At 51.6% G+C, this 57,013-nt stretch carries 51 protein-coding genes and 3 tRNA genes; 17 read left to right on the top strand and 37 right to left on the bottom strand.

The genetic code is table 11. The features are described 5' to 3' along the window. Positions 1-137 precede the first annotated feature (137 nt). Positions 138-1,580 (top strand): pyruvate kinase, encoded by a 1,443-nt coding sequence (pyk, locus tag ABTW62_RS05125; protein WP_430903510.1) that lies wholly within the window; start codon positions 138-140, stop codon positions 1,578-1,580. Between the two features lie 222 nt (positions 1,581-1,802). Here pyk and ABTW62_RS05130 read toward each other — a convergent pair. From ABTW62_RS05130 to ABTW62_RS05185, 12 genes are all read right to left on the bottom strand, one after another. Next, positions 1,803-1,891: transfer RNA gene (locus tag ABTW62_RS05130), tRNA-Leu, on the bottom strand. A 20-nt stretch (positions 1,892-1,911) separates the two neighbouring features. Next, positions 1,912-1,985, bottom strand: a tRNA-Cys gene (locus tag ABTW62_RS05135). A gap of 96 nt (positions 1,986-2,081) precedes the next feature. After that, positions 2,082-2,156, bottom strand: a tRNA-Gly gene (locus ABTW62_RS05140). 249 nt (positions 2,157-2,405) lie between these two features. Then, positions 2,406-4,040 carry a hypothetical protein gene (locus ABTW62_RS05145; protein ID WP_430903511.1) on the bottom strand — a complete coding sequence of 545 codons (1,635 nt, stop codon included), beginning with the start codon at positions 4,038-4,040 and terminating at the stop codon, positions 2,406-2,408. A 260-nt stretch (positions 4,041-4,300) separates the two neighbouring features. Further along, complete coding sequence (locus tag ABTW62_RS05150) at positions 4,301-4,738, bottom strand: hypothetical protein (protein WP_430903512.1); 438 nt, start codon at positions 4,736-4,738, stop codon at positions 4,301-4,303. Positions 4,739-4,759: 21 nt separating this feature from the next. Beyond that, the gene (locus tag ABTW62_RS05155) at positions 4,760-7,885 is read right to left on the bottom strand and encodes a TonB-dependent receptor domain-containing protein (RefSeq protein WP_430903513.1); all 3,126 of its coding nucleotides are present in this window, start codon (positions 7,883-7,885) and stop codon (positions 4,760-4,762) included. 83 nt (positions 7,886-7,968) lie between these two features. After that, a complete protein-coding gene (locus tag ABTW62_RS05160) occupies positions 7,969-9,162 on the bottom strand; it encodes a tetratricopeptide repeat protein (protein WP_430903514.1) in 1,194 nt (397 codons plus the stop codon). 5 nt (positions 9,163-9,167) lie between these two features. Further along, positions 9,168-9,818: a TonB family protein gene (locus ABTW62_RS05165; RefSeq protein WP_430903515.1), complete on the bottom strand. Its 651-nt coding sequence runs from the start codon at positions 9,816-9,818 to the stop codon at positions 9,168-9,170. A 12-nt stretch (positions 9,819-9,830) separates the two neighbouring features. Continuing rightward, entirely contained in the window at positions 9,831-10,235 is a 405-nt protein-coding gene (locus ABTW62_RS05170; protein ID WP_430903516.1) for an ExbD/TolR family protein, read from the bottom strand. A gap of 184 nt (positions 10,236-10,419) precedes the next feature. Further along, positions 10,420-11,016, bottom strand: coding sequence for a MotA/TolQ/ExbB proton channel family protein (locus tag ABTW62_RS05175; RefSeq protein ID WP_430903517.1), 597 nt, complete (start codon positions 11,014-11,016; stop codon positions 10,420-10,422). A gap of 61 nt (positions 11,017-11,077) precedes the next feature. Then, a complete protein-coding gene (locus ABTW62_RS05180) occupies positions 11,078-12,607 on the bottom strand; it encodes a MotA/TolQ/ExbB proton channel family protein (protein WP_430903518.1) in 1,530 nt (509 codons plus the stop codon). 1 nt (position 12,608) lies between these two features. After that, the gene (locus tag ABTW62_RS05185; RefSeq protein ID WP_430903520.1) at positions 12,609-13,370 is read right to left on the bottom strand and encodes a DUF3450 family protein; all 762 of its coding nucleotides are present in this window, start codon (positions 13,368-13,370) and stop codon (positions 12,609-12,611) included. A 513-nt stretch (positions 13,371-13,883) separates the two neighbouring features. On the opposite strand from ABTW62_RS05185, the gene ABTW62_RS05190 reads away from it, so the two are divergent. Then, positions 13,884-14,285 (top strand): FKBP-type peptidyl-prolyl cis-trans isomerase, encoded by a 402-nt coding sequence (locus ABTW62_RS05190; protein ID WP_430903521.1) that lies wholly within the window; start codon positions 13,884-13,886, stop codon positions 14,283-14,285. Between the two features lie 176 nt (positions 14,286-14,461). Here ABTW62_RS05190 and rsgA read toward each other — a convergent pair whose 3' ends face one another. Genes rsgA through ABTW62_RS05205 form a run of 3 tightly spaced genes read right to left on the bottom strand, consistent with a single transcriptional unit; the run spans position 14,462 to position 16,973 of the window. Further along, positions 14,462-15,373 carry a ribosome small subunit-dependent GTPase A gene (rsgA, locus tag ABTW62_RS05195; RefSeq protein WP_430903522.1) on the bottom strand — a complete coding sequence of 304 codons (912 nt, stop codon included), beginning with the start codon at positions 15,371-15,373 and terminating at the stop codon, positions 14,462-14,464. Next, a complete protein-coding gene (locus ABTW62_RS05200) occupies positions 15,370-15,708 on the bottom strand; it encodes a 4a-hydroxytetrahydrobiopterin dehydratase (RefSeq protein ID WP_430903523.1) in 339 nt (112 codons plus the stop codon). Before ABTW62_RS05200 ends, rsgA begins: the two co-directional genes overlap by 4 nt. Beyond that, positions 15,705-16,973 carry a M48 family metallopeptidase gene (locus ABTW62_RS05205; protein WP_430903524.1) on the bottom strand — a complete coding sequence of 423 codons (1,269 nt, stop codon included), beginning with the start codon at positions 16,971-16,973 and terminating at the stop codon, positions 15,705-15,707. The genes ABTW62_RS05200 and ABTW62_RS05205 overlap by 4 nt, the downstream gene beginning before the upstream one ends. Positions 16,974-17,116: 143 nt before the next feature. Here ABTW62_RS05205 and orn point away from each other — a divergent pair, with 143 nt between their 5' ends. Together orn and glgP are read left to right on the top strand one after the other, a co-directional pair. Further along, on the top strand, positions 17,117-17,662 hold the full coding sequence (orn, locus tag ABTW62_RS05210; protein WP_430903525.1) for an oligoribonuclease: 546 nt from the start codon (positions 17,117-17,119) through the stop codon (positions 17,660-17,662). Between the two features lie 37 nt (positions 17,663-17,699). Beyond that, positions 17,700-20,255, top strand: coding sequence for an alpha-glucan family phosphorylase (glgP, locus tag ABTW62_RS05215; protein ID WP_430903526.1), 2,556 nt, complete (start codon positions 17,700-17,702; stop codon positions 20,253-20,255). 49 nt (positions 20,256-20,304) lie between these two features. Here the strand turns inward: glgP and panC are convergent, their stop codons facing one another. The 8 genes from panC to nadA all read right to left on the bottom strand — a co-directional run bounded on the left by panC (position 20,305) and on the right by nadA (position 27,751). Further along, positions 20,305-21,138: a pantoate--beta-alanine ligase gene (panC, locus tag ABTW62_RS05220; RefSeq protein WP_430903527.1), complete on the bottom strand. Its 834-nt coding sequence runs from the start codon at positions 21,136-21,138 to the stop codon at positions 20,305-20,307. A gap of 24 nt (positions 21,139-21,162) precedes the next feature. Continuing rightward, a complete protein-coding gene (gene panB / locus ABTW62_RS05225) occupies positions 21,163-21,972 on the bottom strand; it encodes a 3-methyl-2-oxobutanoate hydroxymethyltransferase (RefSeq protein WP_430903528.1) in 810 nt (269 codons plus the stop codon). 7 nt (positions 21,973-21,979) lie between these two features. Further along, positions 21,980-22,618: a deoxynucleoside kinase gene (locus ABTW62_RS05230; protein ID WP_430903529.1), complete on the bottom strand. Its 639-nt coding sequence runs from the start codon at positions 22,616-22,618 to the stop codon at positions 21,980-21,982. Further along, positions 22,615-23,133 (bottom strand): 2-amino-4-hydroxy-6-hydroxymethyldihydropteridine diphosphokinase, encoded by a 519-nt coding sequence (gene folK / locus ABTW62_RS05235; RefSeq protein WP_430903530.1) that lies wholly within the window; start codon positions 23,131-23,133, stop codon positions 22,615-22,617. The genes ABTW62_RS05230 and folK overlap by 4 nt, the downstream gene beginning before the upstream one ends. 11 nt (positions 23,134-23,144) lie before the next feature. Further along, on the bottom strand, positions 23,145-24,515 hold the full coding sequence (gene pcnB / locus ABTW62_RS05240) for a polynucleotide adenylyltransferase PcnB (RefSeq protein WP_430903531.1): 1,371 nt from the start codon (positions 24,513-24,515) through the stop codon (positions 23,145-23,147). Positions 24,516-24,665: 150 nt separating this feature from the next. Then, positions 24,666-25,835, bottom strand: coding sequence for a cardiolipin synthase ClsB (clsB, locus tag ABTW62_RS05245; RefSeq protein WP_430903532.1), 1,170 nt, complete (start codon positions 25,833-25,835; stop codon positions 24,666-24,668). Then, positions 25,832-26,587, bottom strand: coding sequence for an endonuclease/exonuclease/phosphatase family protein (locus tag ABTW62_RS05250; RefSeq protein WP_430903533.1), 756 nt, complete (start codon positions 26,585-26,587; stop codon positions 25,832-25,834). Before ABTW62_RS05250 ends, clsB begins: the two co-directional genes overlap by 4 nt. Before the next feature lie 63 nt (positions 26,588-26,650). After that, a complete protein-coding gene (gene nadA / locus ABTW62_RS05255) occupies positions 26,651-27,751 on the bottom strand; it encodes a quinolinate synthase NadA (RefSeq protein WP_430903534.1) in 1,101 nt (366 codons plus the stop codon). Positions 27,752-28,057: 306 nt separating this feature from the next. On the opposite strand from nadA, the gene lptC reads away from it, so the two are divergent. The 8 genes from lptC to ABTW62_RS05295 all read left to right on the top strand — a co-directional run bounded on the left by lptC (position 28,058) and on the right by ABTW62_RS05295 (position 34,613). Further along, entirely contained in the window at positions 28,058-28,630 is a 573-nt protein-coding gene (lptC, locus tag ABTW62_RS05260) for an LPS export ABC transporter periplasmic protein LptC (RefSeq protein ID WP_430903535.1), read from the top strand. Between the two features lie 61 nt (positions 28,631-28,691). Then, positions 28,692-29,309 (top strand): lipopolysaccharide transport periplasmic protein LptA, encoded by a 618-nt coding sequence (lptA, locus tag ABTW62_RS05265; protein ID WP_430903536.1) that lies wholly within the window; start codon positions 28,692-28,694, stop codon positions 29,307-29,309. Between the two features lie 203 nt (positions 29,310-29,512). Next, positions 29,513-30,235 carry an LPS export ABC transporter ATP-binding protein gene (lptB, locus tag ABTW62_RS05270; RefSeq protein ID WP_430903537.1) on the top strand — a complete coding sequence of 241 codons (723 nt, stop codon included), beginning with the start codon at positions 29,513-29,515 and terminating at the stop codon, positions 30,233-30,235. 42 nt (positions 30,236-30,277) lie between these two features. Beyond that, positions 30,278-31,741, top strand: coding sequence for an RNA polymerase factor sigma-54 (locus tag ABTW62_RS05275; RefSeq protein WP_430903538.1), 1,464 nt, complete (start codon positions 30,278-30,280; stop codon positions 31,739-31,741). A 201-nt stretch (positions 31,742-31,942) separates the two neighbouring features. After that, on the top strand, positions 31,943-32,278 hold the full coding sequence (gene hpf, locus ABTW62_RS05280) for a ribosome hibernation-promoting factor, HPF/YfiA family (RefSeq protein WP_430903539.1): 336 nt from the start codon (positions 31,943-31,945) through the stop codon (positions 32,276-32,278). Between the two features lie 225 nt (positions 32,279-32,503). Next, positions 32,504-32,974: a PTS sugar transporter subunit IIA gene (locus ABTW62_RS05285; protein ID WP_430903540.1), complete on the top strand. Its 471-nt coding sequence runs from the start codon at positions 32,504-32,506 to the stop codon at positions 32,972-32,974. Continuing rightward, a complete protein-coding gene (gene hprK, locus ABTW62_RS05290) occupies positions 32,961-33,929 on the top strand; it encodes an HPr(Ser) kinase/phosphatase (protein ID WP_430903541.1) in 969 nt (322 codons plus the stop codon). Before ABTW62_RS05285 ends, hprK begins: the two co-directional genes overlap by 14 nt. 66 nt (positions 33,930-33,995) lie before the next feature. After that, a complete protein-coding gene (locus ABTW62_RS05295) occupies positions 33,996-34,613 on the top strand; it encodes a flavin prenyltransferase UbiX (RefSeq protein ID WP_430903542.1) in 618 nt (205 codons plus the stop codon). A gap of 60 nt (positions 34,614-34,673) precedes the next feature. Here ABTW62_RS05295 and ABTW62_RS05300 read toward each other — a convergent pair whose 3' ends face one another. From ABTW62_RS05300 to ABTW62_RS05365, 14 genes are all read right to left on the bottom strand, one after another. Continuing rightward, positions 34,674-35,309: a 5-formyltetrahydrofolate cyclo-ligase gene (locus ABTW62_RS05300; RefSeq protein WP_430903543.1), complete on the bottom strand. Its 636-nt coding sequence runs from the start codon at positions 35,307-35,309 to the stop codon at positions 34,674-34,676. Beyond that, positions 35,296-36,378 carry an A/G-specific adenine glycosylase gene (gene mutY, locus ABTW62_RS05305; RefSeq protein WP_430903544.1) on the bottom strand — a complete coding sequence of 361 codons (1,083 nt, stop codon included), beginning with the start codon at positions 36,376-36,378 and terminating at the stop codon, positions 35,296-35,298. Before mutY ends, ABTW62_RS05300 begins: the two co-directional genes overlap by 14 nt. 61 nt (positions 36,379-36,439) lie before the next feature. Beyond that, positions 36,440-37,174: a pseudouridine synthase gene (locus ABTW62_RS05310; RefSeq protein WP_430903545.1), complete on the bottom strand. Its 735-nt coding sequence runs from the start codon at positions 37,172-37,174 to the stop codon at positions 36,440-36,442. 12 nt (positions 37,175-37,186) lie between these two features. After that, complete coding sequence (locus ABTW62_RS05315) at positions 37,187-37,546, bottom strand: Na+/H+ antiporter subunit G (protein ID WP_430903546.1); 360 nt, start codon at positions 37,544-37,546, stop codon at positions 37,187-37,189. A gap of 3 nt (positions 37,547-37,549) precedes the next feature. Beyond that, positions 37,550-37,819, bottom strand: a complete 270-nt coding sequence (locus ABTW62_RS05320) for a K+/H+ antiporter subunit F (RefSeq protein WP_430903547.1) — start codon at positions 37,817-37,819, stop codon at positions 37,550-37,552. After that, positions 37,813-38,304 (bottom strand): Na+/H+ antiporter subunit E, encoded by a 492-nt coding sequence (locus ABTW62_RS05325; protein ID WP_430903548.1) that lies wholly within the window; start codon positions 38,302-38,304, stop codon positions 37,813-37,815. Before ABTW62_RS05325 ends, ABTW62_RS05320 begins: the two co-directional genes overlap by 7 nt. Further along, positions 38,304-39,827, bottom strand: coding sequence for a monovalent cation/H+ antiporter subunit D (locus ABTW62_RS05330; RefSeq protein WP_430903549.1), 1,524 nt, complete (start codon positions 39,825-39,827; stop codon positions 38,304-38,306). The genes ABTW62_RS05325 and ABTW62_RS05330 overlap by 1 nt, the downstream gene beginning before the upstream one ends. Continuing rightward, complete coding sequence (locus ABTW62_RS05335) at positions 39,824-40,153, bottom strand: Na+/H+ antiporter subunit C (RefSeq protein ID WP_430903550.1); 330 nt, start codon at positions 40,151-40,153, stop codon at positions 39,824-39,826. Before ABTW62_RS05335 ends, ABTW62_RS05330 begins: the two co-directional genes overlap by 4 nt. Next, positions 40,153-42,960 (bottom strand): monovalent cation/H+ antiporter subunit A, encoded by a 2,808-nt coding sequence (locus ABTW62_RS05340; protein ID WP_430903552.1) that lies wholly within the window; start codon positions 42,958-42,960, stop codon positions 40,153-40,155. Before ABTW62_RS05340 ends, ABTW62_RS05335 begins: the two co-directional genes overlap by 1 nt. Before the next feature lie 45 nt (positions 42,961-43,005). Next, positions 43,006-43,392, bottom strand: a complete 387-nt coding sequence (locus ABTW62_RS05345) for a YbaN family protein (RefSeq protein WP_430903553.1) — start codon at positions 43,390-43,392, stop codon at positions 43,006-43,008. Between the two features lie 218 nt (positions 43,393-43,610). Continuing rightward, positions 43,611-46,037 (bottom strand): DNA topoisomerase (ATP-hydrolyzing) subunit B, encoded by a 2,427-nt coding sequence (gene gyrB, locus ABTW62_RS05350; RefSeq protein ID WP_430903554.1) that lies wholly within the window; start codon positions 46,035-46,037, stop codon positions 43,611-43,613. 63 nt (positions 46,038-46,100) lie between these two features. Continuing rightward, positions 46,101-47,222: a DNA polymerase III subunit beta gene (gene dnaN, locus ABTW62_RS05355; protein ID WP_430903555.1), complete on the bottom strand. Its 1,122-nt coding sequence runs from the start codon at positions 47,220-47,222 to the stop codon at positions 46,101-46,103. Between the two features lie 1,195 nt (positions 47,223-48,417). Beyond that, complete coding sequence (gene dnaA / locus ABTW62_RS05360; protein WP_430903556.1) at positions 48,418-49,800, bottom strand: chromosomal replication initiator protein DnaA; 1,383 nt, start codon at positions 49,798-49,800, stop codon at positions 48,418-48,420. Positions 49,801-50,128: 328 nt separating this feature from the next. Then, positions 50,129-50,263, bottom strand: coding sequence for a hypothetical protein (locus tag ABTW62_RS05365; protein ID WP_430903557.1), 135 nt, complete (start codon positions 50,261-50,263; stop codon positions 50,129-50,131). 133 nt (positions 50,264-50,396) lie between these two features. Between ABTW62_RS05365 and ABTW62_RS05370 the strand changes: the two genes are divergently transcribed. The 5 genes from ABTW62_RS05370 (at position 50,397) to ABTW62_RS05390 (ending at position 56,928) form a co-directional block, all read left to right on the top strand. Next, positions 50,397-51,638 (top strand): ABC transporter ATP-binding protein, encoded by a 1,242-nt coding sequence (locus tag ABTW62_RS05370; RefSeq protein WP_430903558.1) that lies wholly within the window; start codon positions 50,397-50,399, stop codon positions 51,636-51,638. Then, positions 51,631-53,475, top strand: coding sequence for a GNAT family N-acetyltransferase (locus tag ABTW62_RS05375; RefSeq protein ID WP_430903559.1), 1,845 nt, complete (start codon positions 51,631-51,633; stop codon positions 53,473-53,475). Before ABTW62_RS05370 ends, ABTW62_RS05375 begins: the two co-directional genes overlap by 8 nt. A 129-nt stretch (positions 53,476-53,604) precedes the next feature. Further along, positions 53,605-55,308 (top strand): PIG-L family deacetylase, encoded by a 1,704-nt coding sequence (locus ABTW62_RS05380; RefSeq protein ID WP_430903560.1) that lies wholly within the window; start codon positions 53,605-53,607, stop codon positions 55,306-55,308. 184 nt (positions 55,309-55,492) lie between these two features. Then, positions 55,493-56,527, top strand: a complete 1,035-nt coding sequence (locus ABTW62_RS05385; protein ID WP_430903561.1) for an acyltransferase family protein — start codon at positions 55,493-55,495, stop codon at positions 56,525-56,527. 104 nt (positions 56,528-56,631) lie between these two features. After that, complete coding sequence (locus ABTW62_RS05390) at positions 56,632-56,928, top strand: hypothetical protein (protein WP_430903562.1); 297 nt, start codon at positions 56,632-56,634, stop codon at positions 56,926-56,928. The last annotated feature ends 85 nt before the right edge of the window (positions 56,929-57,013 follow it).

The following is a 57,013-nucleotide window of genomic DNA, read 5'->3' on the forward strand; positions in this document are numbered from 1 at the left end:
GCTAAACGAAGTGGCCTTGACATAGGATGCAGTATAAACTTATTTTTCTTTATTATCGACCTGGCCCTGTTGTTGGGGTGTAACCTGGAGGCATCCTTCTTTGCATTGCGCAGAAGCAACGTTTCAGAAGGACGAAAATGGCTTTACCAAAAAATAAAACCAAGATCGTCTGCACCATCGGGCCGGCTTCGGAATCCCCGCAGGTGATGGAGCAGATGTTGCTGGCTGGAATGAATGTGGCACGACTCAACTTTTCCCACGGGGATTTTGAGAGTCACAAGAGGGCCATTGACAACCTGCGTGCCGCATCCCGTGCCACGAACCGCCAGCTGGCCATCATGGCGGACCTGAGCGGCCCCAAGATGCGCATTGGGAAGCTCAGAAAAGAGCCCGTGGAACTTGAGGCCGGAGAAATTTTCACTCTCACCACCAGAGAGATTCTCGGGGATGTGACAGGTGCGTCGGTCAATTTTTCACGCCTTCCCAATGCCGTCAAACCAGGTGATGCCCTGTACTTGAACGATGGTTTTATCCAACTGGAGGTTTTGCAGGTTGCTCAGGAAAATGTGCGCTGCAAAGTGGTTGTGGGAGGCGAGTTGCGTTCCCGTAAAGGTCTGAATCTCCCTGGCATCGATTTGGGGATCACGGCGTTCACGGACTGGGACAAGGAATGCCTCCGCTTTGCCTTGGAGCAGGGTGTGGATGCTGTGAGCCAATCCTTTGTGGAGTCGGGGAAGGACATCGCACAAGTCCGCGAGGCGGCCACGAATATGGGACACAACCCCTTCATCATCGCCAAAATCGAACGAAGCCGGGCCCTGGATCAAATAGAAAGCATTTTGTACGAAGCGGATGGGATCATGATTGCCCGAGGGGATCTGGGGGTGGAAATACCGATCGAACAAATGGCTGTCGCGCAGAAGCGCTTGATGCGGCAGGCCAACATCCTTGGGAAGCCCGTGATAACCGCGACCCAGATGCTCGAATCCATGACAACCTTCCGAAGGCCCACCAGGGCCGAATCGACGGACGTGGCCAATGCAATTCTGGACGGCACCGACTGCGTGATGCTCTCCGGAGAGTCCGCCATGGGGAAGTATCCGGTGGATGCCGTGGCGATGCTCGTGAAAATCGCTGCGGCCATCGAACCCCAGCAAAATCAAATTACTGTAAAAGAGTTGTTTAAAGGGGTTGATCTGAGGGGGAAGCTTCGCCCGTTACACCTCATAGCCATCGGCGTTGAGGCAAGTCTTGCCTATGCATCCCCGGCGGCCGTATTCATTCCCACCAAAAGCGGCGCCACGGCCAGAAGCCTCGCTCGCTTCAGGCCTTCTGTGTGGATTGTCGCCGTCAGTTCCCAGGAAACAACCTGCCAGGCTCTGCAATTTTCATGGGGTATTTACCCGGTTCATGAAAGGGAGCATCCTCAAGACTGGAAAGCGTACACAAGCAAATGGCTCAGGCACCATGGAATAGAGGGGAATCTGGTGATTCTCACGGAGGGACCGTCAGCGAGGCATCCTGATGCCAACAACCGCATGGAGATCATCGAACTCGTGCAACCCGCAAGGTCCACTTAGATCCTTTGCACAATAACTTGATTGTCTTTTGTGTGAGTGAAAGAAAAAAACCATTCAAGTCTGACACCTATGATTCTTCTGGAAAGTAGCCATACTTGTGATGTAATCATGGCGCAGTGATTATAAGATAAATGCGGTATTTTGTTACACCAGTAGTATCAGCAAAAACCACTTTATTGATTGATATTGCATGATTTGTTACTGATTGAACCTTATATGGAATGGTGCCCGGGGCCGGAATCGAACCGGCACGGACTTTAAGGTCCGAGGGATTTTAAGTCCCTTGTGTCTACCAATTTCACCACCCGGGCGATTGTTGCTGATATATTTTTGGAGGCGGGGGTCGGAATCGAACCGGCGTAGACGGCTTTGCAGGCCGCTGCATGACCACTCTGCCACCCCGCCGTAATCACTGGAAAAACGTTGCTTGCTTTACAACGTTAATTAGCATGAGAAAGATGTTGTGATTTGGAAACGCCAAGAACAAATATCTGGTTTTATTGGAGCGGGAAACGAGGCTCGAACTCGCGACCCCAACCTTGGCAAGGTTGTGCTCTACCACTGAGCTATTCCCGCTCTGTCTTTCAGACTTTTGTTTCTTAACAAGCACGTGATTATAAAGAGACCATTTATTTTGTCAAGAAAATGGTTCGTCTTCGGGGTAGCGGCTGTCCAGCGGACGTTAACCATTTAGCATATAAAACGCCTCGTGCCGCAAATTCCGCTGGATCAGAAACGATAGCCATGCCTCTGGCCTGCCGCGCGCAAAGAAGCCAAGACTGCGAGGTGCAGTCTTGGCTATCACCGTCAAGGGTCGGACTGTAATTACTCTAAACCAAACGTCCAGCCTTTGGCCCAGTCATCGTTGGCATCGGCAAAAGCGCCAATATGATTGACCGGATCGAAGAATGAATCATTAGGCACCGGCGCACCGCCTGTCAGTAATGGCGAGCCTGCTGCCGGCAGGTAGCCATTCAGCTGCGGGTCACCGGCGACATTGCCCGGCTGCGAATTGAACCAATCACTGACCAGGAAAGGCTCGGTCGGACGATCGTTGAAATTGACATCACAATTGACATAGCTGTTTTCCATCGTCAGGCTGCCGCTCAGATTGCCCGGGAAACCGGCATGGTCAAATGTTGCGGTGTTGTCGAGGGTAATACAGGAGCGCCCGAAACCGGTCACGACCGTATTGTAGATGTTGGCGGCGGTACCGCGTCTGAGCACGATGCCATGGCCATCCACACCGGAACCTGAACCGATCAAGGTAAAGTTGGACACTTTCCCCAGCGAACGCGGCAGGCTGTTGTGGTTCCGTTCATTGTTGTCAGCCTCGATGCCCGCATCGCTGCCATCTGGCAGATTGATGACCAAGACATGCTGTGCCTTGCCCACCCAGCCGATCTGCCAGTCGAAGCCATCGTCGTCATTATAGGTCGCTACCAAATGCTTCAGGTTAACTGTCCCACCAAACATCTCAAAACCATCGTCCGCACCCATATGGCATTGGGCAAAATCGATCGTAGTTCCATCACCCACACCCAGCATAGTGAAACAATTAAGCTCTTCGTCGGGACGGACTTCAAAACCGGCATAGCGAATCGAAACATATTTCACGACACCGCTGTTGTCATGTGGATTGCCGCCACCATAAGGTGTGGTCAGGGCTTCGTCTAATTGCTCACAGACGGCAACCCCCTCGGCGCAACCGTTTGCCGGTGCATTGCCGGCCAGTACCAGCCCCCCCCATTCACCTGGCAATTGCTCGTTCGGACCCGTCATGACGATAGGATGCTGTGGCGTGCCAATGGCATGGATCTTGGAATTGCGACGCACATACAGAAAATCCAGGCCGGAGCGGCCAATCAGGCGGGTGCCGGGTTCGATTGTCAGCGTAGCGCTGTTTACCCGGTCACCACCGATGAATACGCCACCACCCACGATCCATAGAGTATTGTTCGTGAGGGTAATATCTTGATTATATTCGCCTTCCAGCACACATGCATTCGGCACATTCTCGGAAGGTCTGGCAAACGCGGGACAGCCGGTGAAGGCTTGCTCATGCAGACCTTTTACCCGGAAACGAAGCGGGTTGGCATTGGGCACCACTTCCAGCACCGCATTGAACTTAGTGCCGCCAACATCGATATTGGGCAGATAGACCTGACCAAATACCGGATCGAAATGTGCACGTTCGGCACTTGGGGTTGAGATGACATTTGCATCAGTCAGCTCGAGTTCGATATCCGAACTGCCGGATGCGACCAGTCTCAATACTGCCCGGAAGGTCGGCGCATTGACATGACTTTTGCTCGAAGGCACGTCGACTGCCTCGATGATGACTGAATTGGTGGCGGGATCGTACTGGGCATTTGCAACTGCCGACGAGGTGTGAAATAAGGCCCCGCCCAGAATGGCAAGCGAGATGGCTGTTTGTTTGAACACGCGAGATTGGCTCATATCAATAGACCCTTAGTTAAAAAGAAAAATTTGGGGCTGAACTGTGGAGGGGCACAATCCAGCCTAGTTTTTCAAGTCTACTGACGCCGCTTTACAGAACCGTGACAGATTCTTGACTGTTTGATGACAATCGATAACCAACAATTTGTGAGGCAATGCATACAGCATGGAATACTCCATCGTCGGTTTTATGGTGTGCAAGCGCACCCGCGTCCGTTGGCCCGGCCATTCCCGCGAACCCGGCGGTCATGCCGTCTTCATCAAGGCCATACGGTAAATTGTCTCCAGCGCCGTTTGGGCCGGGGCTGCTGGTCGCAAACATGGGGCATCTGACTGACTGCCTGTCCGGTTTCGTCTGGCTCGGTGATCACTATGGGCAGCAAAGCGTTGATGTCTTTGCCGCATTGCCGCAGCGCTCGCAATATCGGATCGGCCAGCAACTGTTGGCTGTATAAGAGCGCCCGGCTCTGCGCCAGTTCGCGTTCGCCAGCCTTGCATAAGGCCTCGATTTCCGCATCAAAGGCCGCGCTTCGTACGGACAGCCGTTCTATCTCGGTCTGGTCGATGTCATCCAGACATTGCTGCTTGGCAAGATTCTGCTGCTTTTCCGCTTCGCTGAGCTTTGCGGGTTGGGTGCAGCCCGCAGCCGTCAGTAACGCCGATAGCGCCAGGCAAGTAAAGGTTCTGTTCTGCTGCATGTTTCGATGAAGGTTGAGAGTTTAAAAATCCAGGACGAAGCCCAATCTAAAATCGCGCCCCATACGGTAACTGCGGGCCAATTCGCTGCCCTGAGTAACTTTGATGCGGTCATCCAGCAGATTACGGATGTTGAGGGTAAGCGCCATGTTGTTGAACAATTGATGACGATAAACCAGATCAACCCGATGCATCGGCTGATCGTACTTGTCCGGCGCACCGAGCGAACCAACTTCAGAGATCCGCTTGCCAATCGTGTTATACAGCAAGGTTGCCATAATGCCCCTGTCGGGATTGTCGTAGCCAATTTGGAAATTGAAAACATAAGGTGAGTGGCCCTGCAGTGGCCGGAAATTGGTCGTTTGTGCAACCATGTTTTCAGGTTTCAATTCAATTCTGGATTTCGACCAGGTGTAATTGCTGGCGATATAGAAATGCCTGAGGTTGGGATGGATGAAATCCAGGTGTTTCATGATTTCTGCCTCCAATCCATATACTTTGGCCAGTTTCGCATTCTGTAACGTCAGCACCCCGCCCGGCCCGGGCAAGATGATCAACTCGATCGGATTGGTGATGTCTTTCCAGAATCCGCCCAGACTCATGCTTTCGTTAGCGGAGAAATAATACTCCCAGCGTACATCGTAACTGGTGATTTTCGCCTGCTCCAGATCCGGGTTGCCCAGGGTCTCGCGGTCGCTAACCGGATCGAGAAAAGGCGCGGGGGATAATTCCCGGAAATCGGGACGTGAAATCGAGCTCGAATAACCGGCCCGCAATTGCTGCTTATCAGTCATAAACCAGGTGGCCGACGCAGAAGGCAGCAAATCCTTGCGCACCAGCTTGGATTCCAGTGGATCCCGATTGGGGCTGAACAACTCGAATGTGGACACAACCTGATCGTTGTCCTCGACCCTTAAACCTCCTGTCAACCGCATTTTATCGAACAGGGTCAAATCACCTTGTCCATAATAGGAGAATAAGTCCTGAGTCGCGACGTAGTTATCGGTCGCCCGGGTCGATTCGCGCAACTGGAAACCATTCGGGCCGATAAACTCAGGGCTCAAAATCTTTTCCAGCGACCCCAATCCCAGCACATCCTGGCGCCTGGCATCCGGACCCAGCGCACCAAAACTAAAGCGGCGAATCTGGGAATCCCTGGTCCGCGATTGCTTGATGAACCCGGATTGGAGCGCAAATCGATAATCCTGGTGGAAATCAAGCGGTAACTTGACATCAAGCCGGAAGCTTTCATCGTTGTCATCCAGCTTGGAAAAATTGGCCTGATTGCTGTCAGCCCGCCGGGTAAAAAAGAATCTTCCATCACCACCTGGAATCTGGTCGAACCGGTATGATCTTTCATTGGGCGCTTTCCGCCCGGCATTCGAGCGTGTCCATAACCAGTTGGTTTCCAGGTCGGCGAGCGCTTTCCAGCGATGCATCCCCCCGATCTGGCCGACAATCAAACTATTCTCCATGTATTGCAACTGTGACCGACGGATCACGAAATTTTCCGAATCGGACCAACCCTCGGTGATGCGTGCTTCATCCTGTGTTTGCCGCAACACCAAGGTATTGGCAAAAATAGAGTGATCATCGGTATAGCCTGCTTCCAATCCCAGGTAGCCGCTTAGATTGGCTTCGCGCTCGGTAAAGTTAACTTCATTATCGACAATCAGTTCCAAATTGTTGCCAGTGGTGGGCGCATAGAAACGTTGAATCTCCCGCTGAGAATTCCATTTATCGACCCAACGCACGGAACTGGTGTAACCGAACGAGAAATCTCCCTTATGAAAGGAATCGCCAATGGCCAGATTGATGCGCGTATCGGGGCCGATAGGCTTCTTGTTGATGTCCCAGACCCCGGATAAATCATTGCCCAGTTTTTGCAGTGCTTCCTGCGTCAGGCCGGTCGGGTTGGTCGGCGCAAGCTGTGTCAGCTGCTTCCCGCCGGCGGTCGCTGCCGACAGCGATGCGGGCATTTTTCGCGTGCCGTCATCGACACCAAACATGTCAAGACCGCCACCACGATAGCGCAAACCGTTCGTAAAAGTGGTCCCCTGGTTCAACCCGAACTGATAGGTAAACTGGAAGAAAAAATCATCCGGTGGCCTTCTGGTGCGCATTTCCACGGTTCCGCCGGCAAACTCACCCGGGCGGTCGACCGAGTAGGATTTCTGGATCAGTATGCTGTCAAGCACGCTGGTCGGAAACAAATCCAGCGGCACCACCCGCCGGGTCGGATCAGGAGAAGGAATAGAGGCGCCGTTCAATAACGTGCTCGAATAGCGTTCTCCCAGCCCCCGCACATACACGAACTTGCCGCCAATCAAGGTCAAGCCAGTTGTACGCCGCAGCGCACTGGCTGCATCAGAATCACCGGAACGGCTGATCTGCTCTGCGCCCAGCACATTGGCGACCGCCGAGCTGCTACGCTGCTCTTCCACGACAGAGGCGATACTGCCCGCAATATGGGGTTCCAGCACCACAAACTCGGGCAGTTCCAGTCCGGCCGGTGCCATCGAAAAGATTTCCTTGCGGACACTGTCCTTCAGAACATTGATGCCCTCCCGCACTTGCGCACTGAAATCGGGATGCATGATGGAAATGCTGTAGTCACCGCTGGGTACCTCGATTTTGAACGATCCATCCTGCCCGCTGCGTAATTCGCCGGCAATGCCGCTGACAAATACTTGCGCTCCCGCTATCGGTTGCTTATTCTCTGCCGACAACACCACGCCTTCGATAAAGCCCTTGCCATCAACTCGCAAGCTGGCGGCAGCTGGATCGTCGGCCGGTTGGGAGGCCATACTCGACGTTGCAATATCGATAAGCGGTTGACGGCCATCGGGGAAAATCGTAACAATTACCTGGGCATTCTCTCCCGCAGTAAGGGTTAGCGCCCAACTTGCCAGCGTCCTGCCACCTTGTTGAAAATGCATTGGGTATGCGCCTGCCGGTAATTTGAGCGTTGCGAAGCCATTGCTGTCAGTCACCACTTGCAGCCCCGGGCCGGCATTGAATTCGATTTGGGATAATGGCTTGCCGTTTTCAAACAAATAAACCGAAATAATGGCATCACTGGAAGCATGAGCGATCATGGCTGTGCAGGCGGCAATGATCAGCAGCAAAAATCGGCAGTATTGGCACATGGGCGAGTCAGGTCGAATGGTCTTTGATGAAAAGAAAATTTACAAATAGCGAATGTTGTTGTCAGCTGACTGGCTTCGGATGGCTAAACGGATTCGCACTTCAGGCTGTCTGCATCGCAATCCTGCATCAATCGACGCAGCTCGATTGCGCGTTTGAATAAATCAGGTTGCTTGATTGGGTCCAGATGCCGCCGGGCTTGGTCAAAGTTGCCGATCGCGAAGGCGGCGTAGGCCAGGGCATAACGAATATTTTGATCATCGAGCAAATGTGCGCGCTGCAAGGCCGTTTCCATGCCCACGATCATTTCGTAGCGTTTGAGGCCCAACAGTATGGCCAAGCGTTGTTTGAGCTTGACGCTTTGATCCGATATGCGCTCATTCAGTGCCAGGGCTCGGTACCAACGGCCGGCGCGCCGGTATAATTCGGCCGCTTCGCTAATGAACGACGCATCGAATGCCGCCGCTTGCTCCATGATGGCTGCTGCGGTGTTGATCAGGCCCTGATCCAGATAGGTGTGTGCCAATACCTTGGCAATGACAGGATGCGCGGGATATTTCAATCGTCCACCTTCGAGGATCATGGCAGCTTCATCGAACTGGCGGCTCAGGCGAAGCGCATTGCCGATCGCGATATAGTCCTCGGGTCTGGTTGAAGATTTCCGCAAATAACCGCGTCCTAATTCCGCCCCGAGCCGGAACAATTCCAGTTCAATGGCATAGAATGCCTGCCGCCGGATAAAGCGATCATCGTCGCTGAAATAGTGATTGCCCTGTTGCAAGGCACGCCAGGCAGCGTCATATTGTTTGAGCAGCCAATGCGACTGGGCTTTCATTTCCAGCAGGACTGGATAACTCTTGATATTGTCACCCGCGCGCTCGACGGCCTGGATCGTCGCGCGGTATTCCTCCAGACCATAATGCGCCTGCGCCAGGTAAATGAAGATCACCGGTTCGGTTTGCCCCAGCTCGATCGCTTGATGAAAACTGACCTTGGCACCGGCCAAATCCTGTAGTCCCAGCTGCGCCAGACCCAGCACTGTGTAATAACGCATCAGATCGAGATCCTTCTGCTCCAGATCGATATTCTGCAACGCCCTCAAGGCACGTTCGTTATGCCCGTCCTTGACCAGCGTGGCGGCCAGAGTTAAAAAATCCGCCTCGGGCGCGGGTTGCTTGTCCGCGACGGCCGGTGCCATCCACACGAGGCAGCACAGCAGCAAGACGCCAATCAATTGCAACAATCTTTGCCAGGGGTGTTTGATCTGATTCTGCAGCATGGCGCTTACTCCAAACCGAAACGAATGCGTTGCTTGGCCCACACCTTGACAGGCGCGCCTTGATAGAGTGCCGGTGAAAATTGCCAGTGTTTGATGCCGGCGATGGCAGCATCATCAAACACCCCGGTTGGGGAGGATTCAAGCACCTGGACTTTGTCCACCGAGCCATTCAGATCGATCAAGATGGAAAGTACAACGTAACCTTCTATCCCGCGTTTCTTGGCCGACTTTGGATAGACGAAACGGCTGCGGCTTCTGGGCTGGGGCGGGGTATCAACTGAATCTTCCGTCATGACGGATGCGCCGGTCTTGCCCAGCAAGCTCTCATCGACCGCCGACATATCGCCGATCCCCAGACCCAGCAAACCCATGTCGATACCTGACAGGGACGAATCCAGGCCGGACAAGGGGGGGGCCACACGTGCCTGCCGGGGAGGTGTTTTGGGTTTGGGCCGCTCGACTTTTTTGACTGGCTGGGGCTTTTCCAGCTTGGTAATTTCCATGGCAGTACTTTTCTCCGGCGCCGCTCGCTCAAATTCGCCCAGGTAACGATTCATCAGCAACACCAGACCAAAGACCAGAATCGGTCCAAACAGCATGCCCAGCCCGCCGGAAACATATTTGCCACGGCCAATAGTCAAAAGGGATGTCGTCACCAGTCTGCTCTCCTAACCCGCCTCTTTCTGGGTTGCGACGCCCACATTCCTGGCGCCTGCCAAACGAGCCTGGTCGACAACCTCCACCAATTTGCCTGCCGGGACGCCCTCGTCAGTGACGACCAGCACGCCGGCTTCGGCAGAAGCCTTGAGCAAGTCGCGCAGCTTACTCTGTATCAGCCAGATACGAATGGGTTCTCCATCCAGATAGGTATCCCCAGCCTTGTCGATATAGAGACGGATGGCCTTGGTCGATGCAGGCGATGCGCTGGATGCATTCGGTCTTTCCAATTCCAGCTTCATATCCTTTACGAACGTGGTGGTCACCATAAAAAAGATCAACAATATGAAAACGATATCGATCAGTGGCGAAATATCCAGAGTGCCGCTCGCTTCAGTTCTTTCTCGGTATCTCATCTGTTCATCCTGGCTAATAAGGGCTCGTTAATGAATAACTTGAGCATACGCTGGGGTCGCTTTTGGCGCATACCGGCGTTGCGAGGCTTGCGAATGAAACGACCATTCGGCTTCACCTCTCGCCTTACATCTTTCCCGAATACGCAACAACGTATACCCAAGTTATTCATTAACGAGCCCTAAGTTATTTCATGTGAATTGCTGAGCAATACAGATCCTTGATTTGGGCAAGCTCGGCTTGAATGCGCCGCTGTTTGCGGTCCAGCATCGATTTGAACAACAAACCCGGCACCGCGACCACCAGACCCAGTTGCGTGGTAAACAACGCCTGGGAAATCCCGCCCGCGATGCCGCCCGACTGGGCGAACAGCGCCATGTCGGCCAACGAGTTGAATGTCTCGATCATGCCGTTGACCGTGCCGAGTAGGCCCAGCAGCGGAGCAACAATGACAACGGTATTAATGATCGGGCTGAAGCGCATGATTTCTATCTCGTAACGAATGAATTCGCTATCCAGGCAGCGCCGCAAATCCCGCACGCGGCACTTGACCAAGCCCGCTCCGACCATCGCGGCTTCCTCGACCAGGTCGTATGGGCAAGTGTTTACACCCCGCAGCCCCTGCCTGACCAGCTCACGCGGGCCGAATTTACCGCGCCGTTTCAGAATCCAGAAACGGTAGCCAAGGCAGTACCACAACAGCATGGTTACAATCAGCAAGGGCGGCATGACAAAACCACCTGCCTCAAAAAATTGCTCCAGTTCTAAAATGACGTCTAGCATGGTGATGGCCGATTTTCTTGGGCAGACTTACAGCGGAACATAAGTTGGAGAGCGCGGTATTTCAGATAGCCGAATAACCCATCGCGCCGCCAGCGAGTCCGTCATCAACGGTTTGTCTGGTGATATCCGAGCTGGCTGCAGGCGTTGCCTGCGGGACATTGCCGAGCACGAGATTGCTCGCTTTGAGCGCAGTTTCTTCCAGCTCACGCTTGATGGTTTCAGCCCAGCTGTTGAGCATGGTTGCCACGAGTACCGCCGGAATGGCAACAATCAGGCCGAGTTGCGTCGTGACCAGGGCAATGGAAATACCGCCCGATAACAATTTTGGATCGCCAGTCCCGAACTCGGTAATGATGTCGAAGGTTGAAATCATCCCCGTCACCGTTCCCAATAAACCGAGCAACGGTGAAATCGTCGCGATCACCAGGATTGTTGCGCCGAAGCGATTGAGCGGCGCAGACTCATGCAGCAGGGTTTCTGAAATGACATCTTCCAGATGATCACGCTCGGCCTTGGCATGGGTCATAATGGCAGCAAGCAAACGCGCGAAAGGCCCTGTTTGTCTCTGACAGTAATTCAAAGCTTGCTCAACCTGCTGATCGGCCAACAAGCGCAAGGTCTCGATACGGATGGCTTTAGCCCGCAGGTTTTTGCTGTACAGAATCACGGTTCGCACAACAACCAAAATCACGACCAACAGCCCCAAGGCGACGATTACCCAGCCGATCAGACCGCCGGAATCGATAATTTCCATAACCGATTTTTCGGTGGTGATATCAATCGCCCGCTCTCTTGATTCGTACAAATACATTTTCAGCAAGGGCGGGCGATTGCCATTCAGCAGGCCTTCAGCGATATCCGCTGCGGGCTCTGCCCATAGCCGGAAGCGATTGTTCCCGGCTGGCACCAGGATGCCACTGCCTTGATTGCTCACGCCATAGGCGGCAATATTCCCAATATGAATAATTTGGCCATCGGTTTCGGTCCCATCCAGCAGGAAAAACTTGTCATGGGTTTTGCGCACCACGCTCAAATCCTTCAGCAAATCATCGGCCGCGGCAAAAACCAGGCTCAGCTTGCCATCCTCCTCGCCGTCCACAAACGTCGCGTGCTTGTCCAGCGCACGCTGATATTTTTTCAAGGTGCTGTTTGCCTGGGAATAGGTCATTTCCAGCAGCTCGCTGCGTTCGTGCAGACTTTCTTCCTTGTGTTCGGCGGTCGTCAGTTGCGTCCTTAAATTGTCTTCCTGGTTGGCCTGACTCAGATTCTCCCGTTCCAGCACGCTGATACGCTGCCGCAAGGCTTGTTCTGTCTGCCCACTCCTGGTCCGGAACTCACGCAGGCGATCATTCAGTTCACGTTTCTGCTCGGCCAGAAATGCAAATTCTCTTTTGTAGGCCGCTGCCAATGTTTCCGTATCGGAAGGCGTATCGGGAGGATTCACTTGCTTGGCTGCAGGCTTTGTGCCCGGCGCAGGCGCCTCGGAAGGGCCTTGCTCAGACGGTTGCTCGATCTTGCTTTGTGCGAGGATCGAGGCTGGCAGCCAGCAGAGTATGAGATAACAGATAAATAGTTGCGTGGCGCGTATCATGTCAGGACTCGAAAGGATTAGGGAGTTCAAAATAGCCTTGGCGAATCTGCTTCTTCAGCGAATCGAATAAAGCATTGATGCGCTGCTTGGCCGCCGTATCGCTCAGTTCGACAAACTGCCAGCCACCCGGCTTTCTCTGGGCCATGCCGACCTGGTTCTCGCTGGTCTGAAAATAGATGAACATGGCGCCGAGCTTGGCTACATCCGCCAGGACATTCTTGCCATTTAGCGCAATGGTTTGGCTATATAGGCCGTTCTCTCGGGTCAAGCGGATTTCGTCCTCGATGAACGCCCAAATCCGGTTGGCGGCTCGCTTCGGATCCAGATTCCCTCTCTCCAATTGGGTTTTTAAACTGTCCAGCTCTGCCAGGCGCTCATCGGTTTTGAAAGGCAGGCCATCGGCAACCACCGCACGCAGATTCTCCAAACTCGCCGTGACAACCGGCAACAGCACTTCTTCACTGCTGAGCTTGGCTTCTTTGGCCGCCTGCAATTTCTCGAGCGCCTGCACCATTTTCTCCAGAGCGAGTTTCTGGCGACGATTTTCGATGCTCAAATCCGCCATTTGTGAACTCAATGCATCCATTCTGCTTTTATGGTCCTGCTTCTCTGTATCCAGCTGAGTTTGCAATTCCTCGACCTCGCCGCGCAGGCGGATCAGCGATTGCGCCAGATCATCGAACTTCTCCGCACTGACAGGCGTTGCTGTCAGTAATCCAAGCAGTAATAAATAAGTGCCACGAGTCGCTTGCTTAGCTAGCATTGGCTGTCCTTGTCATTCATCCCGAAAATCCCAGTGATTCATTGCGTTGAATCGCCATTCTAGTTAGCCAATATTTCAGATGAATGACAGGTTTGCTGCAGAAATATGACAAAATGATCAAAGCGGGGGCGGCAGGCCGTCCCAGGCGCAGCCATCTGTTACGATATGGTCGCAAAGCGTGGCTATATTGAAATCAACCCGAAAGCACCGGCTTGTCCAGCAGCCATTGGCCGCCTGTACCGATCAGGTCGATGGGGTGCTGGTTACGATCGGTATCGTGATCGCACGATAAAATGGTATCTTAGTCACGGCAGCCCGGCGAAGCATGCAAGGGAGAATGGGGACGACCGTGCCAGCCGCACCCGTGGACCAGTTGGTGAGGCAGGTGCGCCGTTTACTGTACAAACGATTGAACAGATTCAATCAATAATTTTATTTTTTAGCGAGAAAATTATGATCAAATCAAACATTTTATTACTTGGCTTTATATTACTGGGAGGATGCTTGTTATCCATGAACACACACGCTTACAAAGAACACATGGCTTCGCCTCATGCGGATTCTGATGTCATGGCGCTGGAAAAAATCGATGTCGAGGTCGGGACCGGCGAAGAAGCAGTTGTAGGCAAAACCGTCAATGTCCACTATACCGGCTGGCTGTATGACGCTGCGGCTGAAGACAAGAGAGGTAAGAAATTCGACAGCTCGCATGACCGGGGCAATCATTTTTCATTCCTGCTGGGTTCCGGTCGCGTCATCAAGGGGTGGGACCAGGGCGTGCAAGGCATGAAAGTCGGTGGCAAGCGCACCTTGATCATTCCACCTGCCATGGCCTATGGCGCCCAGGGTGCTGGGGGAGTGATTCCGCCCAATGCGACCCTGGTATTCGATGTCGAGCTGATCAGCCTGCACTAAGCCAGGACGATCAGGCTCTGATATTGGCTAGGAGGCTGTACCTTTTTCAGTTTGGTGCATAGCGCCTGTTGAAATTGTCTAGAGGCACATAGTTGAACAAGTAGGCGGCATGCTTCCGAGCGTGCCGCCTGCGCATTCCTACCCTACGTGCCACTTTTTCATCACCCGTCCAGCGCCTATCGTTTGATGCTGCCGCGCAGCAGTTTATGGTAGCAAGCCATGCGTCTGGCGTGGATGGTGCCCGCCTGGACCGCCTCCAACACGGCGCAACCCGGCTCCGCAAGATGACGGCAATTGCGAAATCGGCATTGCCCCAGATAAGGGCGAAATTCAACGAATCCCCATGCCAGAGATTGTTCGTTCAACTGATGCAGGCCGAATTCCTGAAAGCCGGGCGAATCGATGATATAGCTGTCAGCATCCAGTCTGAACAAACGGGCATGGGTCGTTGTATGTCGGCCACTGTCGAGCGCATCCGAAATTTCCGCGGTCGTCTGCCGCGCCTCGGGTATCAGCGCATTCAGCAGGGTAGACTTGCCCATGCCGGACTGCCCGGCGAACAGGCTGGTTTGGCCTGATAAATACGGAATCAGCGGTTCGATTGTGATTCTGGCGCTGATTTCAAGCAGGGGATAACCCAATGCCTGATACACCCCCAATGCTTGTCTGGCCGCCTGGCTCGGTTCAGTCAGATCGGCCTTGTTCAGTAGAATGAGTGGCTGGATGTCCTGACTCTCGGCCGCCATCAGGCAGCGGTCGAGCAGCTCCAGGTCGAAACTTGGAATAGCAGCGATGACAAACACCAGCTGCGTGACATTGGCTGCAATCAGCTTCTCGCGGAAAGCGTCGCTGCGATAAAAAAGGCTGGTGCGCGGCAGAATGGTTTCGATGACCCCCTGATCGGCTGCCGTGAGGAGGAACTCGACCCGGTCCCCGCATGCCACACCCGTTTTCTTTCCACGCATCACGCACGAATAAACAATGCCGGCAGAAGTTTCAACATCGTAGCGGCGCCCATAGGCAGCCGTGATCTGGCCAACCAGACGATGTGAGCTATCGCTCTTCCGGCCAGCGCACTGGGTGCTCAAATCTTGAACAACATATCAACTTTCGCCGCACAAATAAAATCGTTTTCTGACAGCCCGTTGACGGCATGCGTCATGTATTCCACCTGGCACTGGTTATAACCAACAGTCATATCGGGATGATGGTCTTCACGATGTGAGATCCAGGCGACCGCATTCACGAACGCCATGGTTTGATAATAATTCTTGAATGAAAAGATCTTGCTGATTTTTTGGTCAGCCAACTGCCAGCCCGCCAGCTGTTGCAACAACTCTGCTGCCACTTCTGCAGTTAATGGAGGCACACCGCCTTCGCAGGGCTTGCATTTCCGGTGGGTCAAATCGCAATTTTGTGTCATGTGGTCGCTCCGGTTGGTATCAGTTCTTTGAGATGCGCGACCCGGATCGCAGCCGGCGGATGCGAATCATAAAAAGCCGAGTGCAACGGATCGGGCGTGAGCGTTGCGGCATTATCCTGATAAAGCTTGACCAGCGCCCGGATCAAGTCAGCGGCCGAGGCCTGCTGTGCTGCATATTCATCCGCCTCGAATTCGTGCTTGCGTGAATATAGGCTGGTCAGAGGATGCAGCAGGAAAGTAAAGACCGGCATGACCAGGAAAAACAGCAATAATGCCATCGCGGTTGAGGGTATGGTTGCCACCTCGACGCCCAATCCATGATAAAACCACGCCTGCTGCATCAGATAACCCAGCAACCACAGAAAAACCAGGCTGGCCACAAATGATAGGACGATGCGCTTGATGACATGACGCCGTTTGAAGTGTCCGAGTTCATGCGCCAGCACCGCCTCGATCTCTGCGGGTTCCAGGCGGCTCAACAAGGTATCAAAAAAGACAATTCGCTTGGTTTTGCCAAAGCCGGTAAAATAGGCATTGCCATGGCTGCTGCGGCGTGAACCGTCCATGACGAACAACCCGCTGGATTCAAAGCCGCATTTCTTGAGCAGCGTTTCAATGCGTGCCTTGAGCGACTCATTCTCCAAGGGAGAAAATTTGTTGAACAACGGTGCAATCCAGTTAGGATACACCGCCAGCAGAAACAGATTCAAGACAACCCAGATCAGCCAGGTATAAAGCCACCAGCTTTCCCCCGCCTGCTCCATCAACCACAAGACACAGAACAACAAGGGCACACCCAACGACAGTCCGAGCGTATACTGTTTGAGCAGATCCGAGAAGAACATGCCGGGCGTCATTTTATTGAAGCCATATTGCTGTTCAATCACGAAAGCACGGTAATAACTGAAAGGAATTTCTACCAGGCTTAACAACGCAATGGTGCTGAAAATGAGCGCCATGCCATGCCAAAGCGGGTGTATGAGCCAGCCGGACCAGAAACTGGATAGCCATGTCAGCCCACCACCCAGAGTGAGCGCCAGCAGCAACACGGCATGCAACAACACGCTGGGATAGCCCAAACGAACCTTGGCGCAGGTATAGTCGGCCGCCTTCTGGTGTGCCGACAGATCAATCTGGCTTGCGAAAGCGTCCGGTACCCGGTCCCGATGCGCCATGACATGGCGCATGTGCCTGGTCGCCAGCCACAACTGCGTTAAGGTAGTCAGTAACAAAGCGGCGATAAAAATATATGTAAAGGTTTGCATAGGCTTGGAAGTCGATGATTTGAAAGAAGTGATCGGAAATTATTTTTTCATTAACACCGTATTCCATGGCATACAGCATCAAACCATGACGGGTATATAACAATATGACACAATCCAATTTTTAAAATTCATGATTATTGATTATGGCACAAGATAGCAACAACCTCATCTGGATAGATATGGAAATGACCGGATTAAGTCCGGATACCGATCGCATCATCGAAGTCGCGCTGGTGATCACGGATGCCCAACTCAATGTACTGGCTGAAGCGCCGGTACTGGTCGTCTCCCAGCCAGACAGCGTCCTGGACGGCATGGATAAATGGAATCAATCCACGCATTCCAAATCTGGCCTGATTGACAAGGTCAAGACATCCACTCTATCAGAATCCGAGGTGGAAGCGCAGATGCTGGCCTTCTTGCAACAGTATGTGCCAGCTGGCGTCTCGCCCATGTGCGGCAATTCGATTTGTCAGGACCGGCGTTTCCTGGCGCGCTCGATGCCGCAATTGGAGGCTTATTTTCATTACCGCAATCTGGATGTCAGCACGCTCAAAGAGCTTGCAAAACGCTGGAAACCGGAAATCATGGCCGGCTTCAACAAGGAAGGCAAACACGAAGCGTTGGCGGACATTTATGATTCACTGGAAGAACTCAAGTACTACCGCACGCATATGTTCGCGCTTTGAATGTGCACACGTTTCATCAATCATAGGAGTCGCTTCAATGGCTAAACGAACAACCTTCATGCTCACCGTCAATCCAAAGATACCCGAACGGCTGTCCCGTCTGGAGGAATTGACCAACAACCTCTGGTACAGCTGGGATCGCGCCACCCGTGCGTTGTTTTCGCGGCTGGATCCACGGCTATGGGAAATGGTTGGACACAACCCCAAGGCTTTTCTCCGACGGGTCGATGAATCGTTGCTGCTGGCTGCCTCGGAAGACCCGGCCTTTCTCAGCTTTTACAACAGTATTTTATCCGCCTATGATTCCTATCATTCGACATCCATTCACTGCAGCACGGTTGAAGGTATTGAGGCACATGACCAGGTCGCTTATTTTTGCTTCGAATTTGGCTTCCATGAAAGCCTGCCGGTCTATTCCGGCGGTCTCGGTATTCTGGCTGGCGATCATTGCAAAGCAGCGAGCGATATATGCCTGCCATTCGTGGCAATCGGCCTGCTCTACCGGCAAGGCTATTTCACTCAGATGATCGACGGCCAGGGTAACCAGCTCGCTACCTATTGCGATTCGGATTTCGAGGATCTGCCGGTAACACCCGTATCACACGCAGACGGCTCGGATATGCAAGTGCAAATCAGGTTTCCTGGCCGGATAGTAACGGCCAAAATATGGCAAGCGCAAATCGGACGTGTCATTCTCTATCTTCTGGATACGGATCTGCCGGAAAATTCCCAGCATGATCGCCTGATTACCCATCAGTTGTATGGGGGCGATAAAACCATGCGCATCGAACAGGAGATTATTCTCGGTATCGGTGGCGTCGCCGCCTTGAAAGCGCTCGGGATCAAACCCACCATCTGGCATAGCAATGAAGGCCATGCCGCTTTCATGATGCTGGCACGTGCCCGCGAGCTCGTGCAGCAAGGACTGGATTTCGCCAGCGCCATGGAAGCTGTCGCAGTCAACACGGTATTCACTACCCATACTGCGGTACCGGCAGGCCATGATCATTTTCCGGAAGCGATGATGCATCATTACTTCGAAAGTTTTTATCAGGAATTGAAGATTTCCAGGGAAACATTCATGGCACTTGGTCATACCGACAATGACCACGATTTCAACATGACAGCGCTGGCCATCCGCATGTCACGCATGCACAATGGCGTCAGCAAAATACATGGCAGTGTTTCCGCCAAAATTTGCCATGACCTCTGGCCGGAGATCGAGGCAGAAGAAAATCCGGTCGACCATATCACCAATGGTGTGCATATTCCGACTTTTCTCGCACAGGAATGGGCGGATCTGTTTGACCGTCACATGGGCCCAGAATGGCGCAGCAAGCTATGCGAACCCGAATTCTGGTCACGTGCCGATACCATTCCTGATCATATTTTCTGGAGTGTGCGCCAGACCTTGAAGTCGCAAATGTTTTACGGTATTCGTGCGCGCCTGACCGAACAGAATATCCGTAATCACGGCTCCGATGCCCATCTCGAGCGCTTGCTAAAACTCGCAGATCCCATCAACCCCAATGTATTGACGCTTGGTTTTGCCCGCCGATTCGCCACCTACAAGCGTGCCACCTTGCTGTTCGAAAATCTCGATTGGTTACGCAGTATCCTGCTCGATCAGGAGCGGCCGGTACTGCTGATTTTTGCTGGCAAGGCGCATCCAGCCGATCATCCCGGCCAGGATATGATCCGGCGCGTCAATCAAGTCGCCGCCATGCCGGAATTCGAGGGGCGTATCCTGATGGTGGAAGGTTATGACCTGCGCCTGGCGCGACGGCTGGTCGCAGGTGTCGATGTGTGGCTCAACAATCCGATCTATCCACTGGAAGCCAGCGGCACATCAGGCATGAAAGCCGGTATCAATGGCACGCTCAACCTGAGCATCCTGGATGGCTGGTGGGGCGAAGGCTTCAATGAAAAGAACGGCTGGGGAGTCAAGCCGGTATCAGAACAACTGGAGCCGCAATTACGGGATGCCGAAGAAAGCCGCTCTTTCTATGAGATCCTGCAGGATCAAGTCATTCCGCTCTTTTATGACCATGGTAAATCCGGCTTTTCTGCCGAATGGGTGAAAATGGCCAAACATTCGATGGCCACCCTGATCCCACGCTATGGCGCCCGGCGCATGGTAGAAGAATACATTCAGAAATTCTACATTCCCGCCAGTCAACAGGGCGTACGCTACACCCAAGACAATTTCACGGTTGCCCAGAATATCGCTGCCTGGAAAACCAAGGTGCGTGCGGCATGGGGCGGCGTCAGCCTGCGGCGGCTGGATACGCCCTGCAAGCGAATCGCCTTTGGCGAGCCAATGCATTTCAAGGTTGCCGTCAAATTGAACGGTTTGCAGCCGGATGATGTCGTGGTCGAACTGCTGCTCTCGCGGCAATACAAAAGAACCCGGCTTGATCAATTCAAGCATTTCCGGTTTGAATGCACCGGCACCCTGGACTCACAAGCCCACCAATTTGAACTGCGCCACGTGCCGGAGCTATGCGGCAGGCAAGAATATTATTTACGCATTTATCCCTATCATCCGATGCTGACCCATCCTTTGGAAATGGGCAAAATGGTATGGCTGTGAATCATAACGCTGGCTGAAAGCACCCAGAAACCTTCTGTTCTCACCGCCTTTATGGCCGTGAGAACAGAAGATTGTCGATCAGGCGAGTCTGTCCCAGCCAGGCCGCGCCCAAAATCACGTATTGCTGGTCGTCGGCGGCCGCGCGAGACAAGGTTTGCTGATGACACACAGCGACGTAATCCACTTTCCAGCCGCGTTCATGCAATCTTTGGGCAGCCCATTGCTCCAGCCGGGCAAAATTGTGCTCGCCTGCCTCGATCCTCTGTTTGACTTGTTGCAAGACCCAAGCCAGCTGGCTGGCTTCCTGACGCTGCTTCGCATCGAGATAACTGTTACGGGAACTGAGCGCAAGACCATCATCTACCCGCACGGTTTCTCCCGCGAGAATTTTTATCGGTAAATTGAATTGTTCGACCATGCCGCGAATGATTTGCAGCTGTTGAAAGTCCTTTTGACCAAAGACAGCAATTTGCGGTTGTACGATATTGAATAACTTGAGCACCACCGTCGCCACACCCCTGAAAAAACCTGGCCGACAGGTACCTTCCAGTGTATCGGCCATAGCTGGAAGCGATACCTGGAATGTTTGGGAAACCGGATAGAGTATTTTTTCACCCGGTAGAAATACAATGTCGACACCGTTTTCCTTCAACAAACGACAATCATCCTCCTGCGTACGGGGATAGCGATCGAAATCCTCGTGTGGTGCGAATTGCAAGCGATTGACAAAAATGCTGACGACCGTACAGGCGGCGTGTTGACGCGCAATTTGCACCAGCGATAAATGACCAGTGTGCAAGTTACCCATGGTCGGGACCAAGGCAATCGAGGATTCTCGTTGCAGACGCGCCCGCAACGACATGATGTCAGTGATGATTTCCATAGCTGCTGGCTTGTCCCAAAATCTTCAGAACCGATGTTCGGGGGCGGGGAATTGGCCGGATTTGACTTCACTGACATAGTTGCTGACCGCGGTCTGCACGCTCTCTGCACCCAGCATGAAATTTTTGACGAAACGCGGTGAAGTGCCCGGGTAAATGCCCAGCATATCATGCAACACCAGTACTTGTCCGGAGCAAGCTGCGCCAGCGCCAATGCCGATGGTTGGAATGGCAAGCCGCTGTGTAATCTGCTCGGCCAGGACGGCGGGGATGAGCTCCATCACTAGCATGGCTGCGCCCGCTTGCTGCAACAGCGCAGCATCTTCCAGCAATCGTCCCGCCTCGATCTCCGAGCGCCCCTGCAGCCTGTAGCCGCCCAATTGATGCACAGACTGCGGCATCAAGCCGATATGCGCGCAAACCGGAATACCGCGGCAAGTCATAAAATCGACGGTATCGACCATATGCCGGCCACCTTCAATCTTGACCATTTGCGCGCCCGCTGCCATCAGCCGGGCAGCATTCCGGAACGTTTCCTGGGGAGAAATCTGGGAGGTGCCGAACGGCATATCCGCCATGATGAACGCCCTGCTTGTTCCGCGCGCCACGCAACGGGTATGGTAAGCCATTTCATCCAGCGTGACGGACAAGGTATCGGCGTGGCCCTGCACCACGTTGCCGAGCGAATCGCCCACCAACAGGATATCGACCCCGGCGTTTTCCAGCAACGTCGCGAAAGTCGCGTCATAGCAGGTCAAGGCAGCTATTTTCTGGCCGCCCCGGTACAGCTTGTACAAGGTTTCTCGGGTGAGACGCACAGCAGGAGATTGCTCCATCGACTCGCTATCCTCCGACATTGAAATATTCGCGCGCGCTGCGCATCCGTTCAATACGCCCCAGCAGCATGTCGAGGTCGGCGGCACTGTGCGCAAAATTGAGATGCTCGCTGTTCACGATCATGACCGGTGCCTGATCATAGGCGTGAAAAAACCGCATATAACACTCCGACAAGCGTACCAGATAGTCTTCCGACAGGGATTGCTCCAGAACACTCCCCCGCTGCCTGATACGCCTGATCAGGATTTCAGGTGCTGCCTGCAGATAAATCACCAGATCTGGTGGGGCGGCATGCGGTTGCACATGCGCCCGCAGCTGTTTGTAGAGTTCATGTTCCGCTTCACTGAGCGTGACCTCGGCAAACAATTGATCTTTCTCGAACAGAAAATCGCTGACAACCGGCTGGGCGAACATCTGGTCGCGCATGACCTGCAGCTGCTGCATGCGCTGAAAAAGAAAAAACAGCTGTGTGGACAGCGCATGGCGCGGCATATCCGCATAGAATTTTTCCAAAAACGGGTTGGCTTCCGGTTGCTCCAGGACCAGGACGCCCTTCAGTCGGTCCGCCAGATTGCGGGCCAGGCTGGTTTTTCCCGCACCGATCGGCCCCTCGATTGCAATATATCGATAACGCTGTAAACTCATGACGATGCAATACGCTCCAATGATTGGTCGTTGCATGCGCTCAGGCACTCAGCCGCGCTGCCGCGCCCCGGAATCATGCATGTACTGGTAATTTCCAATAAGGGTTGCAGCACGAAGGCTCGCTCGTGCATGCGCGGATGTGGCAAAACCAACCTTTCATCCTGGATCTGCAATCCATCATACAATAGAATATCCAGATCAAGTATCCGCGGCGCATTCGGATAGGTCCGAATCCGGCCGCACGTCCGCTCGATTTCCAGCAGTGCCTCCAGTAAGTGGTGTGGCGTCAATTTCGTTTCCATTTGCGCCACCGCATTGATGAAGTCGGGCTGATCCGTTTTGCCCAGTGGCGCGCTACGGTAAAATGAGGAACGCTTGACCAGATGTGAATGTTCAAGTTCGGCCAGCAGCAGCATCGCCCGCCTGACTTGAAACAGGGGATTATCCAGATTGCTTCCCAAAGCGATATAGGCTTGCCTGGTCGGCGCTGATTGAGTTTGAGCGGATGCTGGCATGACTTTTACAATTATTGAACAGTTTCGGCTTTTTCATGATCGGCCGGCTTGCGGCGGCTGCGCCGTCTTTTGCGCCGTTTGGGCGAAACTTCCTGATGCAGCATGCTCTCACGGATGGTGTGATCCGCGTTCTTGAATGTCTGCCACCACTGTGCCAGTTCTGAGTCGATTTCACCACTGTTACAACGTAATAACATGAAATCATAGGCCGCCCGGAAGTTTGGATGCTCCAGCAAACGGAATGGCTTGCGCCCTGCGCGGGATTCGAATCTCGGTTGCATGGACCAGATATCGAAGATCACCCCATCGAACCTACGCGGGATGGCGAGCTGGCCACGTTGCGTTGCCAGTACGTTTCCCATCGCTTTATAGAGCGCCGGTATTGGCCTCTCCCCGGTTTTGAGCTGCACGTTCCAGGCGGCCAGGACTTCATGCCACAGAAGCGCCGCGAAGAGAAAACCGGGTGAAACCGGCTTGCCCTGCTGCACGCGCTCATCGGTATTTCTGAGCGCCAACGTGATGAAACGTTCGCCCAGGGGTTGCTCCAAAATCACATCCAGCATCGGCAGCAACCCATGGTGCAGCCCCCGGGCGCGCAGATCCACCACTGCAGCCAGTGCATGGCCGGAGAACAGTAGCTTCAGCATTTCATCATATAAACGGGCCGGCGGCACATTCTGCAGTAAAGGCGCCAAATCCCCGATCGGGGCAGCCGTCCTGTCTTCGATCTGGATGCCGAGCTTGGCCGCTAAACGAACTGCCCGCAACATCCGGACGGGATCTTCCCGGTAACGCTGTTCGGGCTCACCTATCATGCACAGCCGTTTGGACAGGACATCCTCAAAGCCATCCAGGTAGTCAAGGATCTCTTCGGTCGCAGGATCGTAAAACAAGGCATTGATAGTGAAATCACGCCGCCTGACATCTTCTTCCTGACTGCCGAATATGTTGTCGTGCAGCAGCCGCCCGTTAGCGTCCGCAGAAGCCTGTCCTGTGTCCGGGCGGGAAGCGTCTCCAAGCGTACTGCCACGAAAAGTGGATACCTCCACGATTTCACCATGGCTGATCACATGCACCAAGCGAAAGCGCCGCCCAATGATACGCGACCGGCGGAAAACAGCACGCACCTGCTCGGGTGTCGCATTGGTTGCGACATCATAGTCCTTGGGTTTGAGCCCCAGCAGCAGATCTCTAACGGCACCGCCTACGATATAAGCGGAATAGCCCGCTTGCTGCAGGGTCAAAGCGACTTTCAATGAACTGGGACTGATACGGCTACACGTAATGCCATGCTCTGCGCATGAAATTGTGCGGCACCCTTTTTCGATCACAGGAGCAGTGGCATTTGAGGAAAAAATACGGCGCAGAAATTTACGAATCATGCCTGGATATCAAACCAATAAGCGATAGATTATACACTCGGTAACGAATCAGATTTTCAGGAAAGAATTGAAAAAACCGATTGTGGAAATGAGCAGCTGTAATTGTGATGGCAAACGCTGTTTTTGGCATCAATTGACTAAAGGGTACCTCTAAATCCGGCTTCCTTCACGACTGTAACCCGATAGCCCTTGCAGGACCCGAACAAAATAGTAGCACACCCAGTTCAAGCTCCGCCTGAGCCGGGAGTGGCGTTTCCAGAAATGCTGCAAGACCGGAGAGGATTTCATTAAGGCCTGCTGCAGGCTGTTGCGCAGCTCTGCCGCAAACATTCGGTCACTGACGATGACGTTGGCTTCTCGTGCCAGCAGCAAGCTAAAAGGGTCGATATTAGAAGAACCGACAGTGGACCACAAGTGATCAACCACAGCCACCTTGGCGTGTAAATATCCTTGCTGATACTCGTAAATGCTGATGCCAGCATCCAGAAGATTGCCATATAAAGCGCGTGTGGCATAGTGTTGCAAGCGGTATTCGATTTTTCCCTGCAATAGCAGTATGACCGAAACGCCCCGCCGTGCGGCTTTGATCAGCGCATGCCGGAAATTGATGCCGGGAAGAAAATAGGCATTTGCAATGATGATTTCCTGACGGGCGGAGGCGATCGCTTTGAGATAGCAGCGTTCAATACTGCGCCGGTTACGCAGATTGTCCCGAATCACGAAAGCCGCCCGTTGCTTGCCCACCGGCAACTCTTCATGATCGATGCAAAGATCATCGGCCCAACGTTTTTTGAAATGTGCCCACGCGACCAGCATCCATAAATCCTGCGCTGCCGCATGAATTTTCCTTAACAACGGTCCCTTGATTTCAACTGCATAATCAAAGCGTGGCCACAGTGCATCGGGCTCATGATAGTCGTCAATGATATTGATGCCGCCCACAAACGCGATCCGTGCATCCATAACCGCCAGTTTGCGATGCATACGACGCAAGCGGTAGCGCTTCAGCTGGAAAGAAAAAAATTCCTGCCGGTAAATCAGCACCTGAGCGCCAACTGCCAGCAGCTCCTGAATTATCGCGCTGGGCAAATTAAAGGAGCCGAATCCATCGATCAATAAACGGACTGCCACTCCCCGCTGAGCTGCTCGCTTTAAGGCAGCGGCAATGAGGATGCCGGTCTTGTCATATTCAAAAATATAGGTCTCAAGGTATATCTCCAGCTGGGCTGCATCGATAGCAGCTTCCAGCGCCGGAAAATATTCCTCCCCATTGTGGAGTAATGTGATCTGGTTACCCTCGATAAAATCGGGCAATCTCATAGGCGAATAAGATTGGCTGCCAACGCTGCATGATCGGAAATTTTAGACCAAGCACGGTTGTGCAGGATGCGTGCATGCTTTATTTGAAAGCCACGCACGTATATCCTGTCGAGGCGCAACATCGGCAGAATGGAAGGATAGCTGCGCGCTGTCTTGCCATGCGCATGCTGAAACACTTCTGTAAGTTTCAAATGGTCGACCAGAACCCGATTGGCCAAACCGCGCCAATCATTGAAATCGCCCGCAACAACCAAAGGGGCTTCGGGAGGCACCAGTTGCTGTATCCGTTTTTCCATGGCCTGGAGTTGAACACTCCGCCCGCGCTTGAATAACCCCAAATGCACGCACAGGCAGTGCAGCGTTTCATCCCAGCCAGGAATGTCAATCTCACAGTGCAAGAGGCCGCGGCTTTCAAAACGGTGCGCCGAAATATCTTCATTCTCCCAGCTCAAGATTGGATAACGGCTAAGAATTGCATTACCGTGATGACCGTAATCATGCACGGCATTTTTTCCATAAGCGAAATCCTGCCATACCGCATCGGCCAGAAACTCATACTGGGAACTTTCCGGCCAATTCTGGAAACGAGACGCATGCCGCACATGCTCACCGACCACTTCCTGCAAAAACACGATATCGACATCGAGATCACGCAAACGGTCGCGCAACTCGTGCAGCATCATGCGGCGGTTGAAATAGGATAACCCTTTGTGGATATTGTAAGTGGCAATGTGCAATGACTTTTCTGGCATAAATCAGCTATCCGATCGCTGGAAACAAAAAGCCTTTATGGATCATTTGGCCGCGCTTCTCTCTTATTTTGAGACGGCCAGCATCTTTTCAAGCGCCAATCTTGCCAGCTTCGCTTCCCGCTCCGGAACCGTGATCTGATTGACCACCCGGCCATCGACGAGATTCTCGAGCGACCAAGCCAGATGTTGCGGATCGATCCGCGCCATGGTTGAACACATACACACCATCGGCGACATGAACTGAATCACTTTTCCTTGCGACTTGAATTCCTCCGCGATACGCCCAACCAAGTTCAATTCGGTTCCGACCAACCAACGCGTGCCAGGCTCAGCCTCCCGTATGGTATTGATGATATATTCGGTCGAGCCGACAAAGTCGGAAGCCTTGCATACTTCAAAGCTGCATTCCGGATGAGAAATTACCAAGCCATCGGGGTGTTGATTACGAAAACGCAAAATATGCTGTGGCTGAAACATTTGATGGACCGAACAGTGACCCTTCCATAACAATATCTTGGCCTTGTCGATTTGTTCGGGAGTCAGACCACCCATCGGTTCATCGAAATCCCAAACCGGCATCTCTTCCAAAGACAGGCCCATTTGATGACCACTCCAGCGCCCCAGATGTTGATCGGGAAAAAACAATACTTTTTCTCGCTGGGCAAATGCCCATTGCAGAATTTTGGTGGCATTGCTGGATGTGCACACAATACCGCCATGCTCTCCGCAAAAAGCTTTCAAGTCAGCGCTGGAATTGATATAGGTCACCGGCGTGATCAGTGCATCCGGATCGAGCACTTCGGCCAATTCACGCCAGGCTCGCTCTACTTTGGCGAGATTGGCCATATCCGCCATCGAGCAGCCTGCAGACAGATCGGGCAGTATAGCGACCTGCTCGGGACTGGAAAGGATGTCTGCCACCTCGGCCATAAAATGCACGCCGCAAAAGACCAGATAATCCGCATCGGTTTGGGCTGCCAGATAGGAGAGCTTGAGTGAATCGCCCGTCAGATCCGCGTGCTGATAGACGTCTGCACGTTGATAGTGGTGCGCCAGTATTACTGTGCGTTTTCCGAGCTTCTGCTTGGCCGCGACAATTCGTTGTGCGCAAACTTCATCCTGTAACAATTCGTAACTTTCAAAATCGATGGCATTCATTTGCATGCTTAATCCAAATTCATTTACCGGGAAACGCGACCATAACCATAATGAGAGGCTTATTCAAGCATAAAGTGCAATTCAACGGATCAAATTGCCCAGGCCGGTTATTTGCCAAGCGCTCGCGGCTCAGCCATTTTTTGCCATCAATCAAGAAACAGCGCCGGAAAAACCCTTGATGTTACGCACCATAAAGTAAAATCGGTTCTGTTATAATGCTGAAAAATCAAGCATAACAGTGCCTTGTATGCTGCCCGTTTCGTCCTGACACCCAATACTGGTAAAACCATCGCAAAGAAAGCGTAACGCATAATGATACGTCCATTGGTCTCACGCCTGGCTCCCTGGCTTGTCGTGCTCGTAGTGCTGACATATTGGCTGGACAAGATGCTGCAGCAACCGGGCATTCAGCAAAATGGCGATGTGCAGCAAGGCGTTGACTACATCATCGAAAATCTTGATGGGATCCAGGTTGATTATACGTTAGCGGCGCATCGTTTATTTGCTGCTGACACACTGACGCATTACCCGCAAGGGGATATTACCCACTTGGAGCAGGTGAATTTTGCCAGCATCGAACCCGATCAACCCATGGTCCGAGTCAGCGCCGACCATGCGGAACTGACCGAAGGTGGCAAAGATATTTATCTCCGCGGGAGCGTCTCGGTTATCAGGGGAGAAGATGCGGATCGAGATAAAGTCACCATGTTGACTACTTTTTTGCATCTTATTCCGGACGAGCGTATCGCCAAAACCGATCAGCCCGTCGTTGTGACCAGAATGAATAGCACAATCAACGCCGTTGGGCTGGTATTGAACAATCAAACCGGGGAAATTCAACTCTTGTCACGGGTCAGCGCTAGAGATGAACGTACTCGACGCTAAATCGACTAATGCATGCGTCGCACGACGGCAAGATCCTTGAGTACAGTAATCAGTCGCTGCGATGAGTGTTAAATTTAGATACCTGACATTTATCGGACCCCATTCACTGGAACAGCGCGCCATGCAATTTATTTTTATCTCGCTTGCGTTTGCTATGATGGCTCTTTCAACTGCTGTCCTGGGCGAGCGTGCGGATCGTGATCAGCCGATCCACTTGGAAGCGGATCACGCCACCGTCGAGGACTACAAACGCAAAGGCGATTTCCGCACCAGCATTTTTACCGGCAACGTTGTGCTGACGCAAGGCACGCTGGTGATTCGTGCGGACAAAGTCATCATGAAAGAGGATCCGATTGGCTATCGCTATGCCACAGCCTATGGTGATCTGGTCAGTTTCCGGCAGAAACGCGATGGTGTGGATGAGTATATTGAAGCCTGGAGCAAGCGCGTTGAATACGACGATAAAACCGACAAAATAGAATTATTCGGCAAGGCCCGCCTGAAACGGGGGGGTGATGAAGTGGAAGGCGATTACATCTCGTATGATATCACACGGGATTTTTTCCAGGTAAAAGGGAAGCTGCCATCCAATAACGAGGTTGATTCAGATCGAGATCGCAGAGTGCGTGCGGTCATTCAACCCAGAACCAAACAAGCTGACGAGGAATCACAAAATTGACGCAATGCTAGGAGGCTGTCCGAGAATAGACTGATCTACTGCGGACGAGCCTGATTGGCTGGATTTTACGATCCTTTTCGTTAAATAGAACGATTATTCGCCTCAAATGATCGAAAAATCCAACTCAACCAGCCTCGCCCTCGCTACGATCGCTATTCTCGGACAGCCTCCTAGGCGCGCGCCGAAGCCAAACCAGGTGATGCATGAATGAACTGAGAGCCGAAAATCTGCAAAAAAGCTACAAATCGCGCAAGGTGGTAATTGATGTATCCTTCTCCGTCCGTAGCGGAGAAGTAGTCGGCCTGCTCGGTCCCAATGGGGCCGGTAAAACCACTTGTTTTTACATGGTGGTCGGATTGGTGCCCGTCAATGGGGGCGAAATATTCCTGAACGAGCATAATCTGAGCCTATTGCCGATCCATAAGCGCGCACACTTGGGTTTGAGTTATCTCCCCCAGGAAGCTTCTGTTTTTCGCCGACTTTCCGTCGAAGACAATATTCTGGCAGTTCTGGAATTGCAACGCCTGAAAAAAGAAGATATCCAACAGCAACTGGATAATTTGTTGCATGATCTGCACATCAGTCATTTACGAGAAAGCAGCGGCATCAGTTTATCGGGCGGGGAGCGACGGCGCGTGGAAATTGCCCGGGCGCTGGCTTCCCAGCCGAGCTTTATTTTGCTTGATGAACCTTTTGCGGGGGTGGATCCAATCGCTGTCATCGATATTCAGCGGGTCATCCGGTTCCTCAAGACGCGCGGCATCGGTGTCTTGATCACCGATCACAATGTACGGGAAACACTGGGAATTTGTGATCGTGCCTATATCATCAGCAACGGGACCGTGCTTTCCAGCGGCGAACCCAATGCACTCATCGCCGATGCGCGTGTCCGGGAAGTCTATTTAGGAGAAAATTTCCGGCTTTGACAAGTGGAAATGCTTTCACATTCAGGAGCTTGACTGTTTTTCATGAATACGAAACCTGCTCTTCAGCTCAAACTGTCTACTGGTCTTACGCTGACCCCGCAACTGCAGCAGTCGATTCGATTGTTGCAGTTGTCAACGCTTGAGCTCAGCCAGGAAATCGCTCAGATCGTGCAGGAAAACCCGTTGTTGGAATTTGATGACGGAAACGTCCGTGACGAGTTCGAAGCCGGCAATTTTTTGGATAGTTTCACTTCGATGCTTTCCTCCGATTCTGCTGCATCGCCCGATACGCCCGCCATGAGTGAGAATACCGACACTTTGATCGATCAGCTCGATGAACAGGCGTATAGCAGTCAGGAACCCCGTTTCGATATGGCTGATGATGAAGAAGGTGACTCGGATTTTTCACAACTGGCAGCAAAACCCACCAGTCTGCGGGAACACCTTTTGCTGCAAATCAGTTTAAGTCAGCTGTCTGAACGAAAGAAGAAAATTGCCGGTTTATTGATCGACAGCCTGGATGAAGAGGGCTATCTGACCCAGGATCTGGATGAGCTAACCCATATGCTTGAGGCTGAACTGGGAATCGGTATTGAGGATTGGCAGGCAGCGCTCGAATATGTCCAGCAACTCGATCCACCGGGAGTGGGCGCGCGCGACCTCAAAGAATGCCTGATGCTGCAGCTGCACGCGCTGCCTGAAAATACGCCTTTCCGCAAAGAGGCGCTCGAACTGGTCAGTGAACACCTCGAAAGCCTCGCGGCCAAGAACTTTCGCCAGCTCAAAAAAGTTTTGGACTGTGACGAGACCTGCCTGCAATCGATCCAGCAGCTGATTACACGGCTGAATCCTAGGCCAGGCGCATGTTTCAATACAAGCACGGCGCGCTACATCACACCCGATGTGATTGTGGCCAAACTCAACAACAACTGGGCCGTGCGGCTCAACCCGGATTCGGTCCCGCGCATCCACATCAACCATTTATATGCGCGCATCCTGAAACATCACCGGGACGAGACGACTCAGCCTTTAATGGGCCAGTTGAAAGAGGCACGCTGGCTCATCAGAAACATCCATCAACGGCTTGAGACCATACTCCGGGTCAGCCAGGCAATCGTCAACCGGCAGCAAGCATTCCTGGAACATGGTGAAATAGCCATTCGGCCGCTGGTCATGCGTGAAATCGCAGAAACTTTGGGTTTACATGAATCAACCATTTCCCGTGTCACCAATCAGAAATTTATGCGAACCCCCCATGGTATCTTCGAACTCAAGTACTTTTTTGGCAGCCATGTCAGCACGGAATCCGGCGAGACCTGTTCAGCTATCGCCATACGTGGCTTAATTAAACAATTGATACAGAACGAAGATCAGAGAAAGCCACTCAATGATGGCCAGATCTCGCGGATACTCGCTCAACAGGGCATCGTGGTCGCCCGCCGCACGGTTGCAAAATATCGGGAGTTCATGCATATTCCCCCGACTAATTTACGCAAGGCACTCTAGGAGGCTGTCCGAGAATAGCGATCGTAGCGAGGGCGAGGCTGGTTGAGTGGGATTTTTCGATCATTTGAGGCGAATAGTCGTTCTATTTAACGAAAAGGATCGTAAAATCCGGCCAATCAGGCTCGTCCGCAGTAGATCAGTCTATTCTCGGACAGCCTCCTAGGTTATCTTAAAACCGATCCTCTAAAATAAGGAGAAAGAATGAATTTAAATCTCACAGGTAATCATGTCGACATCACTCCGGCAATGCGCGAATATGTACTTTCCAAAATTGACAAAATTACGCGCCATTTTGATCATGTCATCGATATCAGCGTCATTCTGTCGGTGGAGAAACTCAATCAAAAGGCTGAGGCGACGATTCATGTCAGGGGCAAGGATATTTTCGTCGAGGCCGACGGTCCCGACATGTATGCCTCGATCGATAGCCTGGTAGACAAACTCGATCGCCAGATTCTTAAATACAAGGAAAAAAATATAGCTCGTCGCAACAATCATGGTGGACTGAAAGATCAGGAAATTAAGGAACCTGAATAATATCTGGCTGTTCCTGTCAGGGTCTGTCAACCACTACTCGAACGATTTAAACGTATGATCGAACGGTAAAACCCGAGGCGGGTTGCAGATGATGTCATCAGGTCCCGGGCAGGAACTCCCTGAATGAATCAGAATCCATCTACTTACCAATGGAAGAGATGCAGCGAATCCTACCTTCATCAACAGTGATACGCCTTTGAATTTCCTTAAGTGACCTGAATATTTATGAATCTCATTTCCCAATTATTGCCGGAATCCAACGTCATCGTTGATCTGGATGTGGCCAGTAAAAAACGCGTGTTTGAACAAGCCGGGTTATTGTTTGAAAACACCCTACATGTAGCACGCAGCCAGGTTTTCGACAGCTTGTTTGCGCGTGAAAAACTCGGATCGACCGGACTTGGGCAAGGCGTCGCCATTCCTCATGGCAGAATTAAGGGATTACGCGAAGCAGCCGTAGTGCTGGTCAGAATGAAGGAAGCCATCCCTTTTGATGCACCGGACGGCCTGCCGGTCAATATCGCCTGTATCTTGCTGGTACCAGAGAAGGCAACGGATCAGCACCTGCTCATCCTGAGCGAACTGGCGCAAATGTTCAGCAATAAAAGTTTTCGCGAAAGATTGCTGCATAGCAGGGACGCTAAAGAGATTCATCAGCTCATCTCTGACTGGGCACCCGAACATGTCTCAAGTTAACGTTGCGCAACTGTTCGAGGATAATGAGGAGAAACTCGGCCTACAGTGGCTCACACCACCTGGTGCCGTCCATAAACTCATTGATGACCATCTTATCGCCGCATCCCCCCAGGGCTTAATCGGCCATTTCAACTTGATTCACCCCAACTGGGTACAAGTGCTCAGCCATGCTTCAGTCAATGATCTCAATCAGCTTGATGCCTCTTCCCTGGAGAAAGCACTGCAACGCCTCGCGGACAGCGATCTGAGCTGCCTGATCGTGGCCGATGATGCGCCTGTGCCGGACAGGGTTGCAACGTTCGCAAACCAAACCCGTACACCGCTGATTCGTTCCAGCAGTAAAAGCACGGAAGTTGTCTGGATCCTGCATTCCTATCTTGTAAGAGTTCTGGCGCCGGTTATCAGCCGGCATGGGGTATTTCTGGATGTACTCGGGATGGGTATCATGATCACGGGAGAAAGCGGGGTCGGCAAGAGCGAGTTAGCTTTGGAGCTGATCAGTCGTGGACATGGGTTGGTTGCGGATGATGTCGTTGAATTACACCGGATCGGTCCGGAAACACTCGAAGGCTTTTGCCCGCCGCTGCTTCGGGACTATATCGAAGTGCGTGGTCTGGGAATGTTGAATATCCGGACTATTTTCGGCGAAACAGCAGTCCGCCGCCGCAAGAACATAAAACTGATCGTGCACCTGGAGAAAACGGCTGGCGACCTTGTCAATACCTTTGAGCGCCTGCCTTTGAGCAACCTCGACGAGGAAATCCTAAATGTCCGCATCCGCAAAGTCACCATTCCGGTAGCAGCCGGCCGCAATCTGGCGGTACTGGTCGAGGCCGCTGTCCGCAACTATATTTTGCAGCTGCGAGGAATCGACAGCACTCAGGAATTCGTGCGCCGGCATGAGCTGGAAATGGCCGGAAATGTCGCCGAACATTTTGATGACCCCAAAGATTAAGTTCAGGCGATGACCCTCACAACCGGCAGCTTGTTCCAGTATGGACAGCCCTTCACCCACTGAGCCATGAGTCATCCAGCCAAAATCATCACCGTTGCCATGACGGGCGCATCTGGCATGCCCTATGGCATCCGCTTACTGGAAATTTTGCTGCAACAGCGGCACAGGATCTATCTGCTATATTCACAGGCTGCCCAAATCGTCGCGCAACAGGAAATGGGGCTGACATTGTCTTCCCGCCCCAAGGAAGCTGAAGCGTTTTTGACCGGATATTTCAAGGCTGAACCAGGATTGCTCAAGGTATTTGGCCGGGAAGAATGGTTTGCGCCGGTTGCATCCGGCTCCAATCCAGCCGATGCGATGGTGATCTGTCCCTGTACCATGGGTACTTTGTCGGCAGTGGCAACCGGACAAAGCCAAAAGTTGATCGAACGCGCTGCTGACGTGATGTTAAAAGAGCAGCGCAAGCTGGTCATCGTACCCCGCGAAATGCCCTTTTCCATCATTCATCTGGAAAACATGCTGAAACTGGCGCAGTGCGGTGCGGTTATTCTTCCTCCCAATCCTGGGTTTTATCACCACCCCCAGACCATTCAGGATATCGTTGATTTCGTTGTCGCACGCATACTCGATCATCTCAGCATCGCACATAGCCTGATGCCGCGCTGGGGCGACCCTGAATAGCACAACATCGGTCTTTAAGGGGGGGTTTGCATTCGCCTGCCGTTGTGGCGCGAGGAGGGTTTACCCTGCGGCATTTCTGAGCGCACAATCCGCTATCGATAACGGCTGCAGGCCATTGTCGGTGCGGAAAAAAATAGACTGCTCGGTTACAACATAATCCATTGGAATATCATATTGTTGCGGATGTATAGTCGGCAGCCTGAGAATCTCAAACGCCACACCAATACTCAGTGGGCGTGGATTCATGGCGGCCAGCGTGCGATCGAAATAACCACTGCCATAGCCGAGCCGATAGCCCTGTCCGTCAAATCCAAGAATTGGAATGATCACGGCATTTATTGGTATTTCATTGGTATTGTCCGGCACTTGTATGCCATACGCATCCTTTTTCATGGGCGCCCCGGGCCACCATTCGATGAACCTAAGCGGCTGACATTGTCCAACGACTTCCGGCAAAGCGAGCTGAGCACCTTGAATTCTAAAAAAGTGCATGACGGGTAAAGGATCATATTCACCCTTATGCGGCCAATAAAAGCCTATTCGCCGGCGAGCCAACATCGGAAAACCTTGTGTGAGCGCATTCGTGATAGATGCACTCCAGCGGCTGCGTTGTGCTTCCGTTATTTGCCGGCGCAATTCACGTAAGCGTATACGCTGCTGCTGCTTCCAATCCTGATGAGCGCTACTGTGAGGCATGATTGCAAGAACGAAATGCCGTTTCAGTCATCGATAATAGTTTTTTGACGGGGACGGGGATGGCGAGCTGCCTCGCCTCTTCAATGGTAACCCAGGTTCGATCGGACGCTGCGCATGATGGAGCGGGCATAACGAGCCGCAGAAGCTGAGGATAAATGCACAGTTTAAAATGCGTAAAACCATGATTCAAACATGGCAGTTCGGTGATTTTCGAAACACACATATTGATTTTGTGCGCGCAATAATCGATGCTGTCCTGACCGAGCGCCAATTCAGGAAAACACCATAATCCTCCCCAAATACCGGATGGCGGCCGCTTTTCAAGAAAAATCCGATTGTGATCGATGACAATCAAATGCGCAGCTTCTTTGACAAGCAATGGCTTCCTCGATTTGGGCATTGGCAACACCGCAGTCTGATCATGCTTGTAAGCAACGCAATCGGATTGCAATGGGCAAAGTTGACAACGCGGCCGGGCACGCACACATACCAGCGCACCCAAGTCCATGAGCGCCTGGGTATAGCTCGCCATCGTTTTGCTGTCAGGTCCCTGCGGCAACAGCCGCTCCGCCATTTGCCATAGCTGCGCTTCGGTCGCGCGTTCCCCCGGATAGCCGCGAATACCAAAAAAACGCGCAAGTATCCGCTTGACATTGCCATCAAGAATGGTGCAACACTCACCAAATGCAAACGCGGCAATCGCCGCAGCAGTCGAACGGCCTATCCCAGGCAGCCGTTGCAGCGCAGTCCTGTCATAGGGAAATTCACCACCATAGTCATCCAGCAGCAGCTGGGCAGAACGGTGCAAGTGACGAGCGCGCGAGTAATAGCCCAGACCGCTCCATAAGGCAAGCACCCTCTCAAGCGGTGCTTGGGCCAAAGATGACACATCCGGAAACGCTCGCATAAACTGCTGATAATAAGGAATGACTGTCAACACTTGCGTTTGTTGCAACATCACTTCTGATACCCAGATCGCATAAGGATCGCTGGTGCCCTGCCAGGGCAGCCCATGCCGCCCATGCTCGAGCTGCCAGAGGATCAACTTATCGGCAAATGTCTGGCTCATGGCATGCAACTCACAATCCGCCCGGACACTTCACAGTGACCGCACCTATCGCATCTGCAGATCACGTGAACGATTCCTCCTGACCCAAATAACGCCATTTACCTTCGGGTAAATCAGCCAATCTGACCTGGCCGATACGGACGCGCTTGAGTCCAGTCACTTGCAAACCCACCAGCTCGCACATGCGCCGGATCTGGCGTTTTTTTCCTTCCCGCAACACAAACCGTAATTGATCGCGGTTCAAGCGGCTGACCTTCGCTGGCTTGAGCGGCCGGCCATCGAGCTGTAAACCATGATTGAGCAAAGCCAAGCCTTCCGCGGTAAGGTTACCGGCCACTCTTACCAGATATTCCTTTTCGATCTGGGAATGCTCGCCGATCAATTGGCGGGCGACTCGGCCATCCTGAGTCAATACCAGCAACCCTTGCGAATCGATATCCAGCCGCCCGGCCGGTGCCAGGTGCTTGAGATGCTGCCGGCTGAAGTGTAGTGGAGAACGGTCGAGGGAATAACGCGATGCGGCACTGATGAGACCGGCAGCCGGCCGGTAACCCGGTTCTGGCTGCCCCGATACATAGCCTATGGGCTTGTTGAGTAAAATGGTGACCAGCTGGTTTTGCTTGGTCATTGCAGCATGATTAAGGGTAATCGTTTGTGAAGAATGGATCTTGGTGCCGAGCTCACTCACCGGCTGGCCATCCACGCAGACCCAACCTTGTTCGATATAACGATCCGCCTCCCGGCGCGAACACAATCCTTTGTTAGCCATCAGCTTGGACAAGCGAACTTTTTCCACGTCTGGATCTGACTATTGCCTGGTTTGCTTGTGTTCGGGTGCGATGGAACCGGTGGCCATTGTTGCATCGGGCTGTTTCGCCAGCGATTTCAGCCCGAGATGAAGCGCCGCCTTGGCCAGCATATGGGCACTTACTGGAGCAGTCATGAACAAAAACAAAGTCACCAACACTTCATGCAAACTGACGCTTTGTTCGATAATGCTGAAATGCAAGGCCGATGCGATTAACAAGCAGCCCACTCCCAAGGTGGTCGCTTTGGTCGGACCATGCAGGCGGGTATAGAAATCCTTGAGACGGGCCAGACCCAGGGAACCGATAAACGCGAACACGGCACCCGTCACAATCAACAGTGAAATAAGAAATTCCAGCATAATCTATTCTATGATGTCACCGCGCAGCAAATATTTGCAGGCAGCCACCGTGCCGACAAAACCCATGACAGCAATCAGCAGCGCCGCTTCAAAATATAATGGACTGGTCAAATGTATCCCGAGCAGGATCAGCAACGCAATGGTATTCACATACAGCGTATCCAGTGCCAGAATGCGATCGGGCAGACTCGGGCCACGCAGCAGACGCCAGAAACTGAGCGCCACTGCCGCGCTCATCAGGGTGAGTGCAATCACCACGGCTATATTCAACATGGTTCAAATATCTCCTTCAACGGGGCTTCATAACGTGATTTGATCGTTGCCACCAGCGCTTCGGTATCGGTCTCATTCAGCGCATGCACGAGCAGGTAGCGATGATCGGGAGAAACGCGGGACGAGACCGTGCCCGGCGTCAAGGAAATGACATTGGCCAGAAAACTGATTGCCAGATCGGATTTGACATCCAACGGAATATTGACAAAAACCGGTTGCAATCGCTCCGGCCTGCCCAGAATCAAACGCGCAACGGTAAAATTCGCCAGCACGATATCCAGCAGGAAAATACCCAGGAAACGTATCAGCAGCAACGGCTTGTATATCCTCACCTGTTCCGGCCAGAACTGCAGCGTCAGCATCGGCAATACCCAGCCAAGAAACAAGCCGAGTACGATTTGACCGGCTTCCAGGCTATTGACCAGCAATAACCAGATCATGGTCAAAACCGGTGTCAGCAAGGGATGGGGCAATAAGCGTCGCATCAGGGTGTTTTCTCCAGGGTCATGACTGCCTGTATATAGAAAGACGGCTCCAGCAATTGCTCGGCGGTCAGCTGGAGAAATCCGGTAACCGGTCCAGCCCAAGCCACCAACACCACACAGAGTGCCAATAAACCAGCAATCGGCAACACTTCCCGTGTAATCGGGGCAGGTATGGCAGAGCCGGCCTGGCCCTGTACCGTCTGCACTTTATAGAACAGCAGACTGCCGCTGCGGGCCAATGCTATCAGCGCAAGCAAACTGGTCGTCAGTACGATCCCCATAATCCAGACCAGCTGCAAATGTGCCAAGGCAGCCTTCAGTATCATGAATTTGCCGATAAAGCCGGACAATGGCGGTAATCCCGCCAGAAGAACGGCTGTCACGAAAAACAATCCGCCTATCAAGCGCGCATGCGGGATGGGTGGACCGGATTCAAAACGGTCAATAAACTCGCCCCGCCGGACTGCGATGGTATTCGCCAGCAAAAAGCATGCGGCCGCGGCGAACGTAGAGTGCGGCAGGTAATACAAGCCTGCCACAATACCAGCCTGCGTATTCAAGCCGATGGCAGTCAACAGGGTGCCGACCGAAGCGATTACCAGATAAGCTGCCTGTTGACGTAAACCTGTGCTGGCGATGACCCCGAGCATTCCGATCACCAGTGTCAGCAACGCCAACGGGAGCAACCACGGCTCAATCAGGTTAGCCGCCAACCCTGCCTGGGCCCCAAAAATGAGGGTATACACGCGCAATATACTGTAGGCACCGACCTTGGTCATGATCGCGAACAAGGCCGCAACCGGCGCCGAAGTCTGTGCGTAAGCGTTCGGCAGCCATAAATAAAGTGGAATCAGCGCCGCTTTCAGTGCAAATACACCAAACAGCATCAACCCTGCCACCTTGATCAACGGCACATGTTCAGCCGGCATAGCGGTCACCTTGAGGGCCAAATCAGCCATGTTGAGTGTTCCCAGGATGCCGTAGAGCATGCCGACCGCGAACAGGAACAAGGTTGAGCCGACCAGATTGATCACCACAAAATGCAAACCCGCCTTGGTGCGCAATCGTCCGCCGCCATGCAGCAACAAGCTGTAGGACGCGATCAGCAGAATTTCGAAAAACACGAACAGGTTAAACAAATCTCCAGTCAGAAAAGCGCCATTCAGGCCGAATAACTGCAATTGAAACAGCACATGGAAATGCCGGCCAGCCTTATCGACATCGAGCAAGGCATACAGCAGGGAAAACAACGCAATCAACGCTGTGATCAATAACATCCAGATGGCCAGCCGATCGGCCACCAGCACGATGCCAAACGGCACGGGCCAATTACCGAGAGCATAAGTGAGAATATCACCCTGATTGACCAGTGCGAGCAGTTGGCACGCCAGGATAACCTGAATAAATACCGAACCGATGCTCACTCCCCGCTGCAGGAGAGGAGGCTGTTGGCGCAGCAAGAGTAATCCCACGCCGGTTAACAACGGCAGTAAAACCGAGGTAATGACCAGATGTGTCGTCATGGTTTGTGGATTCCATCGACATGATCGTTACCCATTTCCTTGAAGGTCTTGAGCGCCAGCACGATCACGAATGCCGTCATGGCGAAGCTGATCACGATCGCCGTGAGAACCAGCGCTTGTGGGATCGGATCGGCATAGCCGTCAGCCGTTTCGGTGATGATGGGCGGCGCACCGATCGTGAGCCTACCCATAACCAACAGGAACAAATTGGCAGCGTAGGAAAGTAATGTCAGGCCTAAAACGACCGGGAAGGTGCGTCCACGCAGCGAAAGATACACACCGCAGGCGGTCAGCACCCCAATTATGAGAGAGATTATCGCTTCCATCAGCGTATTTTATTGCGGGTCGGAATTGAAGAATGGCTGTCAGTATGGATTAAACCCAGGTTGACAATGATCAACACGGTCACACCCACGACAACCAAAAACACTCCCAGATCGAAAGCCATGGCCGAAGCCAGTTCAAATTCCCCTACCAGGGGCAAATGCAAGTGACTGAAAGTGGAAGTCAGGAATGGATGGGCGAAAAACCAGCTGGCCAGGCCGGTGGTTGCCGCAATCAGCAGTCCTGCGGCAATCATGGTTTGCATATCGAACGGGATGCGCGCCTGGGTCCAAGTAGTGCCTTGCGCCAAGTACTGCATGATCAGCGCCACGGCCGTAATGAGCCCTGCGATAAACCCTCCTCCAGGTAGATTATGTCCACGTAAAAAAATAAATATGGAAACCAGCAGGGCAAGTGGAAGCAGCAGACGTGTCAAGGATCCCATGATCACCGGATGCTTATCCTCATCCCATTGATTCGCCTTGAAATCTGCTACCGAGCCTTTCAGCTTCAATCCCTCGAGCATGGCGTAAATGCCCAGCCCTGCCAACGCCATCACGGTAATTTCACCCAAGGTATCATATCCACGAAAATCGACCAGAATCACATTGACAACGTTATGCCCGCCCCCCCCAGGTACGCTCTCTGCCAGGAAATATTCTGCAATCGTAGCATAGGGCCGGGTCAAAACCGCCCAGGTCAGCAATGCCATGCCGCCGCCAGCGCCCAAGGCCAGCAAACCATCCCGCGCGCGCAGCCAGTTTTTGGATTCGCCTGGTGTAAACTGCGGCAAGAAATAAAGTGCCAGCAGCATCAGCACGATCGTGACAAATTCCACGGATAACTGGGTCAGTGCCAAATCAGGGGCCGAAAATTTAGCAAAAATCAATGCCACACCCAACCCGACTACACCGATCATGATCAATGCGACCAACCGTTGCTGATGCAAGACCGCAGTACCGACCGCGGCGAGCACAATGATGCTCGCAACCAGCAGACTCACGCCATCCACTGGCAGCAGGGCGCGTTCACCAGTGAACGCGAATGGCTCGCCGATCAATCCACCTATTCCCAGTATCAAGGCAAATACAACCAGCACCCATACCATCCTTTGCAGAGAATCGGTATGCAGAAAACGGGTAACGCCTTCTGCCAAATTAAATAGTTTATTCAGAACAATATTGTAGAGGGTTTTCATCGCCGGCCACTCACCCGAGCTTTGCCGCAGCGCAAAAAAGAAGCTGAAAAAATGATAAACCAGCACACCGCCTATCAACGCAATCAGACTCATCCAGAAAGCCGGGTTCAATCCATGCCAGATGGAGAGTGTATATTCGGGCAAGGGCGCCTGCAACACGCCGCTGGCTGCAACGGCCAGCAAGGGGGCGACGGTCAGATTGGGCACTATCCCCACTACCAGACATAACACCACCAGGATTTCCACTGGGACTTTCATCCAGCGCGGTGGTTCGTGAGGTGTTTTTGGCAAATTAGTGGGCGGTCCATTGAAAAATACGTTATGAATGAAACGCCAGGAATAAGCTACCGCGAATATACCGGCCAGTGTTGCACCCGTCGGAAGCAGCCATCCCCACGGCAAATTGATATCGTGCAATGTTTCCGCAAAAAACATCTCCTTGGAGAGAAAGCCGTTCAACAACGGCACCCCTGCCATGGCAGCAGCGGCCACCATGGCCAAGGTTGCGGTATAAGGCATGAATTCCCATAATCCCCTGAGCCGCCGCATGTCACGCGTACCGGCTTCGTGGTCGATAATCCCCGCTGCCATGAAGAGAGAAGCCTTGAAAGTCGCATGATTGATGATATGAAATACGCCCGCAACGGCTGCCAAGGGCGTGCCGATACCGAATAACAGCGTGATCAATCCCAGATGACTGATGGTTGAATAGGCCAGCAATCCTTTGAGATCATGTTTCCATAAAGCGATATACGCGCCTGAAAGCAATGTGATCAGGCCGGTGACACTGACCAGCCAGAACCATTCCGGTGTACCGGACAGGGCTGGAAACAGCCTGGCCAGCAGGAAAACGCCGGCCTTGACCATCGTCGCTGAATGGAGATAGGCGGAGACCGGCGTAGGCGCTGCCATCGCATTGGGTAACCAGAAATGAAAAGGGAATTGTGCCGATTTGGTAAAGGCCCCCAACAAAACCAGTATCAGCATCGGAAAATAGAGCGGGTGGGAACGAATGATCTCGCCCGATTCCAGTATGGACGTCAATTCATAGCTGCCAACGATCTCTCCCAGCAGCAGAAATCCCCCCAGCAAGGCCAACCCGCCCGCGCCCGTGATGGCCAATGCCATGCGCGCCCCACTGCGGGATTCCTGCCGATGTTGCCAATAACTGATCAGCAAGAATGAGGACAAGCTGGTCGATTCCCAGAATATCAGCAGCTGGATAACGTTTTCTGACAACACGATACCCAGCATCGATCCCATAAACAACAGCAGATAAGCGTAAAACCGCCCCATATCGTCCTGTGCGGACAGATAATAACGTGCATAAAGCACGATCAGTAAACCGATTCCAAGAATCAGCAGGGCAAACAACAATCCCAGTCCATCCAGCCGGAAGGACAAATTCATGCCCAGCATCGGTATCCATTCCAGCTGGTAAATAATGCTTTCTCCAGCAAAAACGGCCAGCGCTTCCGGAAGCAATAAGAAGAGCGCACCTATACTGGTGACGCCTGCCAGCCAGGCAGCGTGCAATCGACCCAGTCTGGAAATTGCTGCGGCAAAGGGCGCGGCAAAAAAAGGGAAAAATACGACCAGCAATAAGCTCATACGATTACAATTTTATTGTTCTTGTTTCATTCACGGGGGCCGTTATTATGGCACTTTTTGCCGAGGGTTTGCGGCCTGATCCCTGACGGGTACACGCCAGATCAAAATCGCCAATACTATTGCAATCGATAGCAACATACCCTTGAGCCACAAGGAAGGCACGATCAGAATGGAACTTCCAAAGGACAGGGACATTAATAAATATGCCCAACGCTTGGCTTGGCGCGGCATGCTGCGATACTCGCACCATTCGCGAATGATGGGCCCGGCAATCCGGTGGTTGAGCAGGAAATCGTGAAAACGCTTCGAACTTCGCGCAAAGCATGCAGCGGCCAGCAAAATAAACGGCGTGGTGGGCAATATTGGCAGAAATATCCCCAATATTCCCGCCACCAATGCGCTCATGCCAATACTTAAGTACAACCAGCGCATGACCGGCGAGTGATGCAACTGCAGTACATGAATATTGATTTGAGTACGATCTGTTTGATTAGTAGATTCGGTAAGCATATCAATCAGGCAAACAAGAAATTAACACTGACATCTGTCAGTCGCCCTATGTGACAGAACCATTCCTGTGAACGTTCCGCGAACACTCATGCGGGTTGTTCTTGACCGGTTCAGAAAACCCGTCCCATGCCACTGTCTGCCTATATGTCGATATTTCTGGCCCGTAGAGCGTTGTTTTCGATAAACGCCCGCCTGGGTTCAACTACGTCACCCATCAGGGTCGTGAAGATTTCATCGGTCAAAATACTGTCTTCAATTTGAGCACGCAGCAAGCGGCGATTATTCGGATCCATAGTCGTTTCCCATAGTTGATCCGGATTCATTTCACCCAATCCTTTGTAGCGCTGGATGGAAATTCCTTTCTTTGCCTCTTCCAGCAACCATTCCAAAGCTTCCTTGAATTCATGGATGGCAGTCTGATGGTCACCGCGCTTGACCAGAGCGCCCTCACCAATCAAACCATGGAGAACTTGCGCCGCCTGTTTGATCTGAGCAAAATCCCCGCTGAGCAAAAAGTCCTCGTCCAGATAACTGACATGGACATTGCCATGCTGCATGCGCATGATTTTGAGACGGTAGCGTTCGAAATCCTCATCGTAATCTGCGCCCACTTCAACATCAACCAGTAAAGCGGACAAGCTGGCAGCACTCGCTTGCGCACTGGTTTCGGTGCTCAAATCAAGATCTGGTTGTTTGAGCAAGGCATGCATGACTTTATGGTCGATCAGGCGGCTCATTCGTTCGATCACGGCTTCGGCGAGCAGGTATTCATCCGCAATTTTCGCCAGGGTTTCGCCAATCAGCGGCGGTTTGTCCATGCCTGGAAAAAGTTCCGCATCCGTCAGCGCCAGGCCAAGCATATGACGTTTCAACTCATAATCATCCTTGAGGTAACGCTCCTGCTTGCCATGTTTGATTTTATAAAGCGGAGGCTGGGCGATATATATGTGCCCGCGTTCGATCAGCTCGGGCATTTGCCGGTAAAAGAAAGTCAGAAGCAAGGTGCGGATATGTGAACCGTCCACATCCGCATCGGTCATGATGATGATGCGGTGATAGCGCAGCTTGTCGGGATTGTATTCGTCTTTACCGATACCTGTACCCAAAGCAGTGATGAGAGCGATAATCTCCTGAGAGGAAATCAGCTTATCAAAACGTGATTTTTCGACATTCAGTATTTTTCCCTTAAGTGGCATGATCGCCTGAAAGCGACGATCCCGTCCCTGCTTGGCTGAACCGCCAGCCGAATCCCCTTCCACCAGGTAAAGTTCGCATAACTTTGGATCTTTTTCCTGACAGTCCGCCAGTTTTCCCGGCAACCCCATGCTGTCCAATACCCCTTTGCGGCGCGTCAATTCGCGTGCCTTGCGGGCCGCCTCACGCGCTCTGGCCGCTTCGATGATTTTGTTGCAAATCATTTTGGCGTCGTTGGGGTTTTCGAGCAGGAAATCCGATAATTTCTGGGAAACGATTTCTTCGACAACTGGCCGGACCTCTGACGACACCAGTTTTTCCTTGGTTTGTGAAGAAAATTTGGGTTCAAACAGCTTGACCGAGAGCACGCATGCCAGCCCTTCGCGCATATCATCGCCGGCGGTATCCACTTTGGCTTTTTTAGCTAATTCGTTTTTTTCGATATAGTTGTTGAGCGTACGCGTCATGGCCGCACGCAACCCTGTCAAATGGGTGCCGCCATCTTTTTGCGGAATATTGTTGGTAAAGCATAGGACTTGTTCAGCATAGCTGTCATTCCACTGCATCGCGATCTCGATGATGATATTGTCTTTGCTGCTTTTGGCATAGAAAATGGCAGGATGAAGAATCGTCTTGCTTCGATTGATATATTCGACGAAATTGCGAATGCCGCCCGTGAAAGCAAAGGCTTCTTCTTTGTCTGTCCGTTGGTCAATCAGCTTGATCTTGATGCCGTGATTCAAAAAAGACAACTCTCGCAGTCGTTTGGCGAAGATGTCGTAGTGATAGGTAATATCGCCAAAAATAGCCTTGCTGGCGAGGAAATGTACTTCTGTCCCATGTTTTTCGGTATGGCCGGTAACCTTGAGTGGTGCCACCGGCACCCCTGCCCGAAATTCCATTTGATGAACGTTTCCATCTCGGCGGATCGTTAGACGCAACCATTCTGATAAGGCATTGACTACCGAAACCCCCACGCCATGTAGCCCACCGGATACCTTGTAGGAATTGTCATCAAATTTGCCGCCGGCATGCAGTTCTGTCATGACGATTTCGGCCGCGGAACGCTTGAATTCATCGTCTTGCTTGATACCGGTCGGAATTCCACGGCCATTGTCAAGAATGCTGACAGAGTTATCGGGATGAATAATGACAGAAATATCATTGCAATAACCTGCCAGTGCTTCGTCGATAGCGTTATCGACAACTTCAAACACCATGTGATGCAAACCTGTACCGTCGCTGGTATCACCGATATACATACCGGGCCGTTTGCGGACAGCATCCAGTCCTTTCAGGATTTTGATGCTGTCCGAGTCGTATTCGCGTGTGTTGCCATCATTTCTTTTGGCAGAGCTGGAATTATCATTCATTACGTGGCGTCACTTTTTTAAAAATTGTGGAGAAACGGTTTCTTGACAAGTACCTATTTGGTTTTACTCGCGCATCGGCATCAAGATATGTTTGAACCGTTCATCATCAGGAAGCGTGATCAATATACCACTTCGCAGACTTTCAAATGAGCATGTGAGGTTGTCGCTATCCAGATTGTTTAACACTTCAATCAAATAGACGATATTAAAACTGGCATCGATGGCTTCCTGATCGTAATCGATTTCAACTTCTTCCTGTGCTTCTTCTTGTTCGTTATTTCGGGCTGAAATGGATATTTTGTTATTTGCGATATTCAGGCGAACGCTTCGGAACAAATCGTTGGTACTGGAAATAATTGCGATCCGTTGTAATGCATGCAGCAATTTTAGCCGGTTGACACTGAACTGAAAGGTTCTGTCTTCCGGCAGGGCATTACTGAAATCAATAAATTTTCCAGCAATAACCTTGGATATCAGCACGGCATCCGAGAAACGGAAGCAGATTTTTTTGGGAAATACTTCGATTGTTACCGGTTTTTCACTGTCTTCCAGCTGTCTGGCCAATTCCAGGATGGTTTTGCGCGGGACGATGGTCTCGGAGGCTTCAAACGTATTTTCCAGAGGAATGGATGTCAGTGCCAAACGATGGGTATCAGTAGCAACCATCGTTAACCGATCTTGTTCAATTAACAATAGTAGTCCATTCAAATAATAACGGAGATCCTGCTGCGCCATCGCATGCTGTACGCGTTGTAGATGTTTTTTGAAAACCTGTTGTGTCAGGGTGTAACTGATCCCGTCGGGCTCATCTTCTTTGATCATACGCGGAAAATCCTCGGCGGGAAGCAGTTGTAGATTGAAACGGCTTTTACCCGAAACAATTTGCAAACGGTTTTCCGATTTTGTCAGTTCAACATGGGTATCAGTAGGTAATGCACGCAATATGTCCAGAAATTTTCTGACAGAAACAGTCGTTCTCAGGATTTCCTGGTTTTCAAAGTCGGGACTATAGCGAACGGCTTCGGCTTCGATTTCTAAGTCGGTCGTGACATAGGTCAGTTTCCCGTTGCCGATTTCAATTAACACATTGGAGAGAATAGGCAGCGTATGCCTGCGTTCCACAATACCGCTTACCACTTGCAGGGGTTTAAGCAGCAAGTCTTTATCAGTTATAGTTAATTTCATCTAATAAAAAGAAAATAATAGTAATAATAAACGATTAAATACGGGATAACTTAAAATTATTCTTGATATCATCAAGTTAGAAATAATTTTTGAACTGTATAAGTTAAGTATGTGCTGTGGATAAAATGTGAACAAATTTTTGTTATGGGTTTTTATCCAAGTTATCCACAAATTCTATGATCTTTATAAGATAGTTTATCCACAATAGTATGCATCAAACTAGAATGAAATGAAGGATCAGAATGGATTTATCTATCGTCCGCAAAGATTCAGCTACGAAGTGATTGTTATGCCATCACTGCGGCACTGGAAATTCAGTCGAGGAGTCGTTCCGGATCGAAATATATACACATAGTTTGACAGTCATTCAAAAATCGGAATTCCATCAATACATCCATGCGCTTTGTAGTTAAGGTGGGATATCAGTTTGTTGCGTAAACCGAGCGCGCTGTTTTGAAATTCCCGTTTTAGGCCTATTTCTTCAACGCCATATGCATTGCGGCGATACATTGTTCTTGAAAAGCGTTTGGATAACCTCAGTCCGTTGGACCTCGCCATGAACTGTGTTTCTAGTACTCCGTTCCGCCAAACCGCTTACATGAAATCGCGCCTTCGCCTGTCATGCGTTGTTGCAAATCCTCGCCATAGCTACGGCTATGACTGCGGTTTGCGCCTAGCCTGGCAGGCGAATCCATCGATTTCATTTGTAAGCTAATTGGCGGAACGGAGTACTAGTCAAACGAATTCTGAAGAAAAACAAACATTCTTTGCCACAGGCGTAGGGTGCACAAGTGCACCGATTTTTGTTGTGCAAAGCGATTTGCTGGCGGTGGTTAGAGTGTTTGACTGTATTGCAAGCCGCGGAAGTGGCGCGGTATCCGATCCAACGTTAACCTGGCCTTGATACTGGCTGCCTTACCAGGCAGGGTTGCCTATAGTTTTTAGAAAAAGTAATACATGTTCGTATTATGCTGCTGCACGATCAATCATCCAATGTTTTTAAACAGTTCTTATATAAAATAAAAATAGTAATACTAATAAGCAGAAGCCAAAATCGGGATAAGTTAAAAATTTATATTAAATTAAATAGTTAGTTGAAATTTTGGAACTGTATAAACAACGTATGGGATGTGGATAAAATGTGGATAATATTAAAATTACAAGTTATTTCTGTGTTATCCACATTTTATCCAAGCTATCCCCGCAGGATATGAATCAGGGTGTTGTAGTCGCGGTTAATCGATGGATCCGAAGTGCGTAGCTCCATGATTTTCCGGTAGGCGTGTAACACGGTTGTGTGGTCTCTTCCGCCAAAGGCTTCACCGATATCGGGCAAGCTCAACTGGGTCAGTTCCTTGGCGACGGTCATGGCGATCTGTCGTGGTCTGGCAACGATCCTGGCCCGTTTCTTGGAATACATATCCGCGACCTTGATCTTGTAGTAATCGGCCACGGTTTTCTGGATATTTTCAATTGAAATCTGCCGGTTCTGGACAGCGAGCAAATCCTTCAACGCTTCCTTGGCCAGTTCCAGAGACAGTGGTTGCCCAGTAAAGCGTGAATAGGCCAAAACCCGTTTGAGCGCGCCTTCCAGTTCCCTGACATTGGAGCGTATATGTTTGGCTATAAAAAACGCGGTGTTTTCGTCCAGGTCGATAGTGTCGATGGCGGCTTTTTTCAACAGAATGGCAACACGCATTTCAAGCTCGGGCGGCTCGATCGCGACGGTCAATCCCCAACCAAACCTTGATACCAGACGCTCCTCGAGCCCGGATATTTCCTTTGGATAGCAATCGGAAGTGAGGATGACCTGTTTATGAGCCTCTATTAAGGCATTGAAAGCATAGAAAAATTCTTCCTGAGTCCGGTTTTTTCCACTGAAAAACTGCACGTCATCGACCAGCAGCAAATCGAGCGAGTGGTAATAAAGCTTGAATTTGTCAAATGATTTGTGCTGATAGGCACTGACTACATCCGATACGTATTTTTCTGCATGGACATAACGTATTTTTGCCTCGGGATCATGCGCCAGTACATAGTTGCCGATGGCATGCATCAGATGCGTTTTGCCCAATCCGACGCCGCCATAGATGAATAACGGGTTATAGGCGATGCCGGGCCGCTCGGCGACCTGAATCGCGCCCGCGCGCGCCAGCTGGTTCGCTTTACCCGTGACGAAGGCATCGAAAGTGAAGTTAGGATTGAGTTGGCTCGGATTGGATTTCTTGGATGTCACGGCACGCAACCTGCCGGTGACAGCTTCTTTGGCTGCCTCGTTTTTCTTTATCGGGACGGCCGTATTGGTGATGGAGCCATTTTCCTGGGCATCGTATATGGCTAATTTGATATGGATCGGCTCATGAAAATGATTCTGTGCCATTTCTTCGATATGCATGATGAAATTGTCTTTGATCCATTGCAACACGAAGCGGTTGGGCGCGGTTAAAACCAGCGTATTGTCTTCATCAGATGAAGATTCCAACTTCAACGGCTTGATCCAGGTATTAAATTGCTGTCCGTTTAATTCCTGTTTGAAATGTTCAAGGCAGGCATGCCAGAAAGTCTTTATTTTCTGCATAACAGATTGACGTTACTCCGAACGTGATTTCGATAAATTCTGAAAGAGAGGAAATGCAAATGAAACCAGCAAAGCGTACCCGTATGCTGACGAATATATGTGCTGGCTGGTTGCGGTACCGCGCCGTCATGGCATGGGTTTAGCCGCTGGCCAGACCCGTTATAGCAGTAGAGTGCCGCGATTTCATCAACACCAGGAGCCTTACAAGATATGAAACGGGTATCGGATAGAGATATAAAGGGATCCCGGGCATTGGGTGCTGACTCTCATACATGCTTTGGCTGGAAGCAGTAGTATAATAAAGTTTTCTCTCGAAAGATGATCTAGTTTAAGCCGGATTTGCGAGCGCTGCGACTGTTTTTCTCAAGGCTTGGAAAATAACCGGATACGCCTGACTAGGAGGCTGTCCGAGAATAGCGATCGTAGCGAGGGCGAGGCTGGTTGAGTTGGATTTTTCGATCATTTGAGGCGAATAGTCGTTCTATTTAACGAAAAGGATCGTAAAATACGGCCAATCAGGCTCGTCCGCAGTAGATCAGTCTATTCTCGGACAGCCTCCTAGCTATTTTCGACTGTAACGGATATCACATTTTCGAATGACTGCACTAGCCATCCATGCCTCACAACTCGGCAAGTGCTACCATCTTTATGCACATCCCAGGGATCGTTTGAAACAATTCCTCTGGCGCGGCAGACGCCGTTATTACCGGGAATTGTGGGCATTACGGAGTATCGATCTGGCCATCGCGCCAGGCGAAGTAATTGGCATCATGGGCCGTAACGGCTCAGGTAAATCAACCTTGCTGCAGTTGATTTGCGGCACGTTGACCCCTTCTTGTGGAGAAGTTGCGATCAATGGTCGTCTGGCGGCATTGCTGGAGCTGGGGGCCGGGTTCAATCCGGAATTTACCGGCCGTGAAAATATCTGGTTGAATGCTGCTATCATGGGGTTGAATCAGGAAGAAATTGGTGCGCGGCTTGAGTCCATGATTGAATTTTCCGGAATCGGGGACTTTATCGATCAACCGGTTAAAACCTATTCGAGCGGAATGTATGTCCGCCTGGCTTTTTCGGTAGCGATCAACGTCAATCCTGATATTCTGGTGATAGATGAAGCCCTGTCGGTTGGAGACGGTGCTTTTGCACGAAAATCCTTCGAGCGGATCATGCAGCTACGCGATATGGGCAAAACCATCCTGTTCTGTTCCCATTCACTGTTTCAGATCGAGTCGTTATGTAACCGCGCGCTTTGGATCGAGCGCGGACAACTTATGGCTGAAGGAGAGACACAATCGGTCACGGCCGCTTATCAGATGTTTCTGGATAAACAGGTGATAACTGATTCCGGGAAAAAACCTGAGCTGGCTGAAAATGATCAGTCCTTGCTCCCTCCTGCCACCGGAACAGCATCGGGCCAGGCGCGCCTGGAAAATATTGTGGTCGAAGTTGACGGAAAGGGATGTGATCAAGTGCTGGCTTCGAGTGGCCGGTCCACAGTTTCGGTCAAGGTCACGTTTGTTTCAGATCCTGATCTGCCTTGCCCAAATATCGGGGTGACTGTGCATGCAACAGACGACCGGGTGCTCTCCAGCGCCGGAACCTGGGAGGATCATGTTGTGCCGGCGCGCGGGCAAAATGGAAAAGGCGTTGCAACCTTGGTGATGGCCCATTTTCCCATGCTTAAGGGTGAATATACGATCAGCGTATTCTTGCTCTGTGAACGTGGTATCCATTTATATGATTCGGCGCTTGGGGTGGCGACGGTGCGAGTGCAGCAATCGAGTCGATTGCAAGGTTATTTTTTCATGCCGCATCAATGGAAAGTAGACGATGAATAAGAGTTTCAGACAAATTTCATATCAGACTGAAACTGCGGTTCATGCGATGACTCAGGCAGCAAACCGTGAGGTCGACAACCTGCCCGCGCTGGAACGAAAAATACCTGTTTCCTACAAGAATCTGGCTTTCCCACTCAATGTCTATGCCTATGCACTGATCCTGGAGGAAGGACGGGTCGATGCCCTGCATTACGGATTGTTTCAACGTGACGATATGTCCATCCGGGAAGCCCAGCAGCATTCGACCGATCTCATCTTGTCGCGCCTGCCGATTTCACCCAGCCGTATTCTGGAAATTGGCGTTGGCTTGGGTACAACATTTTCTTTACTGACTCAGCAGGGCCACCAGGTACATGGTATTACGCCGGACCGTGCACAGATTGCCTGCTTGCAGGCGCGTTTCGGGCAGCAGGTAGCGGTCAGCTGTCAACGACTGGAAGATTTTGAAGCCGCTGCAGAAAGTTTCGACTGGCTGCTATTTCAGGAATCGGCTCAATATATCGATCCTTTGGTGATTTTCAACCAGGCGCTCAGTTTGTTGCCTTGTGAAGGCAATATCCTGATTGTCGATGAGTTTGCCCTGCGCCGGACGGAAGCGCGTCAGGAAGGCCTGCATTTACTGGCCGATATATTGACCCTGGCCGACCGGCTGGGGTTTGAACTGGTCGAAAACATCGATCTGTCGAGCATGGCCGCGCCCACACTGGATCATTTGCTGCGTATGACTCATGCGCATCGGCAGCGGTTGCAACGGGACCTGGGGTTAGAGGCTGGTGTCCTGGCGCAACTGGATGAATCCAACCGGCATTACCGTAAAAAATATGCCGAGGGTATCTTTGGCTACGCCTTGTTGCATTTCCGAAAAAAAACCATGCCCAAATGGCGGGTAGACTTGCTTGGGGAGCAACGCGCAACAGAAATGCTGAGCTTGTTCGAGCGGGTCTTCGGTCACAGCATGTCGCCACAGTTATGGCGCTGGAAGTATGACCGCGCCAACAGCCAGGCCTTGGGCATATGGCGGGATGGTCGTTTGGTCGCTCACTATGGGGGCATGCCGCGCGCTATTCTGCTGTTCGGAGAGGCGAGGACTGCGGTTCAGATAGGTGATGTCATGGTTGATCCTGCCGAGCGTGGGGTCTTGACCAGAAAGGGGCCTTTTTTCCTGATGGCGGCAACCTTCCAGGAGCGCTATATTGGCTATGGCAAGGTGTTTTTGACGGCCTACGGATTTCCCAATGAGCGGCACATGCGGGTAGCGGAACGGCTGGGATTGTATACTGGGGTGGGCAGCATGATTGAAATCGAATGGAAGCCCGCTGGTAAAATGCCGCATTGTCTGACGCGGCTCCAGCCCATCATTGGCCGGCATGAGATCTGGCAAACATCCGCGATCGATGCGCTTTGGCACCGGATGGCAATGGATTTGCAAGACGCAATTGTTGGCGTGCGCGATCAGCCCTATTTGCGCGCGCGTTATTTAGACCACCCTGAACATGCTTATCAGCTGGTGCTGGTGGTCAGCCGCTTCGGTACAGGCTTGCGCGGATTGATGGTATTGCGGCATGATCCACATGAAACTGAAATCATGGATTTAATTGCCCCGCTGCATGCAATGCCACTGATGGTCTCCCATGCCCGAAGAATTGCCGGTATCCATGGCAAGAACAGGCTGTTTTTGCGTATTCCCAAAAATTTTGCTGCCCGTTTTACGGCAACCGGCGGTGTCCAGACTGGAGAGGAAATTCCTATTCCTACACCAGCATGGAGTCATGCGCCTGCAGCAGAAATGCTACACAATTACTGGTGGTTGACAGGCGGGGACATGGATTTTAGGTGAAATCCATGCTTTTCTGCCGATGTTGGCACGATCAACTTGAAATGAAGGATTGTGAACAGTTTGTTGCATCTCGCTTGACGATCCGCATTAAAATGCCATTTTGTAATTTCATTGAGCCCTTTCCTTATCGTGCTTGACAGTAGTCCCGAGTTTCCTCTCTATCCCAACGCTTCGTTCGATATCAGCGCTTTTCGGAATGTACTGGTGTTGGCACCGCACCCAGATGATGAAGTCTACGGTTGCGGCGGCTTACTGCGCTTGCTGGTTGAACAGGGCGCAAAAGTGCATGTTCTGGTTTTCACCAATGGCGCACAAGGCGGTGACAGCGATTCAGACGAATTGATTACCAGGCGGCGTGCGGAGAGCCAGGCTGCCGCCGCTGTGATTGGCTATAGCGGGCTTACGTTTCTCGATTACGAAGATCGCTCACTGGGCTTTGATGATGGACTGATCCAGACACTGCTGGAGAGTTTGACAGAGCATCAACCAGACTTGGTACTTGCACCGGCCATTACGGAACGGCATCCCGATCACCAAGTGCTGGCATTGGCTGCCGTAGAAGCGCTAAGGCAGCTCGATCAACCTGTAACGCTTGGATTTTACGAAGTTTCGGCACCCTTGATCGCCAATGCATTGATTGATATTTCTTCGGTTTTCGAGCGCAAGGCACAAGCCATGTCCTGTTTTGCTACACAGGAAGCACTTGAGCCCTATCGCCAACGCCTGCTCGCTCTCAACCAATACCGTGCTTATTCACTGGGGGCAGATGTCGCTGCGGCCGAAGCTTACCAGATAGTTGCGCCTGGCGAGCTGAGGCGATCCTTTGTATCATTGCTGCAACCTGCGCTGAGGCTGAGGCGCAGCCAGCAGCTGGCGATTGATGCGGCCGAATTACCTCTTGTCAGCGTGATCATTCGCAGTGTCGACCGGCCCTCACTGAATGACGCCATCGCGAGTGTCATCGCGCAAACCTATCCCCGCATAGAAATGGTGGTAATCGATGCCACGGGGGGCCGGCATCGCCGTTTGCCCGACTATCTGCATAATCGTTCAGTGCGGTTGGTGCAATCTGAACAACCTTTGTCACGGGCAGCGGCTGCCAATGCCGGACTGCATGCAGCCCGGGGTGATGAGCTGATTTTTCTGGATGATGATGATTTTTTCTATCCGCAGCATATCGCACGCCTGGTCCAGGCGCGTGCCCAATCCCCGCAGAATCTGGCCGCGTATGCGGGAGTTGAGGTGGTTGATGCGGAAGGCAAGCATTTGCTGATCTATGATCACTCGTGGGAATTCGAGCGTTTGCTCGTTACCAATTTCCTGCCGATTCATGCGGTCTTGTTTTCCCGGCGACTGCTGGACCAGGGTTGCCGGATCGACGAGAATCTGCCCATTCTGGAAGACTGGGATTTTTGGTTGCAAATTGCCCAGCTGACAACGCTGAGCCATGTGCCTGGCGTAAGTGCAGTCTACCGGTATGGAAAGGGTTTTTCGGAGCATACCAAGCATTATCGGGAATGGCGCCGGACAGTGGTCATGAAATGGCTGGAAAAACTCGGCACAACTGCTTTTGAACAGGTTTTTTTCTGGGCGGCCACTCATTTGGACGAGGCTTCCCAGCTGGTCACTTACCGGGAAAAGCAATTGGCTGAATGCCAAAATTCATTGAATGAATATCAAACACAATTAGCTAGTGTACTTGGCCAACTGCAGCATGCTCAGCAAGAAACCCAAACATTGCGGTCGGCCTTGGATTCACTGTTGAACTCTCGTAGCTGGCGGATTACTCAACCATTGCGTCGCTTCTCACAACTTATTGATCGTATTCGATAATAGTGCAGAAAAGCCTCGTTCATTATCATATCGACCATGCTGTCCGGAGTGCCAATCCATACAATGTAGACGGTATTCTTGTCATTTGCCTAGGGCTGGGCAACATGAAAAATGACTGCAAGACATATACATAGCGATGCTACTAAATAAAATGGATTCCGGTATAAATTCTGAGCACAAGCCTATGAATGTCAATCCGGCCATCGAATTACTGCGTGGCATTGCTGCAATTATGGTGATGCTTTGCCATTACGCTGTATTGATTCAAGACGTGGAACGCAGTTGGTTAAATTTCCTGTTTACTGGGGTAAACTTCTTTTTTGTTATTAGTGGTTTTGTTTTTGCGCCTTTGCTACTTTCGCCAGCTAGGGAAAACACAACCGCTTTCGCTATCCGGCGTACTTTCAGAATCTATCCGCTGTATCTATTTGCGATCATTTTCTATGCCTTATTACCGCAAAAGACATGGGACAATAATATCATTCTACAGCATGCGTTGTTCCTGCATACTACGGTCTCGAAAGAAATCGCCTTTTATTACAATCCTGCCTTCTGGTCTCTCCCTGTTGAGGTCGAATTCTATCTTTTGATTGGTTTATTGGTTTTTTTGAAAATACGCAATGTAACGCTGGTATTGCTTTTTCTGTCCGGATTATCACTACTGACCGTTTTATGGGCGAATCATTTTCTTCCGGAAGATTCATATTTAAAACTGGTGCTCTCCTGTCACCTGTCCAGTATTTTGCCAGAATTTCTTCTGGGCACACTGGCTTACCTAGTTAGTAAAAACTGTGACCAGCTACAGGGTTTTCTGTATGGAATAGCAGGATTGTTGTTGTTGTTTGTTCTGGGCCATGGTTTTGTCGTACATGGTAATGCAATTGTCGGTATGACTTTCGGTTTTTTCAATTTACTTAGTGCGCTTGGCTATCAATGGATTATTATCGCTGGTGTGGTATTTTTACGTCATGCGCAAAGTACGACTGTATGGATCTTAGTAGCAGGAATCATGGGAAATCTCAGTTACGGCGTTTACTTGTTCCATAATGCCATACCACCATTAATGAATAAATTTTTTGAATTCACGGGGATTACGCTGTTCATCGTATCGATACTGATTACCTTTGTTATTTCCGCTATCATGTATCAGATTCTTGAAAATCCCATGCGTAAGTTTGGGCGGTGCTATGCTAAGCGGTTTTATCAGAGTAAGTCTTAATGTGTTTGCTGAGCCATGTGCCTGGCGTCAGTGCGGTTTACCGGTATGGAAAGGGTTTTTCGGAGCATACCAAGCATTATCGGCAATGGCGCCGGACGGTGGCCATGAAATGGCTGGAAAAACTCGGCACAATCCCTTTTGAGCAAGCTTTTTTCTGGGCAGCCACTCATTTGGACGAGGCTTCCCAGCTGGTCACTTACCGGGAAAAGCAATTGGCTGACTGCCAAAATTCATTGAATGAATATCAAACACAATTAGCTGGTGTACTTGGCCAACTGCAGCATGCTCAGCAAGAAACCCAAACATTGCGGTCAGCCCTGGATTCACTGCTGAACTCTCGTAGTTGGCGGATTACTCAACCATTGCGTCGCTTCTCACAACTTATTGATCGTACTCGATAATAGTGCAGAAAAGCCTCGTTCATTACCGAACAAAATGGTTTTTGGCATGCTTGAAAATATGATCCGCTGATAATCAATCAGTTAA

Source organism: Nitrosomonas sp. ANs5, assembly GCF_050584665.1.
Classification (GTDB): domain Bacteria; phylum Pseudomonadota; class Gammaproteobacteria; order Burkholderiales; family Nitrosomonadaceae; genus Nitrosomonas.

Bases quoted from the DNA above. Each gene is read 5' to 3' on its own strand.
- ABTW62_RS05295 (WP_430903542.1), top strand. From the start codon at position 33,996: ATGAGTCATCCAGCCAAAATCATCACCGTTGCCATGACGGGCGCATCT.
- ABTW62_RS05340 (WP_430903552.1), bottom strand. From the start codon at position 42,960: ATGAGCTTATTGCTGGTCGTATTTTTCCCTTTTTTTGCCGCGCCCTTT.
- ABTW62_RS05205 (WP_430903524.1), bottom strand. From the start codon at position 16,973: ATGCAAACCTTTACATATATTTTTATCGCCGCTTTGTTACTGACTACC.
- panB (WP_430903528.1), bottom strand. From the start codon at position 21,972: ATGGAGCAATCTCCTGCTGTGCGTCTCACCCGAGAAACCTTGTACAAG.
- clsB (WP_430903532.1), bottom strand. From the start codon at position 25,835: ATGAGATTGCCCGATTTTATCGAGGGTAACCAGATCACATTACTCCAC.
- ABTW62_RS05330 (WP_430903549.1), bottom strand. From the start codon at position 39,827: ATGACGACACATCTGGTCATTACCTCGGTTTTACTGCCGTTGTTAACC.
- lptA (WP_430903536.1), top strand. From the start codon at position 28,692: ATGAGTGTTAAATTTAGATACCTGACATTTATCGGACCCCATTCACTG.
- ABTW62_RS05180 (WP_430903518.1), bottom strand. From the start codon at position 12,607: ATGATACGCGCCACGCAACTATTTATCTGTTATCTCATACTCTGCTGG.
- ABTW62_RS05190 (WP_430903521.1), top strand. From the start codon at position 13,884: ATGAACACACACGCTTACAAAGAACACATGGCTTCGCCTCATGCGGAT.
- ABTW62_RS05370 (WP_430903558.1), top strand. From the start codon at position 50,397: ATGACTGCACTAGCCATCCATGCCTCACAACTCGGCAAGTGCTACCAT.
- ABTW62_RS05150 (WP_430903512.1), bottom strand. From the start codon at position 4,738: ATGCAGCAGAACAGAACCTTTACTTGCCTGGCGCTATCGGCGTTACTG.
- ABTW62_RS05155 (WP_430903513.1), bottom strand. From the start codon at position 7,885: ATGTGCCAATACTGCCGATTTTTGCTGCTGATCATTGCCGCCTGCACA.
- lptB (WP_430903537.1), top strand. From the start codon at position 29,513: ATGAATGAACTGAGAGCCGAAAATCTGCAAAAAAGCTACAAATCGCGC.
- ABTW62_RS05390 (WP_430903562.1), top strand. From the start codon at position 56,632: ATGAAATGGCTGGAAAAACTCGGCACAATCCCTTTTGAGCAAGCTTTT.
- ABTW62_RS05335 (WP_430903550.1), bottom strand. From the start codon at position 40,153: ATGGAAGCGATAATCTCTCTCATAATTGGGGTGCTGACCGCCTGCGGT.
- ABTW62_RS05285 (WP_430903540.1), top strand. From the start codon at position 32,504: ATGAATCTCATTTCCCAATTATTGCCGGAATCCAACGTCATCGTTGAT.
- lptC (WP_430903535.1), top strand. From the start codon at position 28,058: ATGATACGTCCATTGGTCTCACGCCTGGCTCCCTGGCTTGTCGTGCTC.
- ABTW62_RS05275 (WP_430903538.1), top strand. From the start codon at position 30,278: ATGAATACGAAACCTGCTCTTCAGCTCAAACTGTCTACTGGTCTTACG.
- ABTW62_RS05345 (WP_430903553.1), bottom strand. From the start codon at position 43,392: ATGCGCTGGTTGTACTTAAGTATTGGCATGAGCGCATTGGTGGCGGGA.
- ABTW62_RS05325 (WP_430903548.1), bottom strand. From the start codon at position 38,304: ATGCGACGCTTATTGCCCCATCCCTTGCTGACACCGGTTTTGACCATG.
- ABTW62_RS05160 (WP_430903514.1), bottom strand. From the start codon at position 9,162: ATGCTGCAGAATCAGATCAAACACCCCTGGCAAAGATTGTTGCAATTG.
- ABTW62_RS05365 (WP_430903557.1), bottom strand. From the start codon at position 50,263: ATGATCGAAAAATCCAACTCAACCAGCCTCGCCCTCGCTACGATCGCT.
- ABTW62_RS05175 (WP_430903517.1), bottom strand. From the start codon at position 11,016: ATGCTAGACGTCATTTTAGAACTGGAGCAATTTTTTGAGGCAGGTGGT.
- ABTW62_RS05320 (WP_430903547.1), bottom strand. From the start codon at position 37,819: ATGTTGAATATAGCCGTGGTGATTGCACTCACCCTGATGAGCGCGGCA.
- orn (WP_430903525.1), top strand. From the start codon at position 17,117: ATGGCACAAGATAGCAACAACCTCATCTGGATAGATATGGAAATGACC.
- ABTW62_RS05170 (WP_430903516.1), bottom strand. From the start codon at position 10,235: ATGAGATACCGAGAAAGAACTGAAGCGAGCGGCACTCTGGATATTTCG.
- glgP (WP_430903526.1), top strand. From the start codon at position 17,700: ATGGCTAAACGAACAACCTTCATGCTCACCGTCAATCCAAAGATACCC.
- hprK (WP_430903541.1), top strand. From the start codon at position 32,961: ATGTCTCAAGTTAACGTTGCGCAACTGTTCGAGGATAATGAGGAGAAA.
- panC (WP_430903527.1), bottom strand. From the start codon at position 21,138: ATGGAAATCATCACTGACATCATGTCGTTGCGGGCGCGTCTGCAACGA.
- ABTW62_RS05250 (WP_430903533.1), bottom strand. From the start codon at position 26,587: ATGCCAGAAAAGTCATTGCACATTGCCACTTACAATATCCACAAAGGG.
- ABTW62_RS05230 (WP_430903529.1), bottom strand. From the start codon at position 22,618: ATGAGTTTACAGCGTTATCGATATATTGCAATCGAGGGGCCGATCGGT.
- ABTW62_RS05315 (WP_430903546.1), bottom strand. From the start codon at position 37,546: ATGCTGGAATTTCTTATTTCACTGTTGATTGTGACGGGTGCCGTGTTC.
- ABTW62_RS05300 (WP_430903543.1), bottom strand. From the start codon at position 35,309: ATGCCTCACAGTAGCGCTCATCAGGATTGGAAGCAGCAGCAGCGTATA.
- dnaN (WP_430903555.1), bottom strand. From the start codon at position 47,222: ATGAAATTAACTATAACTGATAAAGACTTGCTGCTTAAACCCCTGCAA.
- nadA (WP_430903534.1), bottom strand. From the start codon at position 27,751: ATGCAAATGAATGCCATCGATTTTGAAAGTTACGAATTGTTACAGGAT.
- ABTW62_RS05185 (WP_430903520.1), bottom strand. From the start codon at position 13,370: ATGCTAGCTAAGCAAGCGACTCGTGGCACTTATTTATTACTGCTTGGA.
- pyk (WP_430903510.1), top strand. From the start codon at position 138: ATGGCTTTACCAAAAAATAAAACCAAGATCGTCTGCACCATCGGGCCG.
- hpf (WP_430903539.1), top strand. From the start codon at position 31,943: ATGAATTTAAATCTCACAGGTAATCATGTCGACATCACTCCGGCAATG.
- ABTW62_RS05375 (WP_430903559.1), top strand. From the start codon at position 51,631: ATGAATAAGAGTTTCAGACAAATTTCATATCAGACTGAAACTGCGGTT.
- mutY (WP_430903544.1), bottom strand. From the start codon at position 36,378: ATGAGCCAGACATTTGCCGATAAGTTGATCCTCTGGCAGCTCGAGCAT.
- gyrB (WP_430903554.1), bottom strand. From the start codon at position 46,037: ATGAATGATAATTCCAGCTCTGCCAAAAGAAATGATGGCAACACACGC.
- folK (WP_430903530.1), bottom strand. From the start codon at position 23,133: ATGCCAGCATCCGCTCAAACTCAATCAGCGCCGACCAGGCAAGCCTAT.
- ABTW62_RS05145 (WP_430903511.1), bottom strand. From the start codon at position 4,040: ATGAGCCAATCTCGCGTGTTCAAACAAACAGCCATCTCGCTTGCCATT.
- pcnB (WP_430903531.1), bottom strand. From the start codon at position 24,515: ATGATTCGTAAATTTCTGCGCCGTATTTTTTCCTCAAATGCCACTGCT.
- ABTW62_RS05385 (WP_430903561.1), top strand. From the start codon at position 55,493: ATGAATGTCAATCCGGCCATCGAATTACTGCGTGGCATTGCTGCAATT.
- ABTW62_RS05200 (WP_430903523.1), bottom strand. From the start codon at position 15,708: ATGACACAAAATTGCGATTTGACCCACCGGAAATGCAAGCCCTGCGAA.
- dnaA (WP_430903556.1), bottom strand. From the start codon at position 49,800: ATGCAGAAAATAAAGACTTTCTGGCATGCCTGCCTTGAACATTTCAAA.